Origin of the sequence: Oceanimonas sp. AH20CE76 (assembly GCF_039654065.1) — a bacterium.
GTDB classification, from domain to species: Bacteria; Pseudomonadota; Gammaproteobacteria; order Enterobacterales; family Aeromonadaceae; genus Oceanimonas; species Oceanimonas smirnovii.
The window spans coordinates 2,702,501-2,756,195 of the sequence record NZ_CP155481.1 but is presented as its reverse complement, the minus strand read 5'-3'; the positions used below and the strand labels follow the sequence as shown (position 1 = coordinate 2,756,195).

The 53,695-nt window shown below is 55.9% G+C and carries 62 protein-coding genes and 1 pseudogene (1 of these 63 only partly in view); 36 read left to right on the top strand and 27 right to left on the bottom strand.

Annotation, left to right across the window (positions count from 1 at the left end; all coding sequences use genetic code 11):
* The 4 genes from N2M06_RS13505 to N2M06_RS13490 form a co-directional block, all read right to left on the bottom strand.
* A protein-coding gene (locus tag N2M06_RS13505) for a head completion/stabilization protein (protein ID WP_019934029.1) crosses the window boundary here: on the bottom strand, positions 1 to 14 show its 5' end (the start). Its footprint begins 445 nt before the window's first position; the window shows 14 of its 459 coding nt (coding positions 1-14); it begins with the start codon at positions 12 to 14; its stop codon lies off the left edge, out of view.
* 107 nt (positions 15 to 121) lie between these two features.
* Positions 122 to 835, bottom strand: a complete 714-nt coding sequence (gene gpM / locus N2M06_RS13500) for a phage terminase small subunit (RefSeq protein ID WP_346351033.1) — start codon at positions 833 to 835, stop codon at positions 122 to 124.
* Positions 836 to 839: 4 nt separating this feature from the next.
* Entirely contained in the window at positions 840 to 1,883 is a 1,044-nt protein-coding gene (locus N2M06_RS13495; protein WP_346351032.1) for a phage major capsid protein, P2 family, read from the bottom strand.
* Between the two features lie 9 nt (positions 1,884 to 1,892).
* Complete coding sequence (locus N2M06_RS13490) at positions 1,893 to 2,783, bottom strand: GPO family capsid scaffolding protein (RefSeq protein ID WP_346351031.1); 891 nt, start codon at positions 2,781 to 2,783, stop codon at positions 1,893 to 1,895.
* Between the two features lie 176 nt (positions 2,784 to 2,959).
* Here N2M06_RS13490 and N2M06_RS13485 point away from each other — a divergent pair, with 176 nt between their 5' ends.
* The 3 genes from N2M06_RS13485 (at position 2,960) to N2M06_RS13475 (ending at position 6,098) form a co-directional block, all read left to right on the top strand.
* Positions 2,960 to 4,774: a terminase family protein gene (locus N2M06_RS13485; RefSeq protein ID WP_346351030.1), complete on the top strand. Its 1,815-nt coding sequence runs from the start codon at positions 2,960 to 2,962 to the stop codon at positions 4,772 to 4,774.
* On the top strand, positions 4,771 to 5,760 hold the full coding sequence (locus N2M06_RS13480; RefSeq protein ID WP_346351029.1) for a phage portal protein: 990 nt from the start codon (positions 4,771 to 4,773) through the stop codon (positions 5,758 to 5,760). The genes N2M06_RS13485 and N2M06_RS13480 overlap by 4 nt, the downstream gene beginning before the upstream one ends.
* Positions 5,761 to 5,843: 83 nt before the next feature.
* A complete protein-coding gene (locus tag N2M06_RS13475; protein WP_346351028.1) occupies positions 5,844 to 6,098 on the top strand; it encodes an ogr/Delta-like zinc finger family protein in 255 nt (84 codons plus the stop codon).
* A gap of 126 nt (positions 6,099 to 6,224) precedes the next feature.
* Here the strand turns inward: N2M06_RS13475 and N2M06_RS13470 are convergent, their stop codons facing one another.
* The 16 genes from N2M06_RS13470 to N2M06_RS13395 form a co-directional block, all read right to left on the bottom strand.
* A complete protein-coding gene (locus N2M06_RS13470; RefSeq protein ID WP_346351027.1) occupies positions 6,225 to 6,374 on the bottom strand; it encodes a hypothetical protein in 150 nt (49 codons plus the stop codon).
* Positions 6,375 to 6,685: 311 nt separating this feature from the next.
* Positions 6,686 to 7,009: a hypothetical protein gene (locus N2M06_RS13465; RefSeq protein WP_346351026.1), complete on the bottom strand. Its 324-nt coding sequence runs from the start codon at positions 7,007 to 7,009 to the stop codon at positions 6,686 to 6,688.
* Positions 7,006 to 7,389, bottom strand: coding sequence for a hypothetical protein (locus N2M06_RS13460; protein ID WP_346351025.1), 384 nt, complete (start codon positions 7,387 to 7,389; stop codon positions 7,006 to 7,008). The genes N2M06_RS13465 and N2M06_RS13460 overlap by 4 nt, the downstream gene beginning before the upstream one ends.
* Positions 7,386 to 7,769 (bottom strand): DUF3850 domain-containing protein, encoded by a 384-nt coding sequence (locus tag N2M06_RS13455; protein ID WP_346351024.1) that lies wholly within the window; start codon positions 7,767 to 7,769, stop codon positions 7,386 to 7,388. Before N2M06_RS13455 ends, N2M06_RS13460 begins: the two co-directional genes overlap by 4 nt.
* Positions 7,769 to 8,290: a hypothetical protein gene (locus N2M06_RS13450; protein ID WP_346351023.1), complete on the bottom strand. Its 522-nt coding sequence runs from the start codon at positions 8,288 to 8,290 to the stop codon at positions 7,769 to 7,771. Before N2M06_RS13450 ends, N2M06_RS13455 begins: the two co-directional genes overlap by 1 nt.
* Positions 8,287 to 8,481 carry a hypothetical protein gene (locus N2M06_RS13445; protein WP_346351022.1) on the bottom strand — a complete coding sequence of 65 codons (195 nt, stop codon included), beginning with the start codon at positions 8,479 to 8,481 and terminating at the stop codon, positions 8,287 to 8,289. Before N2M06_RS13445 ends, N2M06_RS13450 begins: the two co-directional genes overlap by 4 nt.
* Positions 8,482 to 8,483: 2 nt before the next feature.
* A complete protein-coding gene (locus N2M06_RS13440) occupies positions 8,484 to 8,717 on the bottom strand; it encodes a hypothetical protein (protein WP_346351021.1) in 234 nt (77 codons plus the stop codon).
* Positions 8,714 to 10,930, bottom strand: coding sequence for a replication endonuclease (locus N2M06_RS13435; protein ID WP_346351020.1), 2,217 nt, complete (start codon positions 10,928 to 10,930; stop codon positions 8,714 to 8,716). The genes N2M06_RS13440 and N2M06_RS13435 overlap by 4 nt, the downstream gene beginning before the upstream one ends.
* A complete protein-coding gene (locus N2M06_RS13430) occupies positions 10,930 to 11,181 on the bottom strand; it encodes a hypothetical protein (RefSeq protein ID WP_346351019.1) in 252 nt (83 codons plus the stop codon). The genes N2M06_RS13435 and N2M06_RS13430 overlap by 1 nt, the downstream gene beginning before the upstream one ends.
* Entirely contained in the window at positions 11,178 to 11,441 is a 264-nt protein-coding gene (locus N2M06_RS13425) for a hypothetical protein (RefSeq protein ID WP_346351018.1), read from the bottom strand. The genes N2M06_RS13430 and N2M06_RS13425 overlap by 4 nt, the downstream gene beginning before the upstream one ends.
* Complete coding sequence (locus N2M06_RS13420) at positions 11,434 to 11,676, bottom strand: hypothetical protein (RefSeq protein WP_346351017.1); 243 nt, start codon at positions 11,674 to 11,676, stop codon at positions 11,434 to 11,436. Before N2M06_RS13420 ends, N2M06_RS13425 begins: the two co-directional genes overlap by 8 nt.
* On the bottom strand, positions 11,673 to 11,912 hold the full coding sequence (locus N2M06_RS13415; RefSeq protein ID WP_346351016.1) for a hypothetical protein: 240 nt from the start codon (positions 11,910 to 11,912) through the stop codon (positions 11,673 to 11,675). Before N2M06_RS13415 ends, N2M06_RS13420 begins: the two co-directional genes overlap by 4 nt.
* A gap of 53 nt (positions 11,913 to 11,965) precedes the next feature.
* Positions 11,966 to 12,385: a hypothetical protein gene (locus N2M06_RS13410; protein WP_346351015.1), complete on the bottom strand. Its 420-nt coding sequence runs from the start codon at positions 12,383 to 12,385 to the stop codon at positions 11,966 to 11,968.
* Positions 12,382 to 12,618, bottom strand: coding sequence for a hypothetical protein (locus N2M06_RS13405; protein ID WP_346351014.1), 237 nt, complete (start codon positions 12,616 to 12,618; stop codon positions 12,382 to 12,384). Before N2M06_RS13405 ends, N2M06_RS13410 begins: the two co-directional genes overlap by 4 nt.
* 11 nt (positions 12,619 to 12,629) lie before the next feature.
* Positions 12,630 to 13,166: a phage regulatory CII family protein gene (locus N2M06_RS13400; RefSeq protein WP_346351013.1), complete on the bottom strand. Its 537-nt coding sequence runs from the start codon at positions 13,164 to 13,166 to the stop codon at positions 12,630 to 12,632.
* A 45-nt stretch (positions 13,167 to 13,211) separates the two neighbouring features.
* The gene (locus N2M06_RS13395; RefSeq protein ID WP_346351012.1) at positions 13,212 to 13,454 is read right to left on the bottom strand and encodes a hypothetical protein; all 243 of its coding nucleotides are present in this window, start codon (positions 13,452 to 13,454) and stop codon (positions 13,212 to 13,214) included.
* A 163-nt stretch (positions 13,455 to 13,617) separates the two neighbouring features.
* Between N2M06_RS13395 and N2M06_RS13390 the strand changes: the two are divergent.
* From N2M06_RS13390 to N2M06_RS13375, 4 genes and pseudogenes are all read left to right on the top strand, one after another.
* Positions 13,618 to 13,827, top strand: a pseudogene (locus N2M06_RS13390) (helix-turn-helix transcriptional regulator); the annotation flags it as partial.
* A gap of 84 nt (positions 13,828 to 13,911) precedes the next feature.
* Complete coding sequence (locus N2M06_RS13385) at positions 13,912 to 14,328, top strand: S24 family peptidase (RefSeq protein ID WP_346352184.1); 417 nt, start codon at positions 13,912 to 13,914, stop codon at positions 14,326 to 14,328.
* 60 nt (positions 14,329 to 14,388) lie between these two features.
* Positions 14,389 to 14,601 carry a hypothetical protein gene (locus N2M06_RS13380; protein ID WP_346351011.1) on the top strand — a complete coding sequence of 71 codons (213 nt, stop codon included), beginning with the start codon at positions 14,389 to 14,391 and terminating at the stop codon, positions 14,599 to 14,601.
* Positions 14,602 to 14,610: 9 nt separating this feature from the next.
* On the top strand, positions 14,611 to 15,063 hold the full coding sequence (locus tag N2M06_RS13375; RefSeq protein WP_346351010.1) for a hypothetical protein: 453 nt from the start codon (positions 14,611 to 14,613) through the stop codon (positions 15,061 to 15,063).
* A gap of 744 nt (positions 15,064 to 15,807) precedes the next feature.
* Here the strand turns inward: N2M06_RS13375 and N2M06_RS13370 are convergent.
* Both N2M06_RS13370 and N2M06_RS13365 read right to left on the bottom strand, forming a co-directional pair.
* A complete protein-coding gene (locus tag N2M06_RS13370) occupies positions 15,808 to 16,377 on the bottom strand; it encodes a hypothetical protein (RefSeq protein WP_346351009.1) in 570 nt (189 codons plus the stop codon).
* A 56-nt stretch (positions 16,378 to 16,433) separates the two neighbouring features.
* Positions 16,434 to 16,907: an ImmA/IrrE family metallo-endopeptidase gene (locus tag N2M06_RS13365; protein WP_346351008.1), complete on the bottom strand. Its 474-nt coding sequence runs from the start codon at positions 16,905 to 16,907 to the stop codon at positions 16,434 to 16,436.
* A 263-nt stretch (positions 16,908 to 17,170) separates the two neighbouring features.
* On the opposite strand from N2M06_RS13365, the gene N2M06_RS13360 reads away from it, so the two are divergent.
* The 3 genes from N2M06_RS13360 (at position 17,171) to N2M06_RS13350 (ending at position 19,561) form a co-directional block, all read left to right on the top strand.
* Positions 17,171 to 18,202, top strand: a complete 1,032-nt coding sequence (locus N2M06_RS13360; protein ID WP_346351007.1) for a tyrosine-type recombinase/integrase — start codon at positions 17,171 to 17,173, stop codon at positions 18,200 to 18,202.
* 92 nt (positions 18,203 to 18,294) lie between these two features.
* Positions 18,295 to 19,239 carry a transcriptional activator NhaR gene (nhaR, locus tag N2M06_RS13355; protein ID WP_026344950.1) on the top strand — a complete coding sequence of 315 codons (945 nt, stop codon included), beginning with the start codon at positions 18,295 to 18,297 and terminating at the stop codon, positions 19,237 to 19,239.
* Between the two features lie 28 nt (positions 19,240 to 19,267).
* Positions 19,268 to 19,561 (top strand): metalloregulator ArsR/SmtB family transcription factor, encoded by a 294-nt coding sequence (locus tag N2M06_RS13350; RefSeq protein WP_346352183.1) that lies wholly within the window; start codon positions 19,268 to 19,270, stop codon positions 19,559 to 19,561.
* Between the two features lie 64 nt (positions 19,562 to 19,625).
* Here N2M06_RS13350 and rpsT read toward each other — a convergent pair whose 3' ends face one another.
* Positions 19,626 to 19,886, bottom strand: a complete 261-nt coding sequence (gene rpsT / locus N2M06_RS13345; protein ID WP_014291441.1) for a 30S ribosomal protein S20 — start codon at positions 19,884 to 19,886, stop codon at positions 19,626 to 19,628.
* 196 nt (positions 19,887 to 20,082) lie between these two features.
* Here rpsT and murJ point away from each other — a divergent pair, with 196 nt between their 5' ends.
* The 6 genes from murJ (at position 20,083) to ispH (ending at position 27,390) form a co-directional block, all read left to right on the top strand.
* A complete protein-coding gene (murJ, locus tag N2M06_RS13340; RefSeq protein WP_317074272.1) occupies positions 20,083 to 21,645 on the top strand; it encodes a murein biosynthesis integral membrane protein MurJ in 1,563 nt (520 codons plus the stop codon).
* A 92-nt stretch (positions 21,646 to 21,737) separates the two neighbouring features.
* Complete coding sequence (gene ribF / locus N2M06_RS13335; protein WP_019936051.1) at positions 21,738 to 22,685, top strand: bifunctional riboflavin kinase/FAD synthetase; 948 nt, start codon at positions 21,738 to 21,740, stop codon at positions 22,683 to 22,685.
* Positions 22,686 to 22,690: 5 nt separating this feature from the next.
* On the top strand, positions 22,691 to 25,516 hold the full coding sequence (ileS, locus tag N2M06_RS13330) for an isoleucine--tRNA ligase (protein ID WP_346351006.1): 2,826 nt from the start codon (positions 22,691 to 22,693) through the stop codon (positions 25,514 to 25,516).
* Positions 25,516 to 26,007: a signal peptidase II gene (gene lspA, locus N2M06_RS13325; protein ID WP_346351005.1), complete on the top strand. Its 492-nt coding sequence runs from the start codon at positions 25,516 to 25,518 to the stop codon at positions 26,005 to 26,007. Before ileS ends, lspA begins: the two co-directional genes overlap by 1 nt.
* Positions 26,000 to 26,446 (top strand): FKBP-type peptidyl-prolyl cis-trans isomerase, encoded by a 447-nt coding sequence (gene fkpB, locus N2M06_RS13320; protein ID WP_019936048.1) that lies wholly within the window; start codon positions 26,000 to 26,002, stop codon positions 26,444 to 26,446. Before lspA ends, fkpB begins: the two co-directional genes overlap by 8 nt.
* A gap of 2 nt (positions 26,447 to 26,448) precedes the next feature.
* A complete protein-coding gene (gene ispH, locus N2M06_RS13315) occupies positions 26,449 to 27,390 on the top strand; it encodes a 4-hydroxy-3-methylbut-2-enyl diphosphate reductase (RefSeq protein WP_346351004.1) in 942 nt (313 codons plus the stop codon).
* 28 nt (positions 27,391 to 27,418) lie between these two features.
* Here ispH and N2M06_RS13310 read toward each other — a convergent pair whose 3' ends face one another.
* Complete coding sequence (locus tag N2M06_RS13310; RefSeq protein ID WP_019936046.1) at positions 27,419 to 27,802, bottom strand: type IV pilin protein; 384 nt, start codon at positions 27,800 to 27,802, stop codon at positions 27,419 to 27,421.
* Between the two features lie 81 nt (positions 27,803 to 27,883).
* On the opposite strand from N2M06_RS13310, the gene N2M06_RS13305 reads away from it, so the two are divergent.
* The 14 genes from N2M06_RS13305 (at position 27,884) to N2M06_RS13240 (ending at position 40,887) form a co-directional block, all read left to right on the top strand.
* The gene (locus tag N2M06_RS13305) at positions 27,884 to 28,378 is read left to right on the top strand and encodes a GspH/FimT family pseudopilin (RefSeq protein WP_346351003.1); all 495 of its coding nucleotides are present in this window, start codon (positions 27,884 to 27,886) and stop codon (positions 28,376 to 28,378) included.
* The gene (locus N2M06_RS13300; protein WP_346351002.1) at positions 28,372 to 29,022 is read left to right on the top strand and encodes a prepilin-type N-terminal cleavage/methylation domain-containing protein; all 651 of its coding nucleotides are present in this window, start codon (positions 28,372 to 28,374) and stop codon (positions 29,020 to 29,022) included. Before N2M06_RS13305 ends, N2M06_RS13300 begins: the two co-directional genes overlap by 7 nt.
* Entirely contained in the window at positions 29,009 to 30,139 is a 1,131-nt protein-coding gene (locus N2M06_RS13295; RefSeq protein WP_346351001.1) for a hypothetical protein, read from the top strand. Before N2M06_RS13300 ends, N2M06_RS13295 begins: the two co-directional genes overlap by 14 nt.
* Before the next feature lie 11 nt (positions 30,140 to 30,150).
* Entirely contained in the window at positions 30,151 to 31,701 is a 1,551-nt protein-coding gene (locus N2M06_RS13290) for a type II secretion system protein (RefSeq protein WP_346351000.1), read from the top strand.
* A gap of 75 nt (positions 31,702 to 31,776) precedes the next feature.
* Positions 31,777 to 33,396: an NAD+ synthase gene (locus tag N2M06_RS13285; protein WP_346350999.1), complete on the top strand. Its 1,620-nt coding sequence runs from the start codon at positions 31,777 to 31,779 to the stop codon at positions 33,394 to 33,396.
* 10 nt (positions 33,397 to 33,406) lie between these two features.
* Positions 33,407 to 33,745: a nitrogen regulatory protein P-II gene (gene glnB, locus N2M06_RS13280; RefSeq protein ID WP_019936040.1), complete on the top strand. Its 339-nt coding sequence runs from the start codon at positions 33,407 to 33,409 to the stop codon at positions 33,743 to 33,745.
* A 134-nt stretch (positions 33,746 to 33,879) separates the two neighbouring features.
* Positions 33,880 to 34,389 carry an S-ribosylhomocysteine lyase gene (luxS, locus tag N2M06_RS13275; RefSeq protein ID WP_019936039.1) on the top strand — a complete coding sequence of 170 codons (510 nt, stop codon included), beginning with the start codon at positions 33,880 to 33,882 and terminating at the stop codon, positions 34,387 to 34,389.
* 130 nt (positions 34,390 to 34,519) lie between these two features.
* On the top strand, positions 34,520 to 36,871 hold the full coding sequence (gene rnr, locus N2M06_RS13270; RefSeq protein ID WP_346350998.1) for a ribonuclease R: 2,352 nt from the start codon (positions 34,520 to 34,522) through the stop codon (positions 36,869 to 36,871).
* Positions 36,872 to 36,974: 103 nt separating this feature from the next.
* Positions 36,975 to 37,709, top strand: a complete 735-nt coding sequence (rlmB, locus tag N2M06_RS13265) for a 23S rRNA (guanosine(2251)-2'-O)-methyltransferase RlmB (RefSeq protein ID WP_346350997.1) — start codon at positions 36,975 to 36,977, stop codon at positions 37,707 to 37,709.
* 10 nt (positions 37,710 to 37,719) lie between these two features.
* A complete protein-coding gene (locus tag N2M06_RS13260) occupies positions 37,720 to 38,583 on the top strand; it encodes a DMT family transporter (protein WP_346350996.1) in 864 nt (287 codons plus the stop codon).
* A gap of 353 nt (positions 38,584 to 38,936) precedes the next feature.
* Entirely contained in the window at positions 38,937 to 39,308 is a 372-nt protein-coding gene (gene rpsF, locus N2M06_RS13255) for a 30S ribosomal protein S6 (protein WP_019936035.1), read from the top strand.
* A gap of 27 nt (positions 39,309 to 39,335) precedes the next feature.
* Complete coding sequence (gene rpsR / locus N2M06_RS13250) at positions 39,336 to 39,563, top strand: 30S ribosomal protein S18 (protein WP_014291460.1); 228 nt, start codon at positions 39,336 to 39,338, stop codon at positions 39,561 to 39,563.
* 40 nt (positions 39,564 to 39,603) lie between these two features.
* Positions 39,604 to 40,053, top strand: a complete 450-nt coding sequence (gene rplI, locus N2M06_RS13245; RefSeq protein ID WP_107850821.1) for a 50S ribosomal protein L9 — start codon at positions 39,604 to 39,606, stop codon at positions 40,051 to 40,053.
* 96 nt (positions 40,054 to 40,149) lie between these two features.
* Complete coding sequence (locus N2M06_RS13240; protein ID WP_019936033.1) at positions 40,150 to 40,887, top strand: ferredoxin--NADP reductase; 738 nt, start codon at positions 40,150 to 40,152, stop codon at positions 40,885 to 40,887.
* Between the two features lie 197 nt (positions 40,888 to 41,084).
* On the opposite strand, the gene N2M06_RS13235 is transcribed toward N2M06_RS13240, so the two are convergent.
* Complete coding sequence (locus N2M06_RS13235; RefSeq protein ID WP_156816528.1) at positions 41,085 to 41,252, bottom strand: hypothetical protein; 168 nt, start codon at positions 41,250 to 41,252, stop codon at positions 41,085 to 41,087.
* Between the two features lie 139 nt (positions 41,253 to 41,391).
* Here N2M06_RS13235 and N2M06_RS13230 point away from each other — a divergent pair, with 139 nt between their 5' ends.
* The 3 genes from N2M06_RS13230 to gshA are packed head-to-tail and all read left to right on the top strand — an operon-like array spanning position 41,392 to position 46,803.
* On the top strand, positions 41,392 to 42,324 hold the full coding sequence (locus tag N2M06_RS13230) for an NADP-dependent oxidoreductase (protein ID WP_026344947.1): 933 nt from the start codon (positions 41,392 to 41,394) through the stop codon (positions 42,322 to 42,324).
* Positions 42,325 to 42,354: 30 nt separating this feature from the next.
* Positions 42,355 to 45,159, top strand: coding sequence for a pitrilysin family protein (locus N2M06_RS13225; RefSeq protein WP_346350995.1), 2,805 nt, complete (start codon positions 42,355 to 42,357; stop codon positions 45,157 to 45,159).
* Between the two features lie 54 nt (positions 45,160 to 45,213).
* A complete protein-coding gene (gene gshA, locus N2M06_RS13220) occupies positions 45,214 to 46,803 on the top strand; it encodes a glutamate--cysteine ligase (RefSeq protein WP_346350994.1) in 1,590 nt (529 codons plus the stop codon).
* Positions 46,804 to 46,875: 72 nt separating this feature from the next.
* On the opposite strand, the gene N2M06_RS13215 is transcribed toward gshA, so the two are convergent.
* On the bottom strand, positions 46,876 to 47,622 hold the full coding sequence (locus N2M06_RS13215; RefSeq protein WP_346350993.1) for an outer membrane protein assembly factor BamD: 747 nt from the start codon (positions 47,620 to 47,622) through the stop codon (positions 46,876 to 46,878).
* Positions 47,623 to 47,724: 102 nt separating this feature from the next.
* On the opposite strand from N2M06_RS13215, the gene rluD reads away from it, so the two are divergent.
* The 3 genes from rluD (at position 47,725) to clpB (ending at position 52,098) form a co-directional block, all read left to right on the top strand.
* Positions 47,725 to 48,705: a 23S rRNA pseudouridine(1911/1915/1917) synthase RluD gene (gene rluD / locus N2M06_RS13210; protein WP_346350992.1), complete on the top strand. Its 981-nt coding sequence runs from the start codon at positions 47,725 to 47,727 to the stop codon at positions 48,703 to 48,705.
* Complete coding sequence (gene pgeF, locus N2M06_RS13205) at positions 48,696 to 49,424, top strand: peptidoglycan editing factor PgeF (protein WP_346350991.1); 729 nt, start codon at positions 48,696 to 48,698, stop codon at positions 49,422 to 49,424. The genes rluD and pgeF overlap by 10 nt, the downstream gene beginning before the upstream one ends.
* 100 nt (positions 49,425 to 49,524) lie before the next feature.
* Positions 49,525 to 52,098: an ATP-dependent chaperone ClpB gene (gene clpB / locus N2M06_RS13200; RefSeq protein WP_346350990.1), complete on the top strand. Its 2,574-nt coding sequence runs from the start codon at positions 49,525 to 49,527 to the stop codon at positions 52,096 to 52,098.
* 82 nt (positions 52,099 to 52,180) lie between these two features.
* Here the strand turns inward: clpB and N2M06_RS13195 are convergent, their stop codons facing one another.
* Complete coding sequence (locus N2M06_RS13195) at positions 52,181 to 53,380, bottom strand: NnrS family protein (protein ID WP_346350989.1); 1,200 nt, start codon at positions 53,378 to 53,380, stop codon at positions 52,181 to 52,183.
* Between the last annotated feature and the right edge of the window lie 315 nt (positions 53,381 to 53,695).

Genomic DNA, 53,695 nt, shown 5'->3' with positions numbered 1-53,695 from the left:
TTTCCGCTGAACATGGCAGCCCTCTCGGTTAATAGGTGCGCCCCTGGCCACGGTGTTGGGCAACAGCACTTAAGGCATGGCCTTGGCTGTTCCCGCACCGCCGGGGCGCGGCGGCGTGGAGCTAGTCTTGCTCAAGCGCCCGCAGGCGCATGGCAATTCTGGCCCGGTGGGTTTTTACCTGAGCACCCACCGGATCCCATTCGTGTGCCTTGGCCAGCAGGGCGTCGGCTTTATCGAGCACATCCGGGTCACTCACGGCGCTGGCTCTGGGCTCGCCGGTGGCGTCGCGCAACAGCAGCAGCCCGGCAAACTTGAAGTATTTGGCGGTGAGCTTTTCGTTCAGCCGCCAGTCTTTGGCCACATGAGCAAACACCCGGCTGAAATAGGGCTCTACGGCCTGGCCCTCGGCGGCCTGCTGCTCGGCCCACTCCAGCACGGTGTCCGCCACAAAGTGGGGGAAGTCGCGCTTCATGCGGGTGGGCGTGTGCTGGCCTTGTGCAATAGCCACTTCGGCCCAGTCCAGTGCCTGCTCGAACTCTTCCAGGTCAAACAGCCAGACGATCAGCGTGGCGAACAGCGGGTTCTGGTGGCTCTTTTCGGCTGCCAGATACTGCTCCACATAGGGGCGGTACTTGGGCAGCAGCTCACGCTTCAGGGCCACCTTGTCGCTGATGCGGTCCAGCGCCTTGAGCCGCTTTTCGTCCTGCTCCAGTGCCAGCAACTGCAGGTGCAGGCTGTGGGCAATGTCGCCGGTGGCCTGGCCGGTGGTGGCGGCTTTTTCTGCCGCCTGCCGGGCGCGGTGCCGGTCACGATGACGCTGGGCCGGAGTGCTCATTCAGTTACGGTACCGGATCCGGAGTGGGGGCAATTTCTACGCCCGACTCATCAAAAGAGGCATACGCGCGGTATTCGCCCACGGCGTAACCTTCCATGCGCCAGTACTGGCTTTCAAAACCCTTGCGGTCCTGGTTGTGGGCCGCACTGCGCTGGCGGGTACCGCGCTGGGTGTACAGGTGTAGGTTGCTCGGAATAGTCACCACCATGCGCTTGCCCGGGAAGAACGGCGGGGTGATGGCCTTGCGGCCGGCAACACTGGTGGCCAACTGCTGAGCGGCGATCTGTTCGGTGGGCTTGTCGGCCTGTTGATACAGCCGGCCCTGCGCGGCGGCGACCAGATCGGCACCCACCATGACGGTCAGGCGCGGGTCGTTGCGAAACGCCGGGTCAATGGTGCTGTTAATCAGGTCAGAGGCCATGGCATCCAGGGTGTTGTAATCGCCTTTACCGGCAGGGTCGAAATACACCTTGTCCTGAGCAGAGCCGATAATCTGAGAGCCGCCGTTCCACTCGCTTACCAGCTGCTGCCAGCCCTTGTTCACGTCCTGACCCAAGGGGTTTTCGGTGGGGTTGGTGGTGGCAGCGGCGGAGGTGCCGTTAAAGCCCACGCGGATCATGTCGAGCGCAAAGGTCTGGTTAATGAACTGGTTCACCAGGCGCAGAAATTCGCCTTCGTTGCCGGCGTTGGCCCATACCGCCAGCGTGGCCCAGGACAGCAGGGCTCCGGAGTCGGTTTCGGTCAGCTCGTAGTTGTGGCCACCCACGCCCACTTCCTTGATGAAGCGGCCCGAGGCCTTGCGCCCCGAGTGGATGCTGCCAATGCCCACGTCTACTACCTGACCCTTGATCTGGTCTACGTCGGCCAGGGTGATCATGCGCAGGAAGTCGGCGGACTCCAGCAGCGCCTGACGCAGGCGGGTTTCTTGCGGGCCAACAACGGAAAACTGTTGTTTCAGGCTTTGGGGATCAATGCCGTAGCCCTTGGCCAGCTGGGAGCAATATTGCTTCAGCATGGCGGCGGCCTGGGCAGTGAGGATCTGGCTCATGCTTGCTCCTTAAACCAGGTGATAAATGTCGCCGCCGGCGGGGGCACCGCCGGGGATTTGGCCGGGCTGCTCTTTCAGCAGGCTGGAGAACTGGGTTTCCAGCTCGCCCTGCTTGCTGGCCACGCCTTCTACGGCATTCAGCAGTTTGGTGAACTGCTCGGCGGTGATGCCGGTGGCGGCGGGTTGCTCGGGCTCAGGCTGTTGCTCGGGCTCATTGGCCGGAGCCGGCTCTTCTTTTTTGCTGAAGGCTTCAAGCTTGGTCTCCAGCTCGCCCTGTTTGGTGGCGACGCCTTCAACCGCTTTCAGCAGTGTGTTGAACTGTTCTTTGTCCATTGCTGGATCCTCGGGGGTGTTATCGGTGGGGGCAGGGGGCTCTTGCTCCTGGCCTTTGAGCCAGGCGGTAAACTTTTTGAACATGCCCACTTCTTGCTCACGGTCGGCCAGCTCTTTCAGGCTGAATGGCTCGCTCTGGCCAATCAGCTTGTTGTGCTCTTTGCCATTGGCACTGAACTGCATGCGGGTGGTGCCGGTGCTGGCCGGCTCGCTGGTCACGCCCAGACCGAGCAGATAAGTCTTTTCGCCACCGGCAAAGTTTTCTTCCGGCTCAATGCTGCAGAACTGGTACTGACCGATCTGGTTGTAATAGATGAGATCCCGGTTCGGGCGCAGCACGGCGAACAGCTTCATCTTGCCGTCTACTTCCTCGGCCTTTAGGTTTTCTACACTGCCCATGGCAGACCAGCGATAATGGTCCGGCCAGATAACAGCGGTGTAGTGGTCGGGGTCGTAGGTCTCGGCCATGTCGGTGAGCCAGTCGCGGGAGATATAACGCCCGTCAACGCTGTTGCCTTCGGTGGCAATGCAAATCCAGCCTGTGCGTAACCGTGAATCGGGTTTCATGTGCCTGCTCGTGTTCAAATATGGCGACAGGCTAGGGGGATTTGGTGCGGGTTTCATCAAGGGTTTTTCCGTGCAATTGCGATTTTGAGCAAATCGCAAGAACCCGCAATTTTCCCTCAGTTTCCGTAATGTTCGACTCAGTATGATGGCCGCATTCATCATGACCACGGAACGCAATGGCTTACTCAGAAGAAATCCGCAACGCCGCCAAAGGGCTGTATTTAAAGCGCTGGTTGCCCCGGGAAATTGCCCAGGAACTCAGTCTGAACTCGGTGCGGGTGGTGTATCAGTGGGTGGAGAAATACGCCTGGGATTCGCTGCTGTCGGAAATTCAGCTGGAAGATGCCATTGCCTTGCGGGTGCAGCTGCTGCTGAACCGGGAGAAAAAGAGCCAGGCCGAGCTGGACGAACTGGACCGGCTGATCAGCCAGCATGTGCGGCTGAAGAAAGAGCTGCTGCAGCTGCGCGAAAAGGAAGTGGGGCTGAAAGAGCGGGAAGCGGCCATTGCTGCCGGCGACGAACCACCGGAGCCACGGCGAGGCCGCAAGAGCGGTGGTCAGAGCAAGGGCGGCAAGGGTAAAAAAGGCAAGGCACCCAAAAACAACGTGGGCGAGCTGCTGCCGGAAGACTTTCAGCCGTTTCTGGATACCCTGTTTGGCTATCAGCTGCGCTGCCGCGAGGCCATGCACGATCCGGAGGTGCCGCGCACCCGCAATATATTGAAGTCGCGCCAGATTGGCATGACCTACTACTTCGCCGGCGAGGCGCTGGAAGACGCGGCCCTGACCGGCGGCAACCAGATATTTCTGTCGGCCACCCGTGCCCAGGCCGAGGTGTTCCGCTCCTACATCATTAACATTGCCCGGGAGTTCCTGAACGTAGAGCTGTCGGGCAACCCGATAATTTTAAGCAACGGCGCTGAGCTGCACTTTCTCTCCACCAACTCCAACAGCGCCCAGTCGCGCAGCGGCAACGTCTATATAGACGAATACTTCTGGATCCCGGGCTTTACCAAACTTTCCAACGTGGCGTCGGCCATGGCCACGCAAACCCGCTGGCGTAAAACCTATTTCTCCACGCCGTCGGCCAAGGCCCATCCGGGCTATGGCTTCTGGACCGGGGACGACTGGAAGAACGGCAAAGACAGCCGCAAAGACGTGGAATTCCCCACACTGGATGACTACCGCGACGGCGGCCGGGTATGCCCGGACCGGCAATGGCGCTATGCCATTACCGTGGAGGATGCCGTGGCCAGCGGCTGCAACCTGATTGATGTGGACGAGCTGCGGGACGAATACGCCGACGAGGTATTCCGTAACCTGTTCATGTGCGAGTTCGTGGACGACGAAGCCAGCGTGTTCAAGTTTGGCCAGCTGGAAGGGTGCGGCGTTGACACCGAACTGTGGGAAGACTTCGACCCAAGAGCGGCCCGGCCGTTCGGCACCCGGGAAGTGTGGCTGGGCTATGACCCCAGCCGCACCCGCGATAACGCCACTCTGGTGGTGGTGGCTCCGCCGCTGCTCAGCGGTGAGCCGTTCCGGGTGCTGGAGCGGCACCGCTGGCGAGGCCTGAACTTTCAGCACCATGTGGCGGAAATCGCCAAGATATTTAAACGCTATCGGGTGACTTACATTGGCGTGGACATTACCGGCATCGGTGCTGGGGTGTTCGATTTGCTTAAGACCAAGTTCCCCCGCGAGGCCCATGCCATTCACTACTCGGTAGAGAGCAAAAACCGCCTGGTGCTGAAAATGATCGACGTGGTAGAGGCGGGGCGCATCAGCTGGGACCGGCTGCTGAAAGATATTCCGCTGGCCTTTATGGCCATCAAGCGCACCACTACCGGCAGCGGCAATGCCATGACCTTTAAGGCCGGGCGGGACGCCACCACCGGCCATGCCGATGACTTCTTTGCCATTTCTCATGCGGTGATCAACGAGCCGCTGGACCATACGAACAAACGCACTTCAACCTGGGCTATTCAAACATGAGCGAACCCAACCAATCCAAAGATCTGATCGCCTTTAGTTTTGGCGAGCCGGAAGCGATAGAGCCCAACCGCTGGCTGACCGATTACACCGAGCTGTTTTATGACCACTACGCCGACTACTGGAGCACGCCCATTAGCCGGCAGGGGCTGGCCCAGATTGCCAACACCAACGCCCACCACGGGGCGCTGATTTATGCCCGGCGCAATATGGTATCTGGCCGCTTTAAGGGCGGGGCCGGGCTGAAGCGCCGGCAAATGCAGGCCTTTGTGCATGATCTAATCCAGTTCGGTGACGCTGCCTTTTTGAAGGTACGTAACGGCCTGGGCCGGGTGGTACGGCTGCATCCGCTGCCGTCCATGTATCTGCGCCGGCACCAGAGCGGCGACTTTCGGCTGTTGCGGGCCAACAACGAGCAGCTGCATTACCGGCAGGACGATGTGATTTATCTGTCGCAGTACGACCCACGACAGCAAATTTATGGCCTGCCGGATTACCTGGGCGGCATTCAGTCGGCGCTGCTGAACCGGGACGCGACTCTGTTTCGCCGGCGCTACTACCAGAACGGGGCGCACATGGGCTTTATTTTCTACGCCACCGACCCGAACCTGAGCGAAAGCCAGGAAGAAGATCTGAAAGCCAAAATTCAAAGCTCCAAAGGGGTGGGCAACTTCCGCTCCTTGTTCATCAACATTCCCAACGGCAACCCGGATGGGGTGAAGCTGATTCCGGTGGGAGACATTGCCACCAAGGACGACTTTGACCGCATCAAGAACATTTCAGCTCAGGACGTGCTTACCGCGCACCGCTTTCCACCGGGGCAGGCGGGCATCATTCCCAGCAACGCCGCCGGCCTGGGCGACCCGGAAAAAACCGATATCGTTTACACCCGTAACGAGGTGTTGCCGCTGTGTGAGCTGATTGCTGATGAAGTGAATTCGGACCCGGATATTCCGGCCCGGCTGGCTCTGGAGTTCGCACTGGAATAACTGGATAAACAGCCAGTGGTCTGGTGCCGTGTGATACCAGATGCGGTATGATAGGTACATGTTTAATTCGGGGGTAATTACACATGCGTGTTTACTGCAGAGAGTGCGGGGAAAAGGGCAGAATTACAAACACCAACCGAATGTCACCGGATTATGCTGAGCTTTACTGCCAGTGCCGTGAAGCCACTTGTGGCCATACCTGGGTGGAAACGCTGGGTTATAAGCACACGCTGAGCCCCAGTGCCAAAACCACGGCACAGATTAGCTTTCATTTGTCGAGGGCGTTGCCGCCGGAGACGCAGCGGGATTTATTCGGGGATATGGCAAGGGCGCGATAAGCGCCCTTTTTTATGGCGGGTTGCGCTTTGGCACAAGTGGGCTAGGCTTTGTTTGAGCATCTTCATTCCGAGCTCAATACCCAAAGTGATATTCTTTAAGGCCACCGGAAGGTGGCCTTTTTTTGGTTAGTAAAGCAGTGCTTTGTGATAAAGCTCCTTGGCCTGCTCTAACAGGTGCTCCATGTCTCGGTTGGGCAGCGGCAGCATCAAAATGATGCCCAGCAACAAATCTGCCCGATCAATCAGCTTCTGTTTATCTTCATTAATGGTGTTCATGGTTACGTTCCTTTCTTGTTGGTTTACGTAACCACTCTATCAACTTCTCCAGATATGCAACCCCTGTAAGTAGCTGTTTTTGCTGGGGTTGCATATTTATTTTTGCTGGTAAAATGGGGTGCGGAGTTATGTCTCTTTTCGATGGTGTGACATGTCACAGCTTCTTCATCGCCCAGTGATACACCATGCCTCCCCAGAATATCAGCAATCCACTCCACCAGGGAAATACTACTCCCAACATATGGGGGATTAAGTAACAGGCGGAGCAAAGCAGGGCCATGAGCAGAAAGTACTTTACCTTTTGTGACATGTCACAGCTCCAGCTTTTTGGCTTTTTCGGTGTGCCAGCATCGGGCGTCACCCTTAAGCAAACCGTCGCAGCCGCCGGGCAGTTCGCTGTTGCAGTGGTCGCAGCGGCCGAGCCTGGCCAGCTGCTTTTGCAGCTGTTGCCAGTTGCGGTGGATCAGCAGGCTGATGAACTCGTCCTGGGTGTAGGGGCCGCGCACGCCGCCCCGGATTTCACACAGCTGCTGCAGCCGTTCCTGCTCCTTCTCGCCCAGCATCACTTCAACCTTGTTGATACCGGCCGCCCTGGCGGCGGCACGGCTTTTGCGTTTGCGGTCGGTGGGGGTCATTGCGCCACCTCGTCTCTGCCGCTACCTTCACAGCTTTCGCAAATTTCGCCAGCCTCGGTGCAGCCGTAGCCACAACAGACGGAGCACAGTTCGTGGTCGGGGTGGTTTGGTTTTCTGGTCAGCCGCATGATCTTATTAAGGGCCGCCTGGGCTTCCTTGCGCTCTTTAGTGGCTTGATCCGAGAACTGCTTAAAAGCGTTCATTGTGGCACCGAACAGAGTCCCGGCTTTGAATACCTGCCGCTCGTCCTTAAGCCACATGGTTATTCTCCAGCTTTCCTCTTCCTCAAATTCACGCAGGGTTTCAATGGTGATGCAGTAACCCCGTCTTTCGATAAAGGTCAGCATTTCATCTACGGCGAATCCGTTGTATTTGCTCACTGGTAACCTCCTGTGTGGAGCTTGGCCCGGCACCTTTCTAGCAGACGGCTAATTTCATCCGCTTCGCTCTGGCTTGGCATTATTGTTAATGGGTTGAGCACAGGTTCCGGCTGGATATCCATCACCCTGGTGCGGGCAATGCGCTCAATACTCAGAATGCTGTAATCGGCATCCAGGCCGTATTCACCGCCGGGCAGAATGTGGGTCACCCGCACTCTGAGCCCTTCACCGGTTGCTGTGCCATGCTCATCAATTTCATTGAGCTGCAGAAAGTCACCGACGTTGAAGTCTCGGTCATGCTTGCGGATCTCGGCTTTTTTCTGGCCGCTTTCTACATCAATAAAGTGCTGCCGTTGAATTTTCAGGTCGTGGATTCGCATTAGTTTGGCTCCTTGGCATCACGCTGGGCTTGTTCGTACTCGGTACCGGTGATCTCGATGCAGTTATGGATTTTGGCCTGGGTGGCCAGATACAGGGTTTCGTTGTGCTCGGTGATACCAATGCCACCACACACCAGCATGCTGCCCCAGTTTGTGCCCAGTGATTTATAGAGCCCGTCTTTCGACACGGTGCTGGGCTGCGGCCAGTGTTGTTCTACCTTTGCTTTCAGTGCCCTAAGTTCTGCGGCATACCCCGGAGCCCGACTTCTCACGCTACTCAAAAGCCCTTCTCTCGGGTTCGGCTTGGTCCACAGGTGCTTGTCTTCCCGTTTTCCGTAGTTGTTAAATCGAAGGCCATAGAATCGGTACCCGTTAACGTCCTGCCCGATCACTGGCTCGGCGTCGAACTCGGCGCAAAAGACGGTAGCGCGTTCCAGCAAATCCTGGGTATCAGCCATCATCTGTTGATAGGCGGCGATAACGGCTGGCTCTTTGGTTTTGTAGTATTTGATGCTCATCATTCTTTCTCCATCATTCGGTTTAATACGGTCTTGCAGCGTTCGCGTTCTGCCGGTTCCAGGCTGTTCAGCCAGTTGTTTATGGCTGGGCGGTTGCGAGTGTTCAGCCACTGGCGGCATTGGTTAGTGCGCTCCAGGCATTCGGCTTTTTGCTGCGCCCAGGCGGCCTCTTGTTCGGGGGTGGTGTTGGCCATGGTCAACCTCCCAACTGAAAACAGGTGACGATCACGGCACCGGCGGCCACGAAGGCAAAGCCGTCCTGAGTGAGCAGCAGACGCTGGCCACGGCGGGGCCATTTTCCTGCTTTGCGCATGCGGCCTTTGGTGGCAGGCCGGGCACGGCAGATGTCGGCGGTAATGTAGAGCGGGTGCCGGCAGCGGCGCTGGCGATAGCGCTGCACGGCATGCTTGGTAATGCGGTATTGCATCATGGCTGATCACTCCCGTGGCAAAGGTCGTTCATCCAGTTGGTAAAGTCGTCTTCGTGGAATTTGGGGGCGGCAGACTCCAGCCAGCTGGCTTCATCTTCCATCTGCTCTATCAGGGCTGCAGCCTGATCAAGGGCCAGCTGCTGATATTGCTCGGGGATTTTGGCCAGCCAGGGTTCAAGATCCTGGCCTGAGCGCAGCAGCTTCATGGCCTCGGCGCGGTAGCCGGCGGCACGTTCCTGCCGTCCGGGCGGGTTCATGCCCGGGCGCTGGCGGCTGGTATTCAAACAGCCGTTGCGAATGCTGATGAATAAACCGTCCATGGTGATAACGGCACCGGTTTGCAGCCGTGCCAGGTCTGTTTCATCCAGGCCGAGCAGGGCCAGCTCACGCTTGAGGGGATCCTTTTCTGCCAAAATCTGATCCCCCGTACAGTTATTGTCAGAACTCCAAGGGGCGCGGCTGCCGCCGCTTGAACTGCCAAGACCCGTCCGTGACAACTCCCAGCCCTGGTGCCGTGTTTGAACGTCGGACACCCCAACCATTACCCCTGTGGTAACACCGTTTACGCTGAGGGTGATGTCAGTCGTGCTCAGGCCGTGCAGGCGGGTAACGTCTTCGCCGTATTTGCTGGCACCGGCCTTGATCAGGTGGCGCAGCTGAATGGCGTGGTCTTTGCGCTGCACATCGATGCCGCCCATGGTGTTCACAAAGTCTGCCCACTTGCCGTTGTCGGCTGCGCGGCGGGCCGGTTCCAGAATGGGGTTTTGAGTGGCTTCGCGCAGGCGGCGCAGCTCGCGCCACACGGTCACGCTGGGGCCGCCAATTTGCTGAAACTGCCGCACGTTCCAGCGGCTGGCCCAGGCGGCCACGTTGGTGGCGGTTTCTTCTGCAGCGGTGCCGGTTTCTTCGTCTATGCCAACGCTGAAGCCGTCAATGTTCTTGGCGATGTATTTGGCGATGTAGCCGGTGGCACTGCCTTTGGTCGGGTCAATGGCTACCCAGTCAAAGCGGGGTTTATAGCTGCGGGCCAGCTCGTCTTTGTCGTGCTCGCAGGCGTATTTTCGCAACACCCAGCGCAGCAGGCGGCGCTGCTCGGGGCGCACAAACAGCAGCATGTGCCAGTGGGGGGTGCCGTCGTGGTGCGGCTCTACTACGCGAAAGCCAAAAAAGCGCACACCCATGCGGGCCAGTTTGGCGCGGGCCTTGGCCCACTGCCGGCACAGGTGAGCCTGTGCATCCCGGGGGTGACTGCCGTCGTAACGGGGGTTTTCTACGGTTTTCTTTTGCTTGGTTACGGTCCAGGCGTGATAGCGGGACGGCGCGGTGACGGTGTAGAACTCCCCAGCCAGGCCGTGTTCTTCGGCCACTTCTTCAAAGCCGCGCATGCGCATCATCAGTTCCAGCCGGCGCAGCTCGGGGTTTGCCATGCTGCTCTTTACGGCCTCAGCCAGCGGAATTTCCAGATTCAGCTCTTCGTTAACCGCATACATGCCCTGCACCCACAGCGCACCGGCACGGCGGCGGGCGACGTGCTCTTGTTTTGCTTTGTACGATACGTAGGGGCTGACGCCCCGGCGCACCTTGCCGACTATGATCGCCACATGCTCGGTGTAGCGGTTCCAGGCTTTGGTGATTTGCCGCTCCCACCAGTCTTCATCCTGCAGGCGGGCGAGAGCAGCGGCGGCCACATCCAAATCACGATCACTGAAGCCCTCTATGGGGCAGACGTTTTTAAAGGTGGGCAGCAGCGGAGAAATGCCCCACTTGCGGGCTGGCTCCATGGCGGCGTTCAGCAGCTCGTCTGCGTTCACTTTTTTGGTGTGCTGATCGGTCATGGTGAGAATGATGTTCACCACGGCATTGGCCCACTCGCGGGCAATGTTGGCCCGGCTGGCCTCGTTGGCGATCATGCGCAGGGGCAGGGGAAAGCGGGCGGCGTGCTCCTGTATTTTTTCCACCATTTTGCGCAGCCAGATATTGGCACTGCGGGGTTTGTATTTTTTAAGGCGGTATTGGTATTCCTTGAACAGGCTACCGGCGGCGTGCTGCTCTATGCCATCCAGCAGCTGGGTGGCCCAGTTCAGGTTGTCTTTTTCGTGGCGAGCCTGAAACAGCTCGGTGCTGACTTTGGTGCCGGCCACGCGGGGGCCGCTTTCTTCTTTGGCGGGCGCAAAAAAGGCGGCCACGTCGGCCGCTGCAATATGTTGAGTCATTAAAGTACCTGTGAGCCTAACTGATGAACGGGAGCGGTTTTGCGCCACCAGGCGCTGATGGCACGGGCCACCGGCAAAATGCCCTGGCCCAGTGCCTGCCAATAAAGAGAACGAATGGTGCCCAGATCCAGCAGCAGACGCTGCCGGCAGGCACCTTGCTCAAAGCAGGCTTGCCAGTGCCGCCAAAAGTCGGCCTTGGCCTGCCACCAGTGCCGGCGCAGATGGGCGCGGGGGTTGAGAATGTCGCTCACGGGTTCCTCCGTACACGGCCAAAAGTGAACACCATGGTTTGAATGGCCACACTCTGCCTGCTGGGTTCGCGCACCGGCAGCATGGCGTTAATGCGGGCAACAAGGACGGCAGCGCGAACACTAAGAACGGCGTTGGGACTAAAGCCGTTGTTTACGGCGTCCTCGATAATGCCGTGGTGCAATACCGTATCTACGATGCCGGTTTGCTCATCCAGGCGAGCTGCGCGGTAAAAGCGGCGGAACAGTTCGCGGTTAGTCATGACAGGCCTCCAGCATTTTCGCTGTCACTTCCGCCACTAGCTCGGCTTCCTGCCGGGCAGACGCGCGGCGCTCCCTCGCCCGGGCCAGCCACCACTTTGCCTGCTCGCGCTCGCCGGCGGCGCGGCGCTCCCTCGCCCGGCGCAGCCACCACTTCATATCCCTCTCCCAGAAGCAGCGCATGCTGTCGGCGTTGCGCAGCTGCTCAATCAGGTATTCCATCTCGATGCGGGTCATGCGGCACCTCCTGCGGTGATAGTGGCCATGGGGGCATGCAGCCAGAGGGCGTTTTTACGCTCTGCAATTTGCTCATACAGGGCGTTATATCCGCAGCGGTGCGCTACTTCGGCCAGGGCCTCCAGGGCGCACTCGGTTTGCAGCTCCATGCCGGCGGCCTGGCCATTACGGGCCAAGCGGTTGAATTCATGCAGGTATCCGTTGGCTACCTGGCTAATAGCGTTAATTTGTGTCATAGTTACTCCGTGTTATTCATTGGCGTGGATACACACCTTGAAGGCCGCTTCAGTTACTGCTGAGCGGCCTTTATCATTTCTGCCTTGCGCTGAATCATCAGCGCCTGCTGTTCCAGGTATTTCTTCCGCTCCAGCTGTTGCTCCATGGCCATGGCCGGCTCGTCGTGGCGCTGGCCTGAGTAGTCGGCCACATGCAGCCATTCGCTCCGGTCTGTGGCGGTAAAGCCGGCAAGGGCTGCTTTCAGCTCCACCACAGCACGGCGGATGGCTTCGCGCTCGTCGTCGGTCATGTCTTCCAGGGTTTTATTCCAATACACCGCCGGCTTGAGTGCGGCGGCGCGGCACAGCCCTTCCCGCACGGCTTTGGGCTGGCGGCTCCACCAACCGGCAATGCGGTTGTGGCTTAGCAGGCTGCGTACCTGGTTAATGGCCAGCTCGCCGGCTGACTGGGTAATGTGGCGGTATGCGGTCATGCGGCACCTCCGGTGGTGGCTTCGTTGCCCAGCACCTGTTTTATCCAGTCCCACAGGCGGCGACGGCGGTTAATGCGTTGTTTTCTGTGCTGCAGCGGCAGCACAATCCAGCTGCCGTCCTGGCATTCAATAAAGCCGGGGCGGCTGCGATGGGTAACCACCTCAGGGCGCAGGGCCGGCATAGAAACGGGGGCTTGCACCCGCAGCAGGCGAGCGGTGTTAATCAGGTTCATGGCGTGGCTCCTTAAGACATGCCGGGCATGGCGGTGGTGGTGAGGGTGTCGAAAGCAACGGTCATACCGGGAATAGCGTGAAAGCGGCTCTCCATGGTGTGAACAAACAGGGCGAGGGTGCCCATCATGGCGGTGGCCTTGCTCACGGCGTTGTCACGGCGCTGCTGGCATACACGGCCGGCCTGCTGGGCGCTGATGGCATCCCGGGCCAGTTCGCCGGCGGTGGCGGTGATCTCCAGCGCCTGGCTGGTAAGCGCCTGTTCGTCTGCCTTGTGGTTGCTCTTGGGCAGGGCAATGCCGGCCATGTCCAGCTCCAGCAGCAGACCGTGCACCAGGGTGTGATCTCCGGTTGCACGGGCGGCGGCAATCACGTTTTTAACGGTGGGCTCGCCGGTCTGCCCGGTAGAGAGTTTGTTAATCCACAGCTGCGGCTTGGTACCGATGGCGCGGGCCACATCGCTCTGGTTGTGAGCGTCTTTGAAGCGGGCCACCGCTGAATTCCAGTGGGTGTAGCCGCCACAATGTTTATCCGTATGAGTCTTCAACATTTTTGATGCATCCATGGCGTGGTTTAATAAAGATGAAGAAGGCGGTTATGCCGCTTGGCTCCGGCCACGGGGGCCACGGGGTTTGGGGGGCTGGTAGAGGTCCAGCGCCGATTGGCTGAGCGCGATTAAGTTAATAAGGGTGCGCTCGCCTTTGATCTTTTTGGGTAGGATGGGAATGCGGCCTTCATCAACCATACGTTCGATGGTGCGTTCAGAAATGCCAACTTTCGTAGCAAAAACCTTTACGGTGCACACGGGCGTGTCGAAAGTTACGTTTAGTTGTGTCATGATTGTCACCTTATGGCGTCATATGTCGTTCTATGTCTATAAAATAAGAACTTTTAGGCTTGGTGGTCTCATATGTTCTTATTTCGCAATATTAGATGACATGTCCCGCCATAGTCAACCCAAAAGTTACCATTGGTAATATATGAGACGGTGAGTGTGAGTCATGTCGCGTTTGAAGCGGGATTTAGCTAGCCCTGAGTTTGATATCGACGCCTTTTGCAAAAGGCTCTCTGAGTCGATCGAGCCCAAGTCTTACCGAGAGTTCGGTAGGCTCACAGGTGTGTCTGATACTGCAATCAAAAAGTATGTCTACGGCGAGGCCGTACCGACTCTTGACAGGATTTACGCGATGGCTGATGCAGCGGAAGTTAGCCGCATATGGCTTGCTTTTGGTGTTGGTCCCAAAAGTTCTCATCAAGCGGCTGAACAAGTCTCTCCTAACCTAATGGAGAGTGATGTGGTGTGGGTAGACAGCTTTGATGTGTTCGCCTCGGCCGGCAACGGTGCCCACAATGAGTGGGACCACCTGGAGGCCCGCGCCCCCTTTGCCAAAGACTGGCTGCGCGCCCACGACCTGGAAGGCAAAAAGCTGGCCGCACTCAAGGTGCACGGCGACTCCATGCACCCCACCCTGGATCACGGCGATACCGTGCTGGTGGAAATGCTGCCCGACGATGCCGTCGAGCATCTGACCGATGGCGTGTATGTACTGCGCCTGAACGGCAACCTGCTGGTAAAACGCCTGCAGTCCGACCTGATGGGCGGCCTCTATATCAAGAGCGACAACAAGGCCTACGACACCATCCACCTGACTCAGCAAACCAAGCCTGAAGACATTCGCATTCTGGCCAGGTGGACCGAAAAAAAAATTTAAACGACTAATTCCTAACAAAAACATGAAGCAGCTAAAAGCTGCCAAAGCACGGAGAGCCGAGTGATGAAACAGGGAGTGGTATTTTCTGTATTGCTGCTATTCACCGCACTGTCTGCACAGCCTGCTGTAGCAGCAGACCCACCGGTAAAGAAAAGCAAAACCAATATCTGCCATCCTAAGAACGGCCGGTATTACCATAAAACCAAAAATTACACCCCTTACAACAGCATGGAAGCCTGCATTCAAAGCGGCGGCCGTGCTGCCAAGCGATAAGGAAGCACGATGATAAAAAGAACATTTACCGCTTTTGGCCTTGCATTAGCTCTGACTGCCCCAGCGTTCGCCCTGGAAATTAGAAACACTGAAGACTGCCAGGCCGCTCAGAGGGCGCAGGATGCAACTGAAGAGCTGGGCTTCGATAGATTGGCGGAAGAGATGGCCACTGGAAGTTATGACAGCTATACCGAATGGAAAAAGCAGCGCTTGAGCCCGGCACTTGATGCGTTTGCCAAGCGCTTTCCGCTGACCCCGGCCGATGCCATGAAGCTGCCCAATTACGCGAACTTTGTGAGCGACTTTGGTTTTAGAACGGAGCAAATGGCTTACAGCTTCCACCAGATGCAGCGACATGAAGAAGGTTCAAAGGCATTTGAGCAATATCGTAGCACGGCAAAAATCCACCTGGACGCGATGAAAGCCACCATGGCCAAGTTCAGAGAAGACTGCATTATTTAATAACAAAACCAAAGAGCACGAACATCATGGCATTGAAACCCTGCAAAGAATGCAAAAAGGAAGTCTCCACCTCTGCTAGCAAGTGCCCCCACTGCGGCGTGAGAAACCCCACCACAAGCACAGCAAAAGGTTGCCTGGGCATTATTGCCCTTGCCCTGGTCTTTGGTGTGATCATGACGTTCGTGGTTTAAATAACGACTTTTATTCATAGCTGGTCGAGTTCTACCTCGAAGGATAAACATAATGATCAAATGGATTAAGTGTAAGTTCTTTGGTGTTCACGACTGGCGTGAGTCGCGCAGGGTGTACGGCCGCGACTTGGATGATGTGGAAGAAACCTGCACTGTATGCGGAGATACCAGGCCGCAACCGAAGTGGTAAAAAGGCTGGCTGTCCCAGCAGACCAAACCTGGCGGCTTACATCACCGCAAGTAGAACGATGAAATTAACATGTACGTACCATTATAAAATTTACATGGGGTTAACAAATGACTATAAGCTCATCAAGCGTTAAAGAACTAGCAAGACTTGGTGTTGATTTGGAAATTACTGGTAACGCTCAATACTCTGCATCTTCTGTCATGGAAATCATTCGGATTGTAATTCAGCAGGATTCGCATATTAAAATACATGCAGCAGGTTTTTCATCTTCATCTCTGAAAGAAATGGCCAAACTAAGTTCTAAGCATGTGTCGATACTAATATAGTAAAAGAAAAGGCGGTCTTATCCGCCTTTTTACTTTGCTAACCTTTTCTTTTTAGCCAGTTTGCAAACTGTGTGATCAGCTCACTGAAAGGGCCTGCCATTCCTACATATTCTGATGCCGGTTCATTTGGTTTATTGGCTGCAATTGACAGCTTTACCACAGCCAGGATCAGCGTAAGGCCCACACCCATCACAAAGGCAATGAGCGTGATGATTGAACCGGAGGATATGAGTGTTTTATCCCAGTTCTCTTTTTCTGGGGCGTTTGCTTTCGCGGTCTCGCTGCTTGCTGCCGTGCTGCTCTTGACCTGAGCTGAGGGTTCAGTTTTTTGTTCTTCTGCTGGTTTGGCGATAACTATCGCTGGCTTTTCCTGGGGGGTATGATTGATCACGCTATTGATGGTGATATGGGTATACCACAGGCCGGCTAATAAAAATAAAATTGCCAGCACAATGGCTACGCCCATTGAAATAATGCGCAGCCATGCCATGGACTTTGCATCAAAGCTTTTCCAGCTGAGCACTTGTTGTGCGTCATTCAGTTTTTCACTGGGCAGATCATCATCTGCCAAATCATCAAATTTGACTGGTTTATTTCCGTTCGACATAAAAAACCCTCTGTTGCCAGAGGGTAATTTATGTGGGCTTGCTGGTGGTTGCAAGCTTAGAGCATGTTCAGGTTTTTCAGCCGGTAGTACATGGCCGCTTCAGACACGCGCATGATCTCTGCAAGGCGCGATATATTAGTGATGCCTTCACGGTATACCAGCGTTTCTATAGCCAGTTTTGGCATGAGCAGGGCTGCGGCAAAGCGATTTGCCTGTACTTCCTGCCAGTCGTGATTGCCACTGGAAAATGAACCGGCGTTATCTCGGTGTTTGGGGTTGAAGGGGGTGACGTGCCCCAGTACGTGGTGGCCAATTTCGTGCGCCATGGTAAAGCGCTGGCGATTGGTGCTTTCGTTACGATTGAACTTGATCACCTGATGGCCATCACGGATTTCTGCTTCTCCGCTCAGTTCGGGGCCATCCAGCACATCAATTTGCATGCCCAGAGCGCGGGCAATGTCGGCTGGGCGAACCGGCAGCAACTTGTCCCAGTGGGCGTCAAGTATGCGCTTGGCAAGAGCTTCTTCCATCACACCCTCCTTTTCTGAACCCGGCAGGTATACGCTGCCTCATTGTGGTTACAACTGAATGACGCGTCCATTGCGTCATTCACTGCATAGTATCACTTATGTAGTGGTTTGCACCGATGCAAACGGGGTCTACATTCTACACAAACCGTGTTGGTTGTCACTCTATGTCACGCTGTGTATGTTTGCGCGCTCTCGCTTTAAATGTAGCTCATGACGCGCTATGACTGTATAAATGCACAGTTTTCGTGATTTGTGAGTGCGTGATGTCAGTAAGAAAGCAAAGCTCAGGCAAGTGGCTGGTGGAGGTATATCCCGAGGGGCGGCCCAGCAAGGCCCGGCCCAAGGTGCCCAGGGTACGCAAGCAGTTTGCCACCAAGGGCGAGGCGCTCAACTTTGAGCGTTGGGTACTGAGCGAAACCGAGAGCAAGCCCTGGGAAGGCAGCAAGCTGGACCGGCGGCGACTGTCTGAGCTGGTTGATTTGTGGCAGCAGCTGCATGGCCGCAACCTGGCCAAGAGCCAGGCCCGCTTTGCCAAGCTTAAGATTATTGTGGCTGGCATGGGGGATCCTGTGGCGGCCGACATCACCGCTAAAGACTGGGCTCATTACCGCCAGCGCCGTATTGCGGGGCTGATCCACAACGGCTACAACACCAACAAGCTGGCAGTTAAGCCAAGCACCATTAACCAGGAGCAGGCGTTTCTTAAAGCCGTCTTCAATGAGCTAACCCGCCTGGGTGAGTGGAATGGTGGAAACCCGCTTAATGGGATAAGGGTGCTGCCGCTGCATGAATCCGAAGTCCGGTTTTTGGAAAGCGACGAAATTGATCGCTTGCTGCAGGCCACCGTTGAATACGGTAATCCTGATCTGCAATTGATTGTTGAGCTGTGCCTGGCTACTGGTGCGCGTTGGCGAGAAGCCGAGGGGCTGACTCGCTCTCAGGTTATTCCGTATAAAGTGACGTATCAGCGCACCAAGGGCCGCAAGAACCGCACTGTACCCATCTCTCCCGCTTTGTATGAGAGGCTGCCAAAACGTACTGGCCCCATTTTTACGCCGTGTTACCATGAGTTCTGGAATTTGATTGAGTTGGCCAAGATAGAATTGCCTGAAGGGCAGGGAACACATGTGTTACGGCACACGTTTGCCAGCCATTTCATGATGAACGGCGGCAATATTTTGGTGCTGCAGCGCATCTTGGGCCACGCCAATATTAAAGATACCATGAAGTATGCGCACTTCTCGCCAGACCACTTTGACAGTGCTGTTGAACTCAATCCGTTACAGCGGCGATAGTGGCGACAAAAAGGCGACAAATTTTGGTTATCGTGACACTCTATGACACGGCATGTCACTGAAACCCGCATAAAACCTGGAGAGGCCGCGAGTTGTCACACTTAAATTACAACCATCTTTACTATTTCTGGATGACACAGAAAAAAGGCTCGGTGACCAAGGCCGCGGAAGCCCTGTTTCTGACGCCTCAAACCGTAACCGGACAGATCCGTCAGCTGGAAGAACGGCTGGGAGGCAAGCTGTTCAAGCGAAAAGGCCGGCAACTGGAAGCCAGCGAGTTGGGACAACTGGTGTTTCAGTATGCAGATCGCATGTTCAGCCTGTCTTATGAAATGCTGGATATTGTGAATTACCGCAAAGAAGATCACCTGGTGTTTGAGGTGGGTATTGCTGATGCCCTGTCCAAGCGACTGGCCAGCCGGGTGCTGCTGTCGGTGATCCCCAATGACGGCTCCATTCACCTGCGTTGTTATGAGTCCACTCACGAAATGCTGCTGGAGCAGCTGAGTGAGCATAAGCTCGACATGATACTGTCCGACTGTCCGGTTGATTCGGCTCAGCATGCGGGCCTGCTGTCGAAAAAGCTGGGAGAGTGTGATATCGGCTTTTATTGCCGGGAGCCGCTGCCGGTGAAACCCTTTCCGGCTTGCCTGGAAGAGCGCAAGCTGCTTATTCCGGGCCGGCGCACCGCCATGGGCCGTCAGCTGCGCCACTGGCTGGAAGTACAGGGGCTTAAGCCACAGATCCTGGGCGAATTTGATGACGCCGCCCTGATGAAAGCCTTTGGCTTTTTTAATCAGGGCATCTTTGTGGCCCCAGCCATTTACCGGGATGCCATTTTGCAGTATCAGCCGGTGATCGAGATTGGCCGGGCCACCGAGCTGAAAGAAGAATATTATGTGATTTTTGCCGAGCGCATGATTCAGCACCCGGCGGTGAAGCGGTTGTGCGAGAGCGACTTTAGTTCGCTGTTCTCCGGCAAGGACGATTTTTCGGCGGTAACGCCGCCCGCTACTTTTGATGATGAATTCAGTTGAGAGCTCAAACGTGAATGCGACCCAAGAAATGAATATCAAGGACATGGAAGCCAACGCGACTCAGGCGGTCAAGCTGCTTAAGGCGCTGGCCAACGAGCGCAGGCTGTTCATTTTGTGTCACTTACTCGACAAGGAGCTGTCGGTAGGAGAGATGAACCAGTTTCTGGGGTTAAGCCAGTCGGCGCTGTCTCAGCATCTGGCTATTTTGCGTAATGACGATCTGGTGAGCACCCGTAAGGAAGCGCAAACCGTGTATTACTCGCTGAAAAGCGAGGAAGTGCGGGAAATGATTGCCCTGCTGCACCGGCTCTATTGCCGGTAGGCCTGATTAACAGGCAATAAAAAACCGGCATAAAGCCGGTTTTTTCGATGCCAGAATAAAACGCTTACAGCGCTTTGATCTGGGCATTCAGACGGCTCTTGTGACGAGCAGCCTTGTTCTTATGGATCAGACCTTTGGTGGCCATGCGGTCCAGCAGAGGCTGAGCTGCGTCAAACGCTTTCTGGGCGTTGGCCTTGTCACCGGTAGCAATGGCGGCAATAACTTTTTTCACGTAGGTGCGAACCATGGAACGACGGCTGGCGTTGTGCTTGCGACGCTTCTCAGCCTGAATAGCGCGTTTCTTAGCAGACTTGATGTTAGCCAAGGTAAAACTCCTGAATCTGTCTTAGCGAGTGCTCATAAAAGGCCGAGGAATATGCCTTTTTCACCGCAGTTTGTCAATTGATTTGTGCAAATAAACACCGCCCTGTGGTGTGGCACAGGGCAGGGGGTTAAACTATCCGCCGAATTCTAGCAGTATTCACCTGCGTTCAGCAATTTCTTACCGCGAGGTTTTCATTTTGAGCAAGGCGCTGTTGCGGTCAGGCATGATTGTTTCTGCCATGACGTTGGTTTCTCGCGTGCTGGGGCTGGCCCGGGATGTGGTGATTGCTAACCTGATGGGAGCGGGTGCTTCTGCCGATGTGTTCTTTTTTGCCAACCGTATTCCTAATTTTTTGCGCCGGTTGTTTGCCGAGGGGGCTTTTAATCAGGCTTTTGTGCCGGTCATGACCGAGTACAAGCAGACCAGAAGCTTTAAAGACACTCAGGATCTGCTGGCGGCGGTATCGGGTACCCTGGGGCTGATTGTCACTCTGGTGACCCTGGCGGGCATGTTGGGCTCAGGGGTGGTGACTGCCCTGTTTGGGGCCGGCTGGTTTGTGGAATGGCTGAACGATGGCCCTGAGGCGCATAAGTTTGAGCTGGCGTCCCTGCTGCTCAAGATCACCTTTCCCTACCTGTGGTTTATCAGTTTTACTGCCATGGCCGGAGCTATTCTCAACACCTTCGGCAGGTTTGCAGTGTCGTCCTTTACCCCTGTGTTTCTGAATGTCTGCATTATCGCTGCGGCGTTGTGGCTGTCGCCAAGGCTGGCACAGCCGGAAATCGGCCTGGCGGTGGGGGTGTTTGCCGGCGGTCTGGTGCAGTTTTTGTTTCAGTTTCCGTTTCTGGCCAGGCTTAAATTGCTGGTGCGTCCGCGCTGGGCATGGCATCACCCCGGCGTGGTGAAGATTCGAACCCTGATGATACCGGCACTGTTCGGTGTGTCGGTGAGTCAGGTGAACCTGCTGTTCGACACCATGCTGGCCTCGTTTCTGGCGACCGGCTCCATCAGTTACCTGTATTATTCAGACCGGCTGTTGGAGTTTCCTCTGGGGCTGTTCGGTATTGCCATTGCCACCGTGATTCTGCCGGCCCTGTCCAGCCGCCATGTGGATGAGGCCAGAGACAGTTTTGCCGCCACCATGGACTGGGGTGTGCGCATGATACTGCTGATGGGCTTTCCTGCCATGGTGGGGCTGATTGTACTGAGTGAGCCCATGCTCAGGGTGCTGTTCATGCGCGGTGAGTTTGGCATGGCAGAAGTGGCGGCAGCGGGCAAGAGCCTGGTGGCTTATGGCCTTGGGTTGCAGGCCTTTATGCTGATCAAGGTACTGGCACCAGGCTACTATGCCCGCCAGGATACCAAAACTCCGGTGCGCTTCGGCATTATTGCCATGGTGGCCAATATGGTATTTAACGCCGTACTGATTTTTCCCCTGGGCTATGTGGGGCTGGCGCTGGCTACTGCCATGTCGGGCGTGCTGAATGCCGGCTTGCTGGGCTGGGGGCTGCATCAGCGTGGTGTATACAGCCCGGGTAAAACCACGCTGATGTTTTTACTTCGAGTGATTGTGGCCAGCGCTGGTATGGCGGGACTGCTGATATATCTGTCTCCGTCGCTGGCAGTATGGGCTGACTGGAGTCTGTGGCACAGTGGGCTGTACTTGCTGGGCTATATTGCGGCGGGCGCACTGTGTTACGGTGTGCTGCTGCTGCTGTTTGGAGTACGCCCCCGGCACTTTCGCAGTATCAGCTTGTGAGGAATGAGGGCAGGCTCCGCTTAACAAGGGCTGATCCTGATCGCCGGCTGAGTTATAATCCGCCGATTTGCAGGGGCCGAGCAGCAGGACTTATGGAGCTAATTCGCGGCATTCACAATATTAAACCCTGGCATCGGGGATGCGTGCTGTCCATCGGTAACTTTGATGGCGTTCACCTGGGGCACCAGGCCGTGTTGCGTGGGCTGGTGATGCAGGCGCGGCGTTTGAAGGTGCCTGCCTGCGTGATGGTGTTTGAGCCGCAGCCGCAGGAGTTGTTTGCCGGACGCAATGCTCCGCCCCGATTAACCAGACTGAGAGAAAAATATGCCCGGCTGGCCGAACTGGGCATAGATCGCCTGCTGTGTGTGCGCTTTACGCCAGCCTTTGCGGCACAGAGTCCCGATGATTTTATTCGTGGTCTGCTGGTTGACAAACTGGGCATACGCTTCCTGGTAGTAGGTGATGATTTTCGTTTTGGCCGCAACCGGGGCGGGGACTTTACCCTGCTCACCCAGGCCGGTCGTGCCTTTGATTTTGATGTGGTCAGCACACAAAGCTGGCGCATGGAAAATCGACGGGTCAGCAGCACCCTGATCCGCAAGGCGCTGGCAGAAGATCGGCTGCAGGACGCTGAACGTATGCTGGGCCAGCCCTTTAGTTTGTGTGGCCGGGTGGCTCATGGTGCCAAGCTGGGCCGTACTATCGGTTTTCCTACCGCTAATGTAGCGCTCAAGCGCCGGGTGATTCCGGTGTCGGGCGTGTATGCAGTGCGTCTGAGTGTGGACGGCCGGGAATATGCCGGTGTGGCTAATATCGGCCATAAACCCACAGTCAACGGCACCAAAGCCCTGTTGGAAGTGCACCTGTTTGATTTTGAGGGCGATCTCTATGGCAGACAGGTGAGCGTGGCTTTGTGTCACAAGCTGAGAAATGAACAAAAATTCGCTTCCTTTGCGCTGTTGAAGGAGCAGATTCAACGCGATGCCGTCAATGCCCGGGCCTGGTTCGGCCTGACGGTATCAGAACCGAACGGAATGTAGGATCAATGAGCGACTATAAACACACCCTGAATTTGCCCGAAACAGAGTTTCCCATGCGCGGCAACCTGGCCAAACGCGAGCCGGAGATGCTGCAGCGCTGGTTTGATGAAGATCTCTATGGTGCCGTGCGTCGTGCCAAGGCCGGCAAGAAGCCCTTTATTCTTCATGATGGCCCTCCCTACGCCAACGGCAACATTCATATTGGTCACTCGGTCAACAAGATCCTGAAAGACATTATCGTCAAGTCCAAGGGCCTGCTGGGTTACGACTCGCCCTACATTCCCGGCTGGGACTGCCACGGCCTGCCCATTGAGCTGAAAGTGGAAGGCAAGGTCGGCAAGCCCGGTGTCAAAGTGTCTGCCGCCGAGTTCCGCGAAGCCTGCCGTGCCTACGCCAAAGAACAAGTGGAAGGGCAGAAGGCTGACTTTATCCGTCTGGGGGTACTCGGTGACTGGGACAACCCTTACCTGACCATGAACTTTGATACCGAGGCCAACATCATTCGAGCCCTCGGCAAAATTATCGACAAAGGTCATCTGCACAAGGGCTCCAAGCCGGTGCACTGGTGTACCGACTGTGGTTCGGCGCTGGCCGAGGCCGAAGTCGAGTACGAAGACAAGCGTTCACCAGCTATTGATGTCCGCTTCAGGGCCGCTGACGAGGCTGCTGTGGTTGCCAGTTTTGACTGTGCCGAAGGACATGCCGGTCAGGGTCCCGTTTCTGTGGTGATCTGGACCACCACGCCCTGGACTCTGCCCGCCAACCGGGCGGTGGCGCTGCATGCCGAGCTGAGCTATGCCCTGGTGCAGGTGGAAGGTGACCAGCCCGAACGGCTGATTCTGGCGGCAGATCTGGTCAAGGATGTGATGGACAGAGCCGGCATCACTCACTATCACAATCTGGGTTACTGTCAGGGTGCCGGGCTTGAGCTGAAGCGTTTTCAGCATCCCTTCTACGACTTTGATGTACCTGCCATTTTGGGCGACCACGTCACCACCGACTCCGGTACCGGTGCCGTACATACGGCTCCTGGCCATGGTCAGGAAGACTTCGCGGTAGGTCAGCACTACGGTCTGGAAGTGGCTAACCCGGTGGGCGGCAATGGCGTGTACCTGCCCGATACTGAGCTATTTGCCGGCCAGCATGTCTTCAAGGCCAACGACGCTGTAGTTGAGGTGCTCAAGGAGCGTGGCGCGCTGCTGCACCATGAAGCTTATATGCACTCCTATCCGCATTGCTGGCGGCACAAGACGCCCATTATTTTCCGCGCTACTCCTCAGTGGTTTATCAGTATGGATCAGGCCGGTCTGCGCGGTCAGGCACTGAGTGAAATTGAAAAAGTGCAGTGGGTACCCGAGTGGGGCCAAAGCCGTATTCAGTCCATGGTGGAAAACCGTCCTGACTGGTGTATTTCCCGTCAGCGCACCTGGGGTGTGCCCATTGCCCTGTTTGTGCATAAAGACACTCAGGAGCTGCATCCCCGCGCCACTGAGCTGATGGAGGAAGTAGCCAAGCGGGTGGAGAAAGCCGGCATTCAGGCCTGGTGGGATCTGGACCCCGCCGAGCTGCTGGGTGAGGAAGCCGACCAGTACGACAAGGTGCTCGACACCCTGGATGTATGGTTCGACTCCGGCTCTACTCACTCTTCCGTTGTGGATGTGCGTTCCGAGTTTCAGGGGCATCCTGCCGACATGTATCTGGAAGGCTCGGATCAGCACCGTGGCTGGTTTATGTCATCACTGATGATCTCCACTGCCATGAAGGGCCATGCGCCTTACCGTCAGGTCTTGACTCACGGCTTTACCGTGGACGGCCAGGGCCGCAAAATGTCCAAGTCCATTGGCAACGTGGTCAGCCCCCAGGAAGTAATGAACAAGCTGGGTGCCGACATTCTGCGCCTGTGGGTAGCCAGCACCGATTACTCCGGTGAGATGACGGTATCCGATGAAATTCTCAAGCGCAGCGCCGATGCCTACCGCCGTATTCGTAATACTGCCCGCTTCCTGCTGGCCAACCTGAACGGCTTCAATCCGGAAACCGACATGGTGGCACCGGAAGACATGGTGGTGATTGACCGCTGGGCGGTGGGACGTGCTCAGGCCATTCAGCAGGAGATCACTCAGGCCTATGACGAGTACAACTTCCATCTGGTGACGCAAAAACTGATGCAGTTCTGCTCTATCGAGATGGGCTCTTTCTATCTGGACGTAATCAAGGATCGCCAGTATACCGCCAAGGCTGACAGCCAGGCGCGCCGTTCCTGCCAGACCGCCCTGTACCACATTGTGGAGGCCCTGGTCCGCTGGATGGCACCTGTCATGAGTTTTACCGCCGACGAGATCTGGGCCCTGCTGCCCGGCAAGCGTGAGCGCTTTGTGTTTACCGAAGAGTTCTATGACGGTCTGTTTGGCCTGGCAGAAGGTGAACAGATGAATGATGCCTACTGGGCTGAGCTGCTCAAAGTGCGTCAGGCGGTGAACAAGGCGCTGGAAAGTGCCCGCAGCAACAAGGTGATTGGTGGAGCCCTGGAGGCCGATATCACTCTCTATGCCGATGAATCCCTGGCCGCCAAGCTGGCGCAACTGGGCGATGAGCTGCGCTTTGTGATGCTGACTTCAAACGTCACTATTGCCGCACTTGGCGAGGCCGCCGATGCGACCGATACCGAGCTGGCCGGCCTCAAAGTGAGTGTGGCCAGGAGTGAAGCCGACAAGTGCGGTCGTTGCTGGCATCATGTGGATGATGTAGGTACCCATGAAGGTCATGACGGCATCTGTGGCCGTTGCGTATCGAACGTGGCCGGAGACGGCGAAGTCCGCCGGTTTGCCTGATGCGTGCGCTCACTGATACTGGCCTGCGCTGGTGGTGGCTGGCCATTGTGACCATAGTGCTGGATCAGATAACCAAATGGCTGACCGTCAACTATCTGGATTATGGCTACCCGGGGGTGGAGATCGCCCCCTTCTTCAATCTGGTACATGTTTATAATCCGGGAGCGGCGTTCAGCTTTCTCGCTGATCAGGGCGGCTGGCAACGCTGGTTTTTCGCCGGCCTTGCCTTTGCTGTGACAGTGCTGCTCAGTGTCTGGATGTACAAGGCACCGCGTACCGCCCGCTGGATGCCGGTGGCTTATGCGCTGATTATTGGCGGTGCCATCGGCAACGTGATTGATCGCTTACTGCTTGGGCATGTGGTTGATTTTCTTGATTTTTATGTGGGCAACTGGCACTGGCCGGCATTTAACCTGGCCGACAGCTTCATTTTTATTGGTGCCGCCATGATCATCATCGACAGTTTTAAAAAGGAAGCCCCCAATGAGTAATGTAATTGGTCCCAACAGCGAAGTGCTGTTTCACTTTACCATCAAGCTGGAGGATGGCTCTGTGGCTGACAGCACTCAGCTGCAGGGCAAGCCGGCCAAACTGCAGATGGGCGATGGCAGCCTGACCGACAACTTTGAAGCCTGTCTGCTGGGCCTTGAAACCGGCGCGAAAAAAGTATTTGAGTTAACGCCCAACGACGCCTTTGGTGAAGTGAACCCAAATAATATTCACTATATGGAGCGCAGCCGTTTTAGTGCTGATCTGGAGCTGGAAGAAGGCGCTATTCTGTCGTTTACTCAGCCCAATGGTGCTGAAATTCCCGGTATTATTCGCGGCGTGGCCGGCGACTCGGTCACCGTAGACTTTAATCACCCTCTGGCCGGTCATAATGTCACCTTTGAGGTGGAGATCCTGGCCGTAGACGAAAACGGAGCCTGATCATGGAAATCCTGCTCGCCAACCCCCGAGGCTTCTGTGCCGGCGTGGACAGGGCCATCAGCATAGTGCAGAGCGCCCTGGAAAAATTTGGTGCGCCCATTTATGTGCGTCACGAAGTGGTGCATAACCGCTATGTGGTGAACAAGCTTAAAGATGCGGGTGCCGTGTTTGTGGACGAGCTGGATCAGGTGCCAGACGGCAATATTGTGATTTTCTCTGCCCATGGTGTGTCCAAGGCGGTGAGGGAAGAGGCCAAACGGCGTGGACTCAAGGTGTTTGACGCTACCTGTCCGCTGGTAACCAAGGTGCATATGGAAGTGCACAGAGCCAGCCGCAAAGGTATTGAGACTATTCTGATTGGCCATGCGGGCCATCCGGAAGTGGAAGGCACCATGGGTCAGTATGAAAGTACTGAAGGCGGCATGTATCTGGTGGAAAATCCGGACGATGTGGCCAGCCTTGAAGTCAAGCATCCCGATAATCTGACCTTTGTCACTCAAACCACCCTGAGTGTGGATGAAACCTCCGATGTGATAGACGCACTGCGGGCGCGCTTTCCCACAATTGAGGGGCCGCGCAAGGATGATATCTGCTACGCCACTCAGAACCGGCAGGATGCGGTGCGGGAGCTGGCTGCCAAGGTGGATCTGATGCTGGTGGTAGGATCGCGCAACTCATCCAACTCCAACCGGCTGCGGGAGCTGGCAGAAAAGATGGGTACCCGGGCCCATCTGATCGACTGTGTTGAGATGATAGCGCCGGCCTGGCTGGATGGTGCCGAGCGCATTGGTGTGACTGCCGGTGCCTCGGCCCCGGAAGTGCTGGTGCAGGAAGTGGTTTCTCACCTGCAGTCGCTGGGCGGAAAAACCGTCACCGAGCACCCCGGGCGGGAAGAAAATATTGTGTTTGAAGTGCCCGCCGAGCTCAAAATCAAACAGGTGTAACCGAACCGCCCTCAGGGGCGGTTTTTTATTACCAGCAGGCAGCCGGCGTTTTGTCGCCGCTGCGTGCCAGGGTCAGTGTTGAGCAGCTGGTGCCGCCTTCCTTGTCATTCTGCTGGCTTTTCCTGGCGGTGGCGGTGAGGGTATAGCTGTTGTCTGCAACAGTTGCACTGAAGTCATAGTGATTGGTACTGGCCGGGCTTTTCAGGTCCGCGACCGAGCTTGTATAACCGGGGTTGGATATACGCCAGTCTTCCTGGGCCAGCTGCATGCTATAAAGGGTTTGAATGGCCTCTGTTCGCCTGGCTTTTTGCATATAGCCCGAGTAGGCCGGATAGGCCACAGCAGTGATAATGGCCAGAATGGCCACCGTGATTAACAACTCCACCAGCGTAAACCCCAAATACCTTTGCATGAAGGCTTCCTTGTTTAAAGTCTGACCCTGTCTCAAGCTTACTTCAGTTTAGACATTGCCTGAGATTAGGAGGCCGAGGCGGTGAACAACGAAAAGCAACGTGGCCTGACCCTGATTGAATTGTTGGTGGGCCTGGTGGTGATGACAGTGCTGACCAGCCTGGCAGTGCCCAGCTTTCAGAGTCTGCGCGAGCAATACACGGTGCGCAGCGCCGGCATGGCGGTGTATGCCGACCTGCAACTGGCCCGCAGCGAGGCGATTAAGCGCAATCGGGAAGTGACGGTGTGTTTTACCGGGTTGGGTAGCACTGAATGGAGTTATCAGCTGTATGACTCGAGCAACTGCTCTGGTGCCGCTATTGAAGCTGTTGATGGACAAAACTTTCCGGCGGTGGAGCTTGATATCGATGATTCTTACAGTGATGACTCATTAACCTTTAAACCCCGACGCAACACGTTAACTGCAGGAAGTATTACGCTTTCCAGCGGTGCTTATGAAATGCAAATTAAAACCTGGAATAACAGCATTATTCGCACCTGTTCCGTCAGTAACTTGATAGGGGTGCCCTCTTGCTAGTCGCTCAGCGCCAGCAGGGCATGACTCTGGTGGAAATGCTGGTGTCGCTGGTGGCCGGCTTGTTGGTGGTGGCTGGTGCCCTGTCGCTGTTCTCATCGGTGATTGTGTCGGGTAATACAACCCTGATGCTGTCGCGACTGAACCAGGATGTGCAATCGGTCACCGATATCATGGTGCGGGATATTCAGCGGGCGGGATATCACCCCAGTGCCGCTCAGGGAATGGATGGTGATGCCTCGGCAGCGGCAACTGCAGAGGCCTTGGTATTTTCTACGACCTCCGATCTTCATACCTCCACAGGTGCAAGTGTTCCAGATTGTATTCGCATTAAGTACCTGGATGACGGTGAGTCTCCAGCAATAACGGTAGTTCGTGTTTACAGCCTTGATCCTTCAGCTAAAAGACTGGAAGTGGAAAATAATGCTTCAGTCAGCGCCTCGCTGAGTACGCTCTGTGGTAAGGGTAATGCGCTAATGGCCGAGCAGGAAATCTCGGTCGATGATCTGCGCTTTGAGCTGATGTCCGGCAGCAGCGCCACCGGTATGCGTACCATACGGCTCAGCCTGAGTGCGTCCCATATCAATCGGCCGGCGTTGGCAGTGAGCCTGCAACGGGAGATAAAACTGAGAAATGACGGCTACTAACAAGGAAAGCGGGTTTGCCACTCTGACCATTACTCTGGTGCTGGTGTCCATGCTGGTGGCAGTGTCGGTATTTATTGGCAAGGTGCTGATTTCCGACAAGCGTATTACGCTGAACGAAATTGAATACCGCATCGCTCAGGCGGCGGCAGAAAAAGGCATTGCCGAAGCCATGGCGCAGCTTAAGGTAGATCCTCTGGCTACCAGCCTTTCAGGCACGTTAAGCACCTCGGCGGCGACGGCCAGCTATACGGTCACCATGGAGCAAGGAGTGCCCATTCCCGATGCCTGGCAACTGACGTCGGTGGCGATATTGCCCAATGGAAGTGAAGCCACCGTGAGTGTGCAGGTGGCAAAACGTAGCGTGCTCAATCCCGACAATGCTGGGCCAGCAGCTCCGTTACTGATAGGAGGAAGTTTGCCAGCCAGCGGAAATATCACCATTGTGGCGAATCCTAATGGTGGTGGGCCGGGTGTACCCGTGTCTGTCTGGACCAAATCCATCGCGACTATAGAGGGCAATGCAAAAACCTGTAGTTTGCAAGCTTATAGAGATGGCTGTGACAGTAATAATGCTTATAGCAACAAGGACAGAAAGGGGCAGGATATAGTTGACCATGATCCTGACTTTCCTGATGACCTGGTCGAATATCTTTTTGGTGTGCCGGATAATGCACAGAGCTGGGACTATATCGAGTCAAGTGCCAGTATTGTTTCAAGTTGTAGTGATCCATCGTTAAAAACTGGTGGCGATTTTTTTATTATTGAGGGAATGAATAAGTCAAATTGTGACTTGAGCGGAGTGTTTGGCAATAAAACGTCACCAGTGGTTATTATTGTAAAGGATGGTGGCTTAAGCATTAATGGGAGCAGTGAGGTATATGGGCTTTTATTCGCTTACGACTCTGATGGGGCCAGTGGCCCTGATCATACAATAAAAATCAATGGCGGTGCCAAGTTTTACGGTGCAATGGTGTCCAATCATGACAAGATTGACTTGCCCAATGGTAATTATGATTCTGTGTATGATCCAGATGTTATATCCCGGTTAATAGGTAAGGAGAATGGCAACCCCTTCGTTAATATAAACATCATTCCCGGCAGTTGGAAAGACTGGTAACAGGAGGCATCATGAAACGGCAACACGGATTTGGGCTGATTGAAGTGATGCTGGCCTTTGTGATTGTGGCGGCAACTGCTGGTACCTTATTGCAACTGAATAAAACCTATCTGGAATACAGTCGTGACGGTCGTAGCCGGGAAGTGGCCATGCGCCTGGCGGAATCCAAGCTGGATGAACTGCGCCGCTTTCAGAGCCGTAACGGCTTTGATGAAATTACCGATGGCAGTGATACGGTGAATTTGGATAATAATGAATACGCACGTAACTGGGCAGTGACTGAAAGCGGTAATGCTCAAAAACAGGTGGTAGTGACCATTAATTGGAATGATGGCGGTGAAGTGCTGAGCTTTACATTGGGAACCACCATTTCTTTAAATATATCTGCGATTAGCGGTTCTCTTGGAACGGCCAACAAGCATTTGGGAACAGGAAAGGGCGGCCCCAAGGTAAAACACACGCCAGGACTGTTTCCCGATGTGGTTGCCATTGACTTGGGTGATGGTTTGAAGCAGGAAACCAGCAAGCCGGTGGTTACGGTCGCCAAGAATGACTCCACTAGTGTCAGAGTGAGTGAGAAAACCACCCTTTACGATGCTGCAAACATTAAAGTGCAGGAACAAGATCTGGTAACGGTTAGCTGTAACTGTAAGTTGAGTGGTTCTGCTGATGCTGAGTTACCTGCACAGCGCACCATGGTTGGAGCATTAGCTTACTGGAAAAATGGAGATAACGCCCTCAAGCAAACAGGAAAAGCTAAAGATAATAAGCAGGATAAGCTGTGTAACCTTTGTTGCAAAAACCATTTTGATGGCCCAAGCAATGAGTTTAGCCATTGGTATGATGTCATCAAATGGAAGTATGCCGAAGTGAAAAATGCTCAACATGCTCATTACTCATCAATATCAGGCAGTACGATTGTGGCCGATGGTGATGAATATCTGGAAGCCTGTCGCCTGGTTCGCATTGATGGGGTTTATAAGGTAGCCAACGACTGGAATCTGGTAGTGCTTAATGTATTTTCGGAAGACTACTTAATTGAAAATAAAAATGATTATGAGGAATATGTTTCAGAGGTTGTTGTTGGATATGTTTTAAAGCAAATTAAAAGTAAGGTTGGTTCAGGTTATCAGTATGATGTGGCCAGTTATTCACCTGGGCCGTTTTCTCAAGAGTTGAAGGTTGACCCTTCCTCTAGCACTAAATTAGTAGTTAGAGGGATATATGTGGATATTTTTTCTCCTGACTACCTTGATGCCTTGAATGCTATAAGTGAAGGAAAGAGTGTCAATGAGTTAATTAATAGTGGTTTTGTTGGAAAGCTAGCATTTGAAGAGCGTAAAGTACGCAATAATCTAATCGAGTGGACTATATCATCAGATGTGGCAAGTATTGATCAAGGTAGTAGTGAGTTGAAAGCGCATGTTAAAGGAGAAACTTCTGTTACAGCCAATATCCTCCGCAGCAACAGCGGCCTTACCACTAACATTCCCATATCCCCCTTTGAGGAGAGCAATGACTGGATCACAGCCGAGCTGACTGTCGAGGTGACAGCTCCTTGAGCACTGAGAAACCTGACAATCCGGCCGTCTTTCATTACTATGGCAGCTATTGCTTTTTTACCTGACAGACAGATCATGCCCTCACATCTTACTCTGGCGCTGGCCCAGCTTAATCCGACCGTCGGTGCCATTGAACACAACACGCTACTAATGCTGACCGCCGCCGCCAATGCCGCTGAGCAGGGCGCGGATCTGGTGCTGTTTCCCGAGCTGGCGGTGACTGGCTACCCGCCCGAAGATTTGCTGTATCGCGACGATCTGCATCGGCGGGTTACCAGCGCCCTGAACGAACTGGCCGCCGCCAGCCAGAACATCGCCCTGGTGGTGGGTCATCCCTGGCGCGAAGAGGGCAAGTTGTATAACGCTGCTTCTTTCTATTATCAGGGCAAACTACAAGGCCGTTATTTCAAGCAGTTGCTGCCCAACTACGGTGTGTTTGATGAGCTGCGTTATTTCACTGCCGGTAGCGAATCCTGCGTGATTGAGTTCAAGGATCACAAACTGGGCCTGCTGATCTGTGAAGATGTATGGGAGCCAGCCCCCATGGCGGCAGCAAAAGCCGCCGGCGCCGGGCTGGTGCTCAGCCTGAATGCCTCGCCCTATCACAAGGGCAAGGCCTGGATCCGCAAAGAGCTGCTGGCCCAGCGCAGCCGTGATAACCAGCTGCCACTGGTGTATCTCAATCAGGTGGGCGGCCAGGACGAGCTGGTGTTTGACGGCCGCTCCAAGATATTCAACGCCGAAGGCGAACTCACCCAGAGCCTGCCGGCCTTTGCCGACGCACTGACGTTGATGAAGTTTGAGCAGGGCGCGCCCGTGCCGGGTGATATTCAGCCAGCCCTTGATCCCCTGGCTGAAATTTATCAGGCGCTGGTGCTGGCCACCCGGGATTACGTGAATAAAAATGGCTTTAACGGTGCCGTGCTGGGCCTGTCCGGCGGTATCGACTCGGCCCTGACCCTGGCCATTGCCGCCGATGCGCTGGGCAAGGACAAAGTACAGGCGGTGATGATGCCGTTTCGTTATACCGCCTCCATCAGCGTGGAAGATGCCAGAGAGGAAGCAGAGCGTCTTGGCGTGGAGTTCGATATCGTCTCCATCGAGCCCATGTTCGACGCTTTTATGGGCCAGCTGGCACCTCTGTTTGAGGGCACAGAGCGCGACACCACGGAAGAAAACCTGCAGGCCCGTGCTCGCGGTGTGCTGTTGATGGCCATTTCCAACAAGCGCCGCCGGCTGGTGCTGACCACCGGCAACAAGAGTGAAGTGGCGGTGGGTTACTGCACCCTCTACGGTGACATGGTGGGCGGTTTTGCCCCCATCAAGGACGTGCCCAAAACCCTGGTGTTTGAACTGTGCCGCTATCGTAATACGCTTGGCTATGTGATCCCTCAGCGGGTTATTGACCGGCCGCCGTCGGCTGAGCTGGCACCGGATCAGCTCGACCAGGACAGCCTGCCGCCCTATGATGTGCTGGACGCCATTCTTGAAGGCTATGTGGAGCAGGACAAATCCCTGGACGACTTGCTTGCTGCCGGCTTTGATGAGGCCGATGTGCGCCGGGTGATCAAGCTGGTGGATATTAATGAATACAAGCGCCGGCAGAGCGCTGTGGGGCCGCGCATTACCGCCCGCAACTTTGGTAAGGACAGGCGTTACCCCATTACTTCGGGATTTGGCAAAACAAACTGGTAAGGAGCCGCCCATGAAAAAAATTGAAGCTATTATTAAACCCTTCAAGCTTGACGACGTGCGCGAGGCGTTGGCCGAGCGCGGCATTACCGGCATGACAGTATCGGAAGTAAAAGGCTTTGGTCGTCAGAAAGGGCATACCGAGCTGTATCGGGGGGCCGAGTACATGGTTGACTTTCTGCCCAAGGTCAAACTGGAGCTGGTGGTGCAGGATGAACTGGTAGAGTCTTGCATTGAAGCGATTGAAAGCACTGCCCGAACCGGCAAAATAGGGGATGGCAAAATCTTTGTGCTGGATGTTGGCCAGGTGATCCGCATTCGTACCGGTGAGCAGAACGAAGAAGCGGTGTGAACGGCGGGGAGTAGTGAATGGGGAGCAGGGAGTTGTTTTTACCATTCCCAGGTCCCTAATCCCCAGTCCCTTGTTTTAACCGTCCGGTTTTTTTGCCACAATGATTGATTGAATTTGAATTAAGGAAGTATTCCATGCCACTGCTGGACAGTTTTACCGTAGATCATACCCGAATGGAGGCTCCTGCGGTGCGGGTGGCCAAAACCATGGCGACTCCCAACAAAGACACCATTACTGTCTTTGATCTGCGTTTTTGTCTGCCCAACCAGGAAATTCTTTCTGAAAAGGGCATTCATACCTTGGAGCACCTGTTTGCCGGCTTTATGCGTAACCACCTTAACGGCGACAATGTGGAGATTATCGATATTTCTCCCATGGGCTGCCGTACCGGTTTCTACATGAGTCTGGTGGGCGCGCCCGACGAGCAGCGGGTTGCTGCCGCCTGGAAAGCCGCCATGGAAGACGTGCTCAAGGTAGAAAATCAGTCCGAGATCCCGGAACTTAATGAATATCAGTGCGGCACCTATGTGATGCACTCGCTGGACGAGGCCAAGGCCATCGCCCGTAATATTATCGAGCGGGGCATTGGTGTAAACAGCAACCAGAACCTGGCGCTGCCGGAAGAAATGCTGAAAACCCTGTAAATAACGGCGGCTTCCCCGGTGACTGATGTCCGGTTAATGCGAGCACTGGCTTAACCGGACGTACTGTCACTTGTTATTCTTATTCTGTTGATATACATCCTTCTATCACAGTGCTCAAACGGACCTTCTTATGTCAGAACACCAAGATCCTTTCCAACAACGGGAAGCCGAAAAATACGAAAACCCGATTCCCAGCCGGGAGTTTATTCTTGAGCACCTGAAACAGCGCAAGACACCGGCTAACCGGGATGAAATTTTTGCCGAGCTGAATCTGGCCGGTGAAGAGCAGGAAGAAGCTCTGCGCCGCCGTCTGCGTGCCATGGAACGCGATGGCCAGCTGGTGTTTACCCGTAATAAATGTTACGCCCTGCCCGACAAGCTGAACCTGATTAAAGGCCAGGTCATCGGCCACCGCGACGGCTTTGGTTTTGTGCGTCCGGAAGACGGCGGCGATGATCTGTTCCTGGCCCAGCGTGAAATGGACGCCGTGATGCACGGTGACTATGTGCTGGTGCAGCCCTTGCGCTTTGACTCCCGTGGCCGCCGTGAGGCGCGGCTGGTTCGTGTACTTGAGTCCCGCAGCCTGGACGTGGTGGGTCGCTATTTTGTTGAGAACGGTGTCAGCTATGTAGTACCCGACGACAGCCGCATTGCCCAGGATATCCTTATTCCGCAGGGTGAGACCATGGGTGCACGGATGGGCCAGGTGGTGGTGATCACTATTACCCAGCGTCCTACCAAGCGCATGACCGGTATTGGCAAGGTCATTGAAGTGCTGGGTGAAACCATGGACCCGGGCATGGAAATTGAAATTGCCCTGCGCACTCACGGCATTCCTCATGTATGGCCGGAAGAGGTCAAGCAGCAGGTGGCCAAACTCAGTGAAGAAGTGCCGGAAGAAGCCAAGGTGGGCCGTAAGGATTTACGCGATCTGCCGCTGGTCACCATAGACGGCGAAGATGCCCGCGACTTTGACGATGCGGTGCACTGTCAGCCCAAGCGCTCCGGCGGCTGGCGGCTGTGGGTGGCCATTGCCGATGTATCCTACTATGTGCGCCCCAACACGGCGCTGGATGCGGAAGCCTATCAGCGCGGCAACTCGGTTTACTTCCCCGAGCAGGTGATTCCCATGCTGCCCGAGGTATTATCCAACGGTTTATGTTCACTCAACCCTCAGGTAGACCGGCTGTGCATGGTGGCAGAAATGACCATATCCGCTACCGGAAAACTGTCTGGCTTCAAGTTCTATGAAGCGGTGATGAACTCCCATGCCCGCCTGACCTATACCAAAGTGGCTGCCATACTGGAAGGAGATGAGGCCCTGCGTGAGCGTTACGCGCCGCTGGTGCCGCATCTGGAAGAGCTGAACCGCATGTTCCATGCGATGAAGGAAGCCCGCCATCAGCGTGGTGCCGTGGAGTTTGAAAGCGAAGAAACCCGCTTTGTGTTTAATCCGCAGCGTAAGATTGAACGCATTGTGCCGGTGGTGCGCAACGACGCGCACAAGATCATCGAAGAGTGCATGATCATGGCCAACGTGGCTGCCGCCCGCTTTATTGAAAAGCAGGAAGCGCACGCGCTGTTCCGGGTGCATGATAAGCCGGGTGAAGAAAAACTCACCGGCTTCCGCAGCTTTTTGGGCGAGCTGGGCCTGGAGCTGAAAGGCGGCCTTGAGCCGGAGCCGGCGGATTACGCCCTGCTTGCCGAGCAGATAAAAGACAGGCCCGATGCGGAGCTTATTCAGACCATGCTGCTGCGCTCCATGAAGCAGGCGGTATATCAGGCCGAGAATAACGGTCACTTTGGTCTGGCACTGAAGTCTTACGCTCACTTTACTTCACCCATTCGCCGTTATCCGGATTTGATCCTGCACCGCGCTATCAAGGCTCAGCTGGCAAAAATGCATGGCGGCGGCGGCAGCAAGACCGGCGGCGTGCCTTACCAGTATGATCAGGTGGCCCCCATGGGTGAGCACTGCTCACTGACAGAGCGCCGTGCCGATGACGCCACCCGTGATGTAGCCGACTGGCTCAAGTGTGAATACATGCTGGACCATGTAGGTAACGAGTTTGGCGGTACCATTGCCAACGTCACCGGCTTTGGCTTCTTTGTGCGCCTGGATGAGTTTCATATTGATGGTCTGGTACATATTTCCAGCCTGCAGAATGACTACTACCAGTTTGATCCTGCCCGCCAGCAGCTGATTGGTGAAAACTTCCGTCGCCGCTACCGTTTGGGTGACAAGATTCGGGTTAAGGTCATGGCCGTCAATCTGGATGAGCGCAAGATTGACTTTGAGCTGGTGGAAGACGCACCGCAAGGCGAAGGCAAAACCGGCAAGGGTGCCAAAAACCTCAAGTCGCGTCAGCGTGCCAAGCCCACTGGCGGCAAGGGCGGTGACAAGGCCGATAAAGGCGAAAAAGGAGACAAGGGCGACAAGCCTCGTTCCCGTAACCGCAGTCGTGGCCGCAAGCGCCGCTGATCCTGTGAGGGAGCAGGGAATAGGGAGCAGGGAATAGTTAATACCTGAGCCCATTCCCGCTCCCGATTCCCTAATCCCCATTTCCTATTCCCCGAGAAAAAACATGAGTAGTGAACTGATCTTCGGCATTCATGCTCTGAACGCCGCCCTGGAAAACCATCCTGAAAATATTCTGGAAGTCTGGCTGCTCAAGGGCCGGGATGACGCCCGTCTGCAACAGGTTCAAAACCAATTGCAGCAACTGGGCGTGCGTGCCCAGCTGGCCAACCGCCAGACCCTGGATAACAAGGCCGGTGGTGCTCAGCATCAGGGGGTGGTGGCCCGTATCAAGGCACTGCCGGCGCTCAACGAGGCGGATCTCGATGCCCTGCTGGCGCGCACCGAGACGCCGCTGCTGCTGGTGCTGGATGGTGTTACCGACCCCCACAACCTGGGCGCCTGTCTGCGTACCGCCGACGCCGCCGGGGTGCACGGAGTGATAGTGCCTCGCGACAAGTCCGCCGGGCTGACCCCGGTGGCGCGCAAGGTAGCCTGTGGTGCTGCCGAGGTGGTGCCGCTGTTTCAGGTGACCAATCTGTCCCGCACTCTGCGCGCCCTGCAGGACAAGGGCGTGTGGGTAGTGGGCACCGCCGGTGAGGCGGATCACGGCATTTATCAGGCCAAATTTACCGGGCCATTGGCATTGGTGATGGGGGCCGAGGGGAAAGGCATGCGCCGTCTGACCCGGGAGCACTGCGACGAGCTGGTCAGCATTCCCATGGCCGGCTCCGTCTCCAGCCTGAATGTGTCGGTGGCCACCGGTGTCTGCCTGTTTGAAATGGTGCGTCAGCGCGGGTAATGGAATTGACATGCAACAGCTAGTGGGCCGCATGCGGGCCGATAGCCAGCTGCTGGCGATTTTTCTGCTGGTGCTCGGCAACCTGATGATCTCCTTTGGCGATGTGCTGGTTAAACTCATGGGCCAGAGCCAGATCACCCCTTACCAGTATGTGTTTCTGCGCTTTACCATGACGTCGTTATTGCTGCTGCCGTTCTGGTGGCGGCTGGCACCGGAGCGCAGAGGCTGGGGCCAATGGAAAATTCATTGCCTGCGTGGCCACTTGCTGCTGATGGGCTCTTCCTGTGTATTTATCAGTCTGGTGTACTTGCCGTTGGCCACCGCCAATGCGGTATTTTATGCCGCACCCCTGCTGACGTTGCCGCTGGCAGCATTGATAAGCCGGGAATCGGTGCGCCCGGCCACCTATGCGGTCAGCCTGCTGGGCTTTGGCGGCATTCTGGTGGTGCTCAATCCCGCCGAGTGGCACTGGGCTGGTTGGGTGGCGTTGCTCACCGCGCTGTCGATGGCCGCTTCCAATGTGCTGGTGCGCCGTCTGCCCACAGGGCGCTCTGTGCTGGCCACCCTGTTTATGACCCAGGCGCTGTCCATTCCCGTCAGTCTGGTGTTGGCATTACCCGGTTGGCAGCCGATTCCGGCTGATGTGTGGTGGCTGCTGATTGGCTCCACCCTGGTGGGCATTATTTATCAGGGCATCTGCATCATGGCCTACGCCATGGCCGATGCCAGCAAAATTGCCGCCAGTGAATACTCAGGGCTGATTTTCGTCACCCTGATGGGCATGGCGCTGTTTAGTGAGTTCCCTGACTGGAACGTGTATCTGGGCGCGCTTATCGTTATTGCCGCCATCGGATTGCAACGCCGTTTACGCTGACCAAACCGGGATTAGGGACTGGGGAATAGGGATTGGTAACACACACCTGGTGGTAGCCGCCGCTTCAGCTGGCGGAGCAGACAACGGTGATGTTTGATATGGAAGGCCATGGCTGTTGATGCAGAGCAGCCAGATGATTTGCGCCGCATAAATGGGCACCTACAGATTACCCAATATCAGCCTGCAGACCACTCGGGCGACTTACAGCTTATAGCTGATAGCTTAAAGCTTTCTTTTCCGTTGGTTATGTCTTAAACTACGCCGCCTTGAAATCAGTCATTAAAACCCAAGTTCCTTGCCTCCGCTGGTGTGACTGAGCCCGCGCAGAGGCTATAACCCGTAAGGAGCAATCCATGCGTCATTACGAAATCGTATTTATGGTTCACCCTGACCAGAGTGAACAGGTTCCCGGCATGATCGAGCGCTACACCGGCGCCATCACTACTGCCGGTGGTCAAATCCACCGTCTGGAAGACTGGGGCCGTCGTCAGCTGGCTTACCCGATCAACAAACTGCATAAAGCTCACTACGTTCTGATGAACGTTGAGTCTGACCAGGCTGTGATCGACGAGCTGGAAACCAACTTCCGCTACAACGACGCCGTGCTGCGCAACATGATCATGCGCACCAAGCAAGCCGTTACCGAGCCTTCCGAAATGGCCAAGGCCAAGGAAGAGCGTCAGCCCCGTCGCGACGATGCTCGCGCCGAAGCCGCTGCCGAGTAATTCACGTTTTAGTAGAGGAAGAGAATCATGGCACGTTATTTCCGTCGTCGTAAGTTCTGCCGTTTCACCGCTGACGGTGTTACCGAGATCGATTACAAAGACATCGCTACCCTGAAGAACTACATCACCGAGTCCGGTAAAATCGTACCGAGCCGCATCACCGGCACCCGCGCTAAATATCAGCGCCAGCTGGCCCGTGCGATCAAACGCGCTCGTTACCTGGCCCTGCTGCCTTACACCGATCTGCACAAGTAAGCAGCGGCCTAACTCGTACCTGTAAAGAGGAAAGGTAATCATGCAAGTAATTCTGCTGGATAAAATCGCCAAGCTGGGCGGCCTGGGTGACCAGGTAACCGTAAAGTCCGGTTATGCCCGTAACTTCCTGCTGCCTCAGGGCAAAGCAGTACTGGCGACCAAAGACAACGTAGCAGCGTTTGAAGCCCGCCGCGCCGAGCTGGAAGCCAAACTGGCCGATCAGCTGGCTGCTGCCCAGGCCCGTGCTGATCAACTGGCTGCTCTGGAAGCCGTTGTTATCGAGTCCAAGTCTGGCGACGAAGGCAAGCTGTTCGGCTCCATCGGTGCCCGTGACGTGGCCGATGCCATCACTGCTGCCGGTGTTGAAGTAGCCAAGAGCGAAGTTCGTCTGTACGACGGCGTTCTGCGTAACGTAGGTGAATACGAAATCGGTGTTCAGCTGCACGCTGATGTTAAAGCGACTGTTACCATTCAGGTGGTAGCTGCCTGAGTTAAGGCACCGCTTTGAAAAAACCCGCGCTTGTCGCGGGTTTTTTATTGCCCGCGTTCCGGCTAAAGTGGAAGAAACACTGAGGGAGGGCGCGTTATGGCAGACTGGATCACAGCGCGGGTCAAAGCCCGTAAAACCTGGTCGAATAATCTTTTTTCACTGGTGCTGGATGCTGATGTGGCAACGTTCAAGGCCGGTCAGTTCACCAAACTGGCGCTGCACACTGACGATAAAAAAGTGGCCCGGGCTTATTCCTATGTCAATGCTCCCGGTCAGGATCCCGAGTTTTACGTGATCACCATTCCTGAAGGGCAGCTTACACCCTGGCTGGCCAATCTTGAGGTGGGTGACGAACTGCTGGTGCAGCATAGTGCTGCCGGCTTTCTGACTCTCGATGAAGTGCCTTGCGGCCGGGACTTATGGCTGATGGCCACCGGCACCGGGGTGGGGCCCTTTGTTTCCATGCTGGCGGAAGGCAGCTGCTGGCAGCAGTTCGAGAACATTGTGCTGGTGCATGGCGTGCGTTTTGCCGACGAGCTGGGTTATCGGCGACAGATAGCAGAGCTCACTGAAGGGCGCAGTCAGTTTCAGTATATTCCTTTTGTTTCCCGCGAAGACACCGGCGGCACCCAGACCGGCCGCATTACTCATGCCATCAGTGATGGCAGTCTGGAGCGAAAGGCCGGCCTCCCATTCACTCCAGAGCACAGCCGGGTGATGCTTTGCGGCAACCCGCAAATGGTGCGTGACACTCTTACTGAACTAAAAAACAAAGGCCTGCAGAAACACCTGCGCCGTAAACCCGGTCAGATCCTGATGGAAAACTACTGGTGAAAGACAGGGAAAAGACAGCTGTAAGCGGTCAGCTATCAGCTGTAAGCCGCCCTAGCTGGTTGCCGGGCTGTTGTTTCTTGGTTTTATATTTTGGCTGGATATGTGAAAAACACATCGGAGCCAGCAGGCATGGCATCATCACCGCAGGTTCCGTTGTGTTACTTATCGCTGACAGCTTAAAGCTTACGGCTGGTTTTTCAGCGTGTCAGCACCATCATCAGACTGAGGAAGGCCGCCAGACCCCAGCCCAGGCCCATTATCCAGTAAAACCCTTTGGCCCCTTTTTTGATGGGAATGTGGTGGTACAGCAAAAAGAAAAACCACAGCAGCGCTGGAATAAGCGGTAGCAAAAACAATCGGGTCATGGCCATTCCTCTGGGGTTGTCGTCTATGCTTCATTGCACTGTAGCAAGACCGAGGCGGCACGCCAACCAGCCTTCAGGCCTGAACAAAGCCGTGCTATGGTGCTGCTCACATGAGCCTCACATGGAAAAGGAGTCCGATATGAAACAGCTTGTCATTACTGCCTTTGGCGGCCCGGAAAAACTGCAACTGACCGAAGCCGACCATCCGCCGCTGGCATCCAAGCAAATGCGTCTTAAAATGCATTACGCCGGCGTTAACCCGGTGGACGCCAAAACCCGAGCCGGGCTGGGCTGGGGAGCTGAAGCCATCAAAGACAGCCTGCCCTGGTCACCGGGTTTTGAAGTGGCCGGAGAAGTACTGGAAGTCGGTTCGGAGGTATGTCGCTTTATGCCCGGAGACCGAGTATTCGGGCTGGTAAGAGGCGGAGCCTACAGCGAAGAATTGGTAGTGAATTGCGATGAAATGATGCCGCTGCCTGATGAAGTCTCTTACGAAATGGCCGGTGGCCTGGCGCTGGCCGGCACTACCGCCTGGCAGGGACTGATGGTTCATGGTGGCCTGCAACAGGGCGAGCGGGTGCTGATTTCCGCCGCTGCAGGTGGTGTGGGGCACCTGGCGGTACAGCTGGCGAAAGCGGAAGGTGCCACTGTGGTGGCGCTGACCTCAACGGCCAATCAGGACTTTGTGACAGGGCTGGGTGCCGACGAAGTGGTGGATTATCACGATCATGCGGCTGTGGCCAGCATAGCGCCGGTGGATCTGTTTCTTGATCTGGTGGGGGGAACTTCTGGTGAAACACTTTTGTCTCAGGTGAAACCAAATGGCCGTGTGGTGACGGTGCCCACCATTACTGCCGATCAGGTCATTGCTGCCGCCCAAAAGAAAGGTATTCGTGCCACTGGCATGCTCAAGGAGAATGATAATGAGCAGCTGGCCATGCTGGCCGATGCGGTAGCAGAAGGGCGGCTAACAGTGGAAGTAAGCCAGGTCTTTGAGCTGGCCGACGGGGCTGACGCCCACCGCCAGATAGAAACCGGTCATACCCGTGGCAAGGTGCTGCTGCGGGGCTGACCGGCATTGTTGTAAACATAAGGAAACTTCATGAAGTATTGGTCGTTGTTACTCTTGTTGTGCCCGCTGGCCGCTCAGGCAGCCCCCACGCTGATAAAAACAGTGGAGCAAGGTCAGGATGAGCTGGTGATCCCCTACCAGCAGTACCGGCTAGATAATGGTCTGACGGTGATCCTCAACCCCGACAAGTCCGATCCCCTGGCTCATGTGGAAGTGACCTACCATGTCGGATCCGCGCGGGAAGAGCCGGATCAAACCGGCTTTGCGCATTTTTTTGAGCACATGATGTTTCAGGGATCCAAGCATGTGGGAGATCAGCAGCATTTTCGCCTGATCAATGAAGCCGGCGGCACCATGAACGGCACCACCAATCAGGACAGAACCAATTACTTTCAGACCGTGCCCGCCAATCATCTGGAGAAGGTGCTCTGGCTGGAAGCCGATCGCATGGGCTTTCTGCTGGAGGCGGTGAGCCAGCGCAAATTTGAAATTCAGCGCGATACCGTCAAGAACGAGCGGGCCCAGCGCATTGATAACCAGCCCTATGGCCTGGTGGGCGAGCGCATGGATGAGCTGCTCTACCCCCGCGATCACCCCTACAGCTGGCCGACCATCGGCTATGTGGAAGATCTGGACAGAGTTGACGTCAACGATCTCAAGGCTTTCTTTCTGCGCTGGTATGGCCCCAATAACGCCACCCTGGTGATCTCCGGTGATTTCGACACCGGGCAGACGCTGGCGTGGATAGAAAAATACTTTGGTCCCATTCCTGCCGGCCCCGAGGTCAAGCGGGCCGAGCCGGCCCCGGCAAAACTGGAACGCAACCGTCATCAGACCCTGGAAGACTCACGCATTCGCATGCCCATGCTGTATGTGTCTTACCCTACCGTCTGGCTGGGTAACAAAGACGAAGCGGCGCTGGATGTGCTGGCCAATGTGCTGGGTGGCGGCAAGAGTTCGCTGCTCTATCAGGAACTGGTAGAAACCGGCAAGGCGGTGTCGGCAGGAGCGGGGCACTACTGCTCCGAGCTGGCCTGTACCTTCAGCATCTGGGCCTACGCCAACCCGTCGAAAAACGGCGATCTGACTCCGCTCAAGGCCGATGTGGAGCGCATTATCAACAGCGTGGTGGAGCGCGGCATTCAGCCCGAGGACGTATCCAAGGCAGTGACCGAGTTGCGCGCTGATCTTATTCTTGGCCTCGACAGCGCCAGGGGCAAGGCCCGTCAGCTGTCACTGGGGCAGGTGCTGCAGGACGATCCCCTGTATGCCATCAATGCCTGGCGACAACTGGCCGGCACCACGCCCGATGAAGTCACCGCTGCCTATCAGCGCTATCTCAAAAATCAGCCTCACGCTCTGTTGAGTGTGGTGCCTGCGGGCAAGACCGAGTGGCAGGCCGCGGAGCCGGATTATGTCACGCCCGAGCGGGAGCTGCCCGAGCGGCAGCATATTGACGAGCTGCCCCTGCGCACCGTGCAGGACGACTTTGACCGCAGTGTGATACCCAATGCCGGCGAGCCGGTGAGTGTGGCTGTGCCACCGCTGTGGCAGGAAACCATTGGCGACAGTATTCAGCTTCTGGGCACGGTAAACGATGAAATTCCGGCTGTGTCGCTGATCTTTGCCCTTCCCGGCGGCCAGCGCGCCGAAGCCGAGGGCGAAGCAGGGCTGGCGGCTCTGACTGCTGCCATGATGGATCAGGGGACCGAGCGGCTCAGTAATGGTGACTTCAGCGAGGCGCTGGAGCGGCTGGGGGCCAGTGTGAATGTGCGCAGTGGTTTTTATACCAACCTGATAGAAGTGACCAGCCTGACTGACCAGCTGCCTGCGACTCTTGAGCTGGTGAAAGAGCTGCTGTTCCATCCGGGTTTTCGTCAGGCAGATTTCGACAAGGTAAAAGCGCGTATGCTGGAGTCCATGGCCCAGAGTCGTAATCAGCCGTCCTGGCTGGCACAGCAAGGGTTTAATGAGCTGATGTATGGCAACAGCCGGCTGGGTCTGCCCGACGAGGGCATGCCGGAAAATCTGGAAAGCTTTACGCTGGAGCAGGTAAAAGCCTTTTATCAGCGCTACTACAACCCCAAAAACGGCCATGTGATTATTGCCGGCGACCTGTCTGCCGAGCAGGCAAAAACGCAGCTTGGCTTTTTGACCCAATGGCAAGGGGATGCTCCGGCGTTGCCGGCAATTGACGTGCCGGAACAGGCCGCCGAGCCGGGTATTTATGTTATTGATATGCCCGGGGCGGTTCAGTCCGTATTGCGGGCAGGCCGCCGGGCGTTGCCGGTGGATGCTACTGGCCCCTACTTTTACGGTCAGCTGATGAACTATAACCTGGGTGGTAATTTCAACAGCCGTATTAACCAGAACCTGCGGGAAGACAAGGGCTATACCTATGGTGCCTATTCCTACTTCAGCGGCAACCGGGAGGCGGGTGCCTTTGTGGTATCGGCAGATGTACGCGGTGATGCCACCGCCGGTGCCATTACCGAAGTTCTGCAGGAAATGCAGCAATTTGCTGCTAAAGGACCCACGGCGGAAGAGCTGGCCTATCTGAAGAGCAGTTACTCCCAGCAGGATGCCCTCAGTTATGAAACCCTGGGCAAGAAAGCCGGTTTTCTGCTGAACCTGGCCATGCTGGAGCTGTCGCCGGATTACCTCAGCCAGCAGCAGCAAATTGTGTCTGAAGTAAATGCCGCCACCCTGACCGAACAGGCCAAAAAGTGGCTGGATCCTGAGCAAATGGTTATTGTCGTTGCCGGTGACAAGACAAAACTTGAAAAATCACTGGCAGAACTCAATCTTCCCATGCACGATTTAATCATTGAATAACGAGGCCAAGCCTCCCGCGGTGCTAACAAGCACCGCGGCCAAGAGCGAACCATAATGACCAAAACAACCGCTTCCCTGCAGCAGCGCCTGCAGGCATTTCAGCGTTCCGACAAACTGCCTTCCATCAAGGGCATTCGTCGCGGCATAGAGCGTGAAAGTCTGCGTATTACTCCCGACGGCCAGCTGGCGCATACCCCCCATCCCAGTGCATTGGGCTCGGCCCTGAGCCATGCTCATATCACCACTGATTTTTCCGAGTCACTGATGGAGTTCATTACGCCGGTATCTGACTCGGTAGAAACCTTGCTGGCTCAGCTCAGTGATATTCATCGTTATACGGTGCGTCATCTGGATGGCGAACAGCTCTGGCCGCTGAGCATGCCCTGTTTGCTGAAAAGCGATCAACATATTCCGCTGGCGCAATATGGCAGTTCCAATGTGGGCCGCATGAAAACCCTCTACCGGCAGGGGCTGCATCATCGTTATGGCAGCAGCATGCAGGTGATCTCGGGAGTACACTTTAACTTCTCCATGCCCGACAGCTTCTGGGTAGAATGGCACGAGCTGGAAGGTAACGGCAGTTATCTGCAGGATTTTGTTTCTGAAGCCTACCTGGGGTTGATTCGTAATTTCTACCGCTTTGGCTGGCTTATTCCTTATCTGTTCGGTGCCTCGCCGGCGTTGTGTGGCTCCTTTCTGCAGGGCCGGGAGCATAAACTGCCCTTTGAGCGGCTGGGCAAGGGCACTCTTTATCTGCCTTATGCCACTTCATTGCGCATGTCGGATCTGGGCTACACCAACAATGCTCAGGCCGGACTGAATATTTCCCTGAACAGCCTGGATGAATATGTGGCCAGTCTGCGCCGGGCCATTGGCACTCACGCCCCCGAGTTTGCCCGCATTGGCGTGAAAGTGGATGGCGAATACCGTCAGCTCAACGACAATGTGCTGCAGATTGAAAACGAGCTCTATGCGCCCATCCGGCCCAAGCGTACCGCCGAAAGCGGCGAAAAACCGTCGGAAGCGCTGGAAGCCAGGGGGGTGGAATATATTGAAGTGCGCTCGGTGGATGTAAATCCCTTCTCGCCGGTGGGCATAGCGCCTGAGCAGATCCGTTTTCTCGATACCTTCCTGCTCTGGTGTCTGCTCACGCCCTCGGCACCGCTGGAAGAAGACGAAATTGCCCTTAACCGGCGCAATTTCAACAAGGTGGTGATGGAAGGGCGCAAGCCGGGTCTGATGCTGGAGCAGTTTAACCAGGACGACATCACCATAAAGGAACTGGGCGAGCATTACTTTGCCGGGCTGGCAGACGTGGCGGCACTGCTTGACGCCTGCTGTGGCAGGGGCTGTTACGGCAAGGCGCACGAGCAGCAACTGGCGGCCATGCGCGATCCCGGGCTGACCCTGTCGGCAAAAGTGCTGCACGAGCTGAAGCAACGCAATACCGATATTCTGCCCTTTGGCATGGAGCTGTCACGTCGCTACGGCGAACACTTTGCCGATGTGCTGCCCCGTTACTGGGATGATAGCTACTTTGACGAAGAGGGAGCCCGTTCTCTGGCCCGTCAGCGCAAGCTGGAAGAGTCCGACACCGTCAGCTTTGATGACTTTCTCACGGCTTATTTTTCAGCCAGTGAGTGATGCCGGCAGACTGAATATCAGGTAATAAAAAACCCGCTGTTGCGGGTTTTTTGCATTTAACCGACAGCAAACTTACCCCGCAGGATAGTTGGCCTTGAGCACTGCTTTGGCGTGGTTGGCCATTTCGGTCAGGCCCAGCTGGTTGTAAGCCTGCTCCATAACCTCAAGAGCGGGCTTGAGTTGCTCGGTGTCGGGATAGGTTTCCACTACAAACTTGGCCCGGTTGGCGGCAGCCAGCCAGGCTTTGCGTTTTACGTAATAATTGGCCACTGCCAGATCATATCGGGCCAGACGGTTTTTCAGGCTGATCATGCGGGCCTTGGCATCAGCGGCATAAACACTGTCGGGGTGCTGGCGCAGCAGCTGACGAAAATCGGCAAAGGCCTGGCGTGCATAGGTAGGATCACGATCTGCGCGATCTATGTTGAACAGGTTCTGAAAGAAATTGTAGTCTGCCGACATATTGGTCAGACCGCGCATATAGCGGGCATAGTCCACGCTGGGGTGATTGGGGTTCAGGCGAATAAAGCGATCTATGTTGGCCAGCGCCCGTACTGTATCGTCCTGTTTGTAGTAAGCATAAATGAGATCCAGCTGTACCTGATTGGAGTAGGCACCAAACGGATAGCGCGAGTCCATGGCTTCCAGCAACTCGGCAGCGCGAATGTAGTTTCCGGCCTGCAGGCGTTCCCGGGCATCCTGGTACAGCACTTCCGGTGCTTCGTCCGGAACGTCGTTTTTGCTGGAGCTGGAGCAGCCGGTGGCGGCCAGCGCCAAAGTCAGTGTCAGGGTGAGCCAGAGGCTTGATTGTTTCGCCATTGAAAAGTCCATTGTGATTGCAAAGTTCGGAAACTGATTAAGCTCAGCGTCAAGAACCGCTAGAATAACCAATTAAATATCATTTGGTAACCAGTGGTCTTCATGAGCCAGCATATAGAACTGAACGGCGTTGTTGCCGATCATCAATACGGTCAACGTCTGGACCAGACGTTGGCGGAAATGTTCCCCGATTATTCCCGTTCTCGCATTAAAACCTGGATTCAGCAGGATCTGGTGCAAATTGACGGTGCCGTCGTCAGCAAGCCCCGGGAAAAAGTGCTGCCCGGCCAGCAGGTGGTGGTGAATGCCGAGCTGGAAGACGAAGTCCGGTTCGAGCCTCAGGCCATTGAACTGAACATCGTCTATGAAGACGACGACATCATGGTGATCAACAAGCCTGCCGGTCTGGTGGTGCACCCGGGTGCCGGCACTCCCGACGGCACTTTGCTCAACGCTTTGCTGCATCATTGTCCGGCCATTGCCGAGGTGCCCAGAGCCGGGATAGTGCACCGGCTCGATAAAGACACCACTGGCCTGATGGTAGTGGCCAAGACCATACCGGCGCAAACCCATCTGGTTACCGCCTTGCAGGCGCGCAATATTACCCGGGAATATGAAGCAGTGGCCATTGGTCATATGACTGCCGGCGGCACGGTGGACGCCAATATTGGCCGTCACCCTACTCAACGTATTCAGATGGCGGTAACGCCTTCCGGCAAGCCGGCGGTGACCCACTATCGAGTGATGGAAAAATTCCGCGCCCACACCCGCTTGCGGGTACGGCTGGAAACCGGCCGCACCCACCAGATTCGTGTGCATATGGCCCATCTCAAGCACCCGCTGGTCGGTGATCCGGTATACGGTGGCCGGCTCAAGCCGCCCCGTGCTGCCGAGCCCGAGCTGATGGATTTTTTGCGGGGCTTTAAACGCCAGGCGCTGCATGCGGTGATGCTGCAGCTGGAACATCCCATCAGCGGCGAGCTGATGGAATGGCATGCCCCCATTCCCGACGACATGGTTAAACTGGTTGAGGTGCTGCGCGCCGACACCCAGGCACATCCGGATGATCTGGTATGGATATAATTCTGCCTAACTGGCCGGTACCAGCCAATGTTGGATCGGCGCAAAGCACCCGCACCGGCGGCGTGAGTGCGGCACCCTGGCACAGCCTGAATCTGGGCGCTCATGTGGGCGATCATATCTCCCATGTGCGCGCCAACCGGGAGCGACTGGCGGCGTGTCTTAATCTGCCGGAAGATCCGTTGTGGCTGGAGCAGGTGCACGGCACTCGTGTGCTCACCCTGCCGGCAGAAAACGACAATCTTACCGCCGATGCGGTGATCAGCCGTATACCCGGACAGATTTGTACAGTGATGACGGCCGACTGCCTGCCGGTGCTATTCTGTGATGAAGCCGGTACCGTAGTGGGAGCTGCCCATGCCGGCTGGCGCGGGCTGGCTGCCGGCATATTGGAAGCCACCCTGCAGGAAATGGACGCGGATCCTGCCTCTGTGCTGGTCTGGCTGGGCCCGGCCATAGGCCCCACTGCCTTTGAAGTGGGAAGCGAAGTGCGCGATGCCTTTATGGCGCACTCGGCGCTGGCGCAAGATGCCTTTGTGGCTCATGGAGAGAAGTGGCTGGCCAATATTTACCATCTGGCCCGGCTGCGGCTGGCAGCAGCTGGGGTGCACCATATCTACGGTGGTAAATACTGCACCTTCACTGACTCTGAACGATTTTTTTCCTACCGGCGCGACAGCCAGACCGGACGCATGGCCACCATGGTCTGGTTAAATGAGTAAAAACCAATAAGCACCGGTTGAAAATTCGTCGAAAGTCCCCATTCTTAGTATCAGAATTAAGCTTGTATGCCCGCTGTGCGGGCGTTTGAGGAGAAAGCTGATGCGTCTTGATCGTCTTACCAGTAAATTTCAACTTGCCCTGCAAGACGCCCAGTCAATGGCGCTGGGGCGGGATCATGCCTATATAGAACCGGCTCACTTGCTGGTAGCCATGCTTAACCAGGAGGGCGGCACCATACGCCCGCTGCTCACCACTGCCGGCGTGGACGGCAATGCCCTGCGGGTAGAGCTCGATAAATCTCTTGACCGCCTGCCCAAAGTCAGCGGCGGCGATATGGATGTGCAGGTATCCCCTGTGCTGGGCCGGCTGTTGAACCAGTGCGACAAGCTGGCTCAGCAGCGTAAGGATGCCTACATCTCTTCCGAACTGTTTCTGCTTGCCTCCCTTGATGACAAGGGCGAGCTGGGTGAGTTGCTCAAGCGGGTGGGGCTGACCAAAGACAGGCTTACCAAGGCCATTGATCAAGTGCGTGGCGGCCAGAAGGTAGATGATCCGAATGCGGAAGAAAATCGTCAGGCACTGGAAAAGTACACCATCGATCTCACCGAGCGGGCCGAGCAGGGCAAGCTGGATCCGGTGATCGGCCGGGATGATGAAATTCGCCGTACCATTCAGGTGCTGCAACGGCGCACCAAGAACAATCCTGTGCTGATCGGTGAACCCGGCGTGGGTAAAACCGCCATTGCCGAAGGACTGGCCCAGCGCATTATTAACGGTGAGGTACCGGAAGGGCTCAAGAACAAACGGGTACTGTCACTTGATATGGGCGCGTTGATCGCCGGTGCCAAATATCGCGGTGAGTTTGAAGAGCGGCTCAAGGCGCTGCTGAACGAGCTTGCCAAGGAAGAGGGCAGGGTGATCCTCTTTATCGACGAGCTGCACACCATGGTGGGGGCCGGCAAGGGCGAAGGGGCCATGGACGCAGGCAATATGCTCAAACCGGCGCTGGCCCGGGGTGAGTTGCACTGTGTGGGTGCGACCACACTGGATGAATATCGTCAGTATGTGGAAAAAGACGCAGCGCTGGAGCGGCGTTTTCAGAAAGTGCTGGTCGATCAGCCGACGGTGGAAGACACCATCGCCATTTTGCGTGGTCTTAAAGAACGCTATGAGCTGCACCACCATGTGCAGATCACGGATCCGGCCATCGTGGCGGCGGCGACGCTGTCTCACCGTTACATTGCCGATCGTCAGTTGCCCGACAAGGCCATTGATCTGATCGACGAAGCAGCGTCCAGCATTCGTCTGCAGATCGACTCCAAGCCTGAGCCGCTGGATAAACTCGACCGGCGCATTATTCAGTTAAAGCTGGAAGAGCAGGCGCTGCTCAAGGAAGACGACGAAGGCAGCCGCAAACGGTTGCAGCTTATTCGCGACGAGCTGGACGAGAAAGAAAAGGAATATGCCGAGCTGGAAGAGGTATGGACCTCTGAAAAAGCCGCACTGGCAGGCACTCAGCATATAAAGGCCGAGCTGGAGCAGGTTCGTCAGGAGCTGGAAGTGGCCCGCCGGGCCAGCGATCTGGCGCGTATGTCCGAGCTGCAGTATGGCCGCATTCCCGAGCTGGAGAAACAGCTGGATCTGGCCGCTCAGGCCGAGATGCAGGAGCAGCACCTGCTGAAAAACCGGGTTACCGATGAAGAAATTGCCGATGTGCTGTCGCGCTGGACCGGCATTCCCGTGGCCAAAATGCTGGAAGGGGAAAAAGACAAGCTGTTGCGTATGGAAGACAGCCTGCATGAGCAGGTGATTGGCCAGAACGAGGCGGTGGATGCGGTTTCCAATGCCATTCGCCGCAGCCGGGCGGGGTTGTCGGATCCCAACCGGCCGGTGGGCTCCTTCCTGTTTATGGGCCCCACCGGGGTGGGCAAAACCGAGCTGTGCAAGGCGCTGGCGGATTTTCTGTTCGACAGCCGTGACGCCATGGTGCGCATCGATATGTCGGAATTTATGGAGAAGCACTCTGTGTCCCGTCTGGTGGGCGCGCCTCCCGGTTACGTGGGCTATGAGGAAGGCGGTTACCTGACCGAGGCGGTGCGGCGCAAACCCTACTCGGTGATCCTGCTGGACGAGGTGGAAAAAGCGCACCCGGACGTGTTCAACATTCTGCTGCAGGTGCTGGATGACGGCCGCCTGACCGATGGTCAGGGCCGTACCGTGGATTTCCGTAATACGGTGGTGATCATGACCTCCAACATCGGATCGGATCTTATTCAGGAGCACAGTGCTTCCAAAGATTATGATCAGATGAAGGCCATGCTGATGGAGGTGCTGGGGCATCAGTTCCGCCCCGAGTTTATTAACCGTATCGACGAAATAGTGGTGTTCCATCCGCTGGCGCAGGAGCAGATCAAGTCCATTGCCCGCATTCAGCTGCAAGGGCTGGTGCAGCGGCTTGAGGCCATGGACTATGACGTGTCGGTGACCGATGCCCTGCTGGACAAGCTGGCTTCTGCCGGGTTCGATCCGCTGTTTGGTGCAAGGCCGCTCAAGCGGGCCATTCAGAGCAAGGTGGAAGATCCCCTGGCCCAGGCCATGCTCTCTGGCAAAGTGGTGCCCGGTAAAGCACTGACACTCGATGCCGACGACAACGGTCTGGTACTGAACCAGTAACCGGGCAGCACAAACAACGTGAAAGGGAGAAGACCTGGTCTTCTCCCTTTTCTTTTGTTTTCTGCTCTTCGTTTTTACGCCCTCAGCCGGGGCGCCCATCTGCTCTGGGCTGTGTCAGTATGGGCCAGTAAATCCGGCAGAAGAGACCAAAGGCCATCACCCAGGCCAAAGCGCTCACATCATAAGCCATACGGGTCAGGCCGGGGGCCAGCATGGGTAACAGAGCGCGCACCAGGCCGGCAATAATCACCAGCATAAAGGCGATGACCATGGGCTTTTTCAGCTCCAGTGGCCGGCCCGAGTGGCCCAGAGACACACGGGCAATCATACCCAGGATTACCGTGCCCATGGCACCGGCAGTGAGCCAGTGACTGGCCAGTGACACTGTAATGCCCCAGTTAAGGATGGCGGCCGCCATGGCCAGCAGCCCCAGTGGAACAAACAAATAACCGATGTGTAGCACCCACAGCAGCGGAATGTCTTTGGTCAGCTTGTTGTTCCAGCGGGATAAGCGAACAAAGTGCGTCACAGCGGCAATCACCAGTACCAAGGCCAGTAAACTATTAAACAGCGAGGTTCTCGGCAGCATCAACCAGCCCTGGGTGGCCAGCCAGATAGAGCCCAGTGCCAGTTTCTCCAGTGCAGGAATGGCTTCAGGTTTGTCGGTACCGGTGGCTCGGGCAGTAAAAAACGGAATCACCCGGCCGCCCATAACAGTAATAAGAGCGGCAATCGCCAACACGGCGGTTGTGAACACCCGCTCCGCCAGCAGCCAGTTATGGCTGAATGCCGCGTAGTAGCTGAGCGCGTTTAGCAACATCATAAACATCAGCAGGGGAGCAAAGAACAGATTGCGCCATTGCTTTACCTGAATAACCGGCCGCGCCAGAAAGCCGGCGACCAGCGGCAGCCAAAGCAAGTCCAGCAGAATAACCAGACCGTTCAGCTCTCCCCGTACCGGCATCAGCAAGCGGGGCAGCAGCCAGAGACCGGAAACCAGTGCCAGCGGCCAGCCGCGCACGCCGGGAATGCCAGTCCAGTTCTGCATGGCGGTAAGTACAAACCCCGCGATAATGGCCAGGCCAAAACCAAAGATCATTTCATGAGCGTGCCACCAGATAGGGTTGCTGACACCGGGCAGCAGGGTCATACCTCTTAAAGACAGCAGCCATACCAGCATGGCCAGGCAGGAGAACAAGGCTCCGCCAAGAAAAAATACGCGAAACCCCAGCCGGAACAGGGGCACTATTTTGTTTTCCTTTTGTGCATCCAAAATTTGCATATAGCCACCTTTAATTGCATTTCATATGACTATTATAAGTGTTCACGTCAAAGGCAACTTGAATCAGATCAAAACTAGTCAAAAAAACCGCTGCAGTATGAATTTTGAGCGAACGGTTTTAAAGTGACAAAAAACGTCAAAAAAGCCCTTGCGCAAAAATCGCGGCTCCCTATAATGCGCATCCACTGACACGGGGCAACACGCCTACGGTCACAAACGTTGAAAGACAACGAAACAAAGTTTGATTCAACGCTTGACGAACACCAAGAGTTGCGTAGAATACGCAGCCCTGACCAGCGAAAGCGGTCAACGCTC

What these genes read in the sequence shown, in the direction of transcription:
- gpM (WP_346351033.1), bottom strand. Translation starts at nt 835, where the DNA reads ATGAGCACTCCGGCCCAGCGTCATCGTGACCGGCACCGCGCCCGGCAG.
- N2M06_RS13495 (WP_346351032.1), bottom strand. Translation starts at nt 1,883, where the DNA reads ATGAGCCAGATCCTCACTGCCCAGGCCGCCGCCATGCTGAAGCAATAT.
- N2M06_RS13490 (WP_346351031.1), bottom strand. Translation starts at nt 2,783, where the DNA reads ATGAAACCCGATTCACGGTTACGCACAGGCTGGATTTGCATTGCCACC.
- N2M06_RS13485 (WP_346351030.1), top strand. Translation starts at nt 2,960, where the DNA reads ATGGCTTACTCAGAAGAAATCCGCAACGCCGCCAAAGGGCTGTATTTA.
- N2M06_RS13480 (WP_346351029.1), top strand. Translation starts at nt 4,771, where the DNA reads ATGAGCGAACCCAACCAATCCAAAGATCTGATCGCCTTTAGTTTTGGC.
- N2M06_RS13475 (WP_346351028.1), top strand. Translation starts at nt 5,844, where the DNA reads ATGCGTGTTTACTGCAGAGAGTGCGGGGAAAAGGGCAGAATTACAAAC.
- N2M06_RS13470 (WP_346351027.1), bottom strand. Translation starts at nt 6,374, where the DNA reads ATGAACACCATTAATGAAGATAAACAGAAGCTGATTGATCGGGCAGAT.
- N2M06_RS13465 (WP_346351026.1), bottom strand. Translation starts at nt 7,009, where the DNA reads ATGACCCCCACCGACCGCAAACGCAAAAGCCGTGCCGCCGCCAGGGCG.
- N2M06_RS13455 (WP_346351024.1), bottom strand. Translation starts at nt 7,769, where the DNA reads ATGCGAATCCACGACCTGAAAATTCAACGGCAGCACTTTATTGATGTA.
- N2M06_RS13450 (WP_346351023.1), bottom strand. Translation starts at nt 8,290, where the DNA reads ATGATGAGCATCAAATACTACAAAACCAAAGAGCCAGCCGTTATCGCC.
- N2M06_RS13445 (WP_346351022.1), bottom strand. Translation starts at nt 8,481, where the DNA reads ATGGCCAACACCACCCCCGAACAAGAGGCCGCCTGGGCGCAGCAAAAA.
- N2M06_RS13440 (WP_346351021.1), bottom strand. Translation starts at nt 8,717, where the DNA reads ATGATGCAATACCGCATTACCAAGCATGCCGTGCAGCGCTATCGCCAG.
- N2M06_RS13435 (WP_346351020.1), bottom strand. Translation starts at nt 10,930, where the DNA reads ATGACTCAACATATTGCAGCGGCCGACGTGGCCGCCTTTTTTGCGCCC.
- N2M06_RS13425 (WP_346351018.1), bottom strand. Translation starts at nt 11,441, where the DNA reads ATGACTAACCGCGAACTGTTCCGCCGCTTTTACCGCGCAGCTCGCCTG.
- N2M06_RS13420 (WP_346351017.1), bottom strand. Translation starts at nt 11,676, where the DNA reads ATGACCCGCATCGAGATGGAATACCTGATTGAGCAGCTGCGCAACGCC.
- N2M06_RS13415 (WP_346351016.1), bottom strand. Translation starts at nt 11,912, where the DNA reads ATGACACAAATTAACGCTATTAGCCAGGTAGCCAACGGATACCTGCAT.
- N2M06_RS13410 (WP_346351015.1), bottom strand. Translation starts at nt 12,385, where the DNA reads ATGACCGCATACCGCCACATTACCCAGTCAGCCGGCGAGCTGGCCATT.
- N2M06_RS13405 (WP_346351014.1), bottom strand. Translation starts at nt 12,618, where the DNA reads ATGAACCTGATTAACACCGCTCGCCTGCTGCGGGTGCAAGCCCCCGTT.
- N2M06_RS13400 (WP_346351013.1), bottom strand. Translation starts at nt 13,166, where the DNA reads ATGTTGAAGACTCATACGGATAAACATTGTGGCGGCTACACCCACTGG.
- N2M06_RS13395 (WP_346351012.1), bottom strand. Translation starts at nt 13,454, where the DNA reads ATGACACAACTAAACGTAACTTTCGACACGCCCGTGTGCACCGTAAAG.
- N2M06_RS13375 (WP_346351010.1), top strand. Translation starts at nt 14,611, where the DNA reads ATGATAAAAAGAACATTTACCGCTTTTGGCCTTGCATTAGCTCTGACT.
- N2M06_RS13370 (WP_346351009.1), bottom strand. Translation starts at nt 16,377, where the DNA reads ATGTCGAACGGAAATAAACCAGTCAAATTTGATGATTTGGCAGATGAT.
- N2M06_RS13365 (WP_346351008.1), bottom strand. Translation starts at nt 16,907, where the DNA reads ATGGAAGAAGCTCTTGCCAAGCGCATACTTGACGCCCACTGGGACAAG.
- N2M06_RS13360 (WP_346351007.1), top strand. Translation starts at nt 17,171, where the DNA reads ATGTCAGTAAGAAAGCAAAGCTCAGGCAAGTGGCTGGTGGAGGTATAT.
- N2M06_RS13350 (WP_346352183.1), top strand. Translation starts at nt 19,268, where the DNA reads ATGAATATCAAGGACATGGAAGCCAACGCGACTCAGGCGGTCAAGCTG.
- ribF (WP_019936051.1), top strand. Translation starts at nt 21,738, where the DNA reads ATGGAGCTAATTCGCGGCATTCACAATATTAAACCCTGGCATCGGGGA.
- ileS (WP_346351006.1), top strand. Translation starts at nt 22,691, where the DNA reads ATGAGCGACTATAAACACACCCTGAATTTGCCCGAAACAGAGTTTCCC.
- lspA (WP_346351005.1), top strand. Translation starts at nt 25,516, where the DNA reads ATGCGTGCGCTCACTGATACTGGCCTGCGCTGGTGGTGGCTGGCCATT.
- fkpB (WP_019936048.1), top strand. Translation starts at nt 26,000, where the DNA reads ATGAGTAATGTAATTGGTCCCAACAGCGAAGTGCTGTTTCACTTTACC.
- ispH (WP_346351004.1), top strand. Translation starts at nt 26,449, where the DNA reads ATGGAAATCCTGCTCGCCAACCCCCGAGGCTTCTGTGCCGGCGTGGAC.
- N2M06_RS13310 (WP_019936046.1), bottom strand. Translation starts at nt 27,802, where the DNA reads ATGCAAAGGTATTTGGGGTTTACGCTGGTGGAGTTGTTAATCACGGTG.
- N2M06_RS13295 (WP_346351001.1), top strand. Translation starts at nt 29,009, where the DNA reads ATGACGGCTACTAACAAGGAAAGCGGGTTTGCCACTCTGACCATTACT.
- N2M06_RS13290 (WP_346351000.1), top strand. Translation starts at nt 30,151, where the DNA reads ATGAAACGGCAACACGGATTTGGGCTGATTGAAGTGATGCTGGCCTTT.
- N2M06_RS13285 (WP_346350999.1), top strand. Translation starts at nt 31,777, where the DNA reads ATGCCCTCACATCTTACTCTGGCGCTGGCCCAGCTTAATCCGACCGTC.
- glnB (WP_019936040.1), top strand. Translation starts at nt 33,407, where the DNA reads ATGAAAAAAATTGAAGCTATTATTAAACCCTTCAAGCTTGACGACGTG.
- luxS (WP_019936039.1), top strand. Translation starts at nt 33,880, where the DNA reads ATGCCACTGCTGGACAGTTTTACCGTAGATCATACCCGAATGGAGGCT.
- rnr (WP_346350998.1), top strand. Translation starts at nt 34,520, where the DNA reads ATGTCAGAACACCAAGATCCTTTCCAACAACGGGAAGCCGAAAAATAC.
- rlmB (WP_346350997.1), top strand. Translation starts at nt 36,975, where the DNA reads ATGAGTAGTGAACTGATCTTCGGCATTCATGCTCTGAACGCCGCCCTG.
- N2M06_RS13260 (WP_346350996.1), top strand. Translation starts at nt 37,720, where the DNA reads ATGCAACAGCTAGTGGGCCGCATGCGGGCCGATAGCCAGCTGCTGGCG.
- rpsF (WP_019936035.1), top strand. Translation starts at nt 38,937, where the DNA reads ATGCGTCATTACGAAATCGTATTTATGGTTCACCCTGACCAGAGTGAA.
- rpsR (WP_014291460.1), top strand. Translation starts at nt 39,336, where the DNA reads ATGGCACGTTATTTCCGTCGTCGTAAGTTCTGCCGTTTCACCGCTGAC.
- rplI (WP_107850821.1), top strand. Translation starts at nt 39,604, where the DNA reads ATGCAAGTAATTCTGCTGGATAAAATCGCCAAGCTGGGCGGCCTGGGT.
- N2M06_RS13240 (WP_019936033.1), top strand. Translation starts at nt 40,150, where the DNA reads ATGGCAGACTGGATCACAGCGCGGGTCAAAGCCCGTAAAACCTGGTCG.
- N2M06_RS13235 (WP_156816528.1), bottom strand. Translation starts at nt 41,252, where the DNA reads ATGACCCGATTGTTTTTGCTACCGCTTATTCCAGCGCTGCTGTGGTTT.
- N2M06_RS13230 (WP_026344947.1), top strand. Translation starts at nt 41,392, where the DNA reads ATGAAACAGCTTGTCATTACTGCCTTTGGCGGCCCGGAAAAACTGCAA.
- N2M06_RS13225 (WP_346350995.1), top strand. Translation starts at nt 42,355, where the DNA reads ATGAAGTATTGGTCGTTGTTACTCTTGTTGTGCCCGCTGGCCGCTCAG.
- gshA (WP_346350994.1), top strand. Translation starts at nt 45,214, where the DNA reads ATGACCAAAACAACCGCTTCCCTGCAGCAGCGCCTGCAGGCATTTCAG.
- N2M06_RS13215 (WP_346350993.1), bottom strand. Translation starts at nt 47,622, where the DNA reads ATGGCGAAACAATCAAGCCTCTGGCTCACCCTGACACTGACTTTGGCG.
- rluD (WP_346350992.1), top strand. Translation starts at nt 47,725, where the DNA reads ATGAGCCAGCATATAGAACTGAACGGCGTTGTTGCCGATCATCAATAC.
- pgeF (WP_346350991.1), top strand. Translation starts at nt 48,696, where the DNA reads ATGGATATAATTCTGCCTAACTGGCCGGTACCAGCCAATGTTGGATCG.
- clpB (WP_346350990.1), top strand. Translation starts at nt 49,525, where the DNA reads ATGCGTCTTGATCGTCTTACCAGTAAATTTCAACTTGCCCTGCAAGAC.
- N2M06_RS13195 (WP_346350989.1), bottom strand. Translation starts at nt 53,380, where the DNA reads ATGCAAATTTTGGATGCACAAAAGGAAAACAAAATAGTGCCCCTGTTC.